We start from the raw sequence: 55,950 nt of genomic DNA on the forward strand, positions 1-55,950 counted from the left end.
CCAGCACCAGACCAATCTCCAGCAGCACTAAGAATTTACGTTTCACGAATCAAACATCCAATAGGGCGCGAGCAATGCCTTGCAGTTTACGGGTGAGTGGCCCCACCGGCCAGCTCAGGTCTGCAAACGCGCGTACGGGCCAAATGCCATACACGCTGTTGCAAAGGAAGAGTTCATCGGCCTGTTGCAGCTGCACAAGGCTAATGTCAGTGATTTGATAGGGTATCGCCAGCCGTTCGGCCTCAGCCAGCAGCGCATGCCGCATCACTCCGGCCACACCGCATCGCTGCAAGTCGGCAGTGATCAAGACCCCGTCACTCACCAAAAACAGGTTGCTGAACACCCCTTCAATCACCCGCCCCGAGGTATCGCGCATCAAGCCCTCGGCATAGGCCGGGTCTTGCCATTCGGCGCGCGCAATGACTTGTTCAAGGCGATTAAGGTGTTTGAGCCCCGCCAGCAGCGGCTGCTCGGCTAAACGTGTGGCGCAATCAAACAGCTGAACCCCATGCGAGGCATAGGCCTGCGGGTAAGCAGCGGCAGGGTTGGCTTGAAGAATTCGTCGAGGCGCAGCCTCTGGAGAAACGCTATAACCACGCTGGCTGTCGCCACGGGTCAGGATGAGCTTCATGACGCCCTCGCCCATCGCTTGCGCATAGGTCAGCAATTCGCTGCGGATCAAGGTGTGATCCGCAACAATCGCTAGCCGGGAGCAACCGAGCGCCAGACGCTGCAGGTGCAGGTCCAGCAACAGCGGTTGGCCAGCACTGACCGCAATGGTCTCGAACAGGCCATCACCGTAGGCCAGCCCACGGTCTTTAAGCGACATCAAGGCGTTCGCTGGCTGACCGTCGACCCAGCTTTGCATCAGTCGGCGTACCGGCGGAACACCAGCGAACCGTTGGTACCGCCAAAACCGAAGGAGTTGGACAACACCACATCAATCGGCATTTCACGCGCGGTGTGCGCCACGAAATCCAGGTCACAGCCTTCATCCGGCTCATCGAGGTTGATGGTCGGCGGGGCTACTTGGCTGTTGATGGCCAGCACGCTGAAGATCGCCTCAACGGCGCCCGCAGCACCCAGCAAGTGACCGGTCATGGATTTGGTCGAACTCACAGCCAGCTTGTAGGCGTGGTCGCCAAACACCGACTTGATCGCCGACACTTCAGCCAGGTCGCCTGCAGGCGTCGAGGTGCCGTGAGCATTGATGTACTGCACTTGATCAGCGTTCACTCGAGCATCGCGCAACGCATTGGTGATGCAGCGAGCGGCACCCGCGCCATCAGCCGGAGGCGACGTCATGTGGAACGCATCACCGCTCATGCCAAAGCCAATCAACTCGGCATAAATGGTGGCACCACGCGCCTTGGCGTGTTCAAGCTCTTCAAGCACCAACGCACCAGCACCATCAGAGAGTACAAAGCCATCACGGCCTTTATCCCATGGACGGCTGGCACGGGCTGGGTCGTCGTTACGCGTCGACAGTGCACGCGAGGCGCCGAAGCCGCCCATGCCAAGACCGCAGGCTGCCATTTCGGCACCGCCGGCAATCATCACGTCAGCTTCGCCATAAGCAATGTTGCGCGCCGCCATGCCGATGCAGTGCGTACCCGTGGTACACGCTGTGGCAATGGCGTAGTTAGGCCCCTGTGTACCCAAGTGGATAGACAGAAACCCGGAAATCATATTGATGATCGAACCGGGCACGAAAAACGGGGAAATCCGTCGCGGGCCTTGCTCGTGCAAGGTACGGCTGGTTTCTTCGATATTGGTCAAACCGCCAATACCGGATCCCATCGCCACACCAATACGCTCACGATTGGCATCGGTCACTTCAAGCCCGGCGTTACGCACCGCCTGAAAGCCAGCTGCCAGACCGTACTGAATAAACAGGTCAAGTTTTCGGGCCTCTTTGACGGAGAGGTAATCCTCAACGTTAAAGCCCTGAACCGAGCCGCCAAATCGGGTGGAATAGGCAGAAAGATCCGTGTGTTCGATCAGACCAATGCCACTTCGGCCTGCCAGAATGCCTTGCCAGGTGCTTGGTACATCTGCCCCCAGTGGCGACAACATCCCCATACCGGTGACTACGACGCGTCTACGCGACACAGCACTCTCCTTTATTCTATTGACGACACTTTGCAACACGCCTAAAGAAAAAACCGCACGCCATAGCGGCAGTGCGGTTTTTCCATGACAGCGCGCAGCGATTACAAACTATTAAGCCTGGTGGCTAGTAACGTAATCGATAGCGGCTTGTACAGTAGTGATCTTTTCAGCTTCTTCGTCAGGAATCTCAGTCTCGAATTCCTCTTCCAGAGCCATCACAAGCTCAACGGTGTCAAGGGAGTCGGCACCCAGGTCTTCAACGAAGGAAGCGCTGTTGGTCACTTCTTCTTCTTTAACGCCCAGTTGCTCGGCAACGATTTTCTTGACGCGCTCTTCGATGGTGCTCATACCTTGTTTTCACTCCTAATGGACAAATTCAGGCAGCTGGCCAGTGGGCAAGTGTATCGAAAGGCTTTTCAGTTTTTCAACTGAAAGCTTTGAACTTACCCATCAATAACCGACTACCTATAAATAGATTGCAGCTTTATAACGGATTTTAGACAGCTCGTATGACATTTTTTTGAAGCAATCCGTCACATTTAACTCATGTACATCCCGCCGTTGACCGGAATTGTAGCTCCAGTCACGTAGGCTGCACCGTCTGAAGCCAAGAAAGCGACCACGCTTGCGATCTCTTGAGCCTGACCCAAACGGCCCAGCGGAATCTGCGCCTGCAAGGCTTCACGCTGTGCTTCTGGCAACTCACGGGTCATATCAGTGTCGATGAACCCCGGTGCTACTGAGTTGACAGTGATCGAGCGCGAGCCCACTTCACGGGCCAGTGCACGGCTAAAACCTTCAAGGCCGGCCTTGGCGGCGGCATAGTTTACTTGGCCTGCGTTGCCCATGGCACCCACAACAGAGCCAATACTGATAATTCGTCCCCAACGGGCTTTGGTCATGCCGCGCAAAACGCCCTTGGACAGACGGAACAGACTGTTCAAGTTGGTATCGACAACGTCATGCCACTCGTCGTCTTTCATGCGCATCATCAGGTTATCGCGGGTGATGCCAGCATTATTAACCAAGATTGCCGGCGCGCCGAACTGTTCTTGGATGCTCGCCAAGACCGCAGCAACGGATTCATCACTGGTGACATTGAGTTCCATGCCAGTGCCTTGAATACCGTTTTCTTTCAGGGTGGCAGCAATACGCTCAGCACCGGAGGCCGAAGTCGCTGTGCCAATAACCACGGCGCCCTGACGACCCAACTCCAACGCGATCGCCTGGCCAATACCACGGCTAGCGCCCGTTACCAGTGCAACTTTACCTTGCAAGCTCATGCAGGCTTCTCCTAATTCAGATTCAGGCCAGCGCCACGCGAGCAGCAGCGAAGGCATCTGGGGTATTCAAATTGTGCGTCGTTACGCCATCAGCGCAACGCTTGCTGATGCCAACCAGGACTTTGCCCGGACCGCACTCAACCAACTCAACCGGACCATTGCTCGCCAGGTACTGTATCGACTCAACCCAACGCACAGGCTTGTACAACTGCTCAAGCAGATCGCGCTTGAGCGTAGACAGATCTGCGGCAACACCAGCGCTGACGTTTTGCACCAGCGGGATTTGCGGCGCTTGCCAGTCGATTGCTTCGATGGACTCAGCAAAACGCTCAGCCGCAGGGCGCATCAGTTCGCAGTGCGACGGGACGCTCACCGGCAACGGCAAGGCACGCTTGGCGCCACGCGCCTTGCAGTTTTCCATGGCGCGCTCAACCGCGGCCTTGGCACCGGCGATCACAACTTGGCCTGGCGAGTTGAAGTTCACGGCGCTGACCACTTCGCCCTGAGCCGATTCGGCGCAGGCTGCTAGCACATCAGCATCGTCCAACCCCAGAATCGCAGCCATGGCGCCCTGCCCGGCCGGCACGGCTTCTTGCATCAAGCGGCCACGGCGCTCAACCAGCTTCACGGCATCTGCCAAACTCAGGCAGCCAGCCGCAACCAGCGCGCTGTACTCACCCAAACTATGGCCCGCAACGAAGTCAGGACGCTTACCACCCTGAGCCAGCCACAGACGCCACAGGGCAATCGAGGCGGTCAGAATGGCCGGCTGAGTAATATCGGTTTGGTTGAGCTGTTCTGCAGGGCCGTCCTGGGTCAATGCCCACAGGTCGTACCCTAAAGCGTCAGACGCCTCTTTAAATGTTTCCAGGGCCAGCGGATGTTCCGCGCCCAGCTCGGCCAGCATGCCGAGGGACTGCGAACCTTGCCCTGGAAAGACGAATGCGAGGGATGTAGACATGTAACAAGCCCCTAATAATCTTGTCGTCGGTGAATTGACGTCGCGCACTGGCGGACGCAAGAAACTGACAGTTGGATGGCAGATTGGACTGAGCGGTCACATTTAAGCACTCGTCCGACAAATCGCCTACGGTAACAACCCTTCAAGGCGTCCATGTAACCGCTTTGGCAGGTCTTCATGGATTTCAATCAATGCGCGCTCTATCGCACTTTGAAAGCCCTGAGCACCTGCCGAACCGTGACTCTTAATAACAATGCCCTGCAACCCCAAAAAGCTTGCCCCGTTGTGCCGCGCAGGCGCCAACTCAGCCTGCAGGCGTCGCATCAGCGGCAACGCCAACGCACCAACCAACCTACTGAACAGCGTGCGCTTGAACACCGCTTCGAGGCGACTGGAAATCATCGTCGCCAAGCCTTCGCTGGATTTGAGCAAGATATTGCCAACAAATCCGTCACACACCACGACGTCCGCCTCGCCTCGATAAACACCATCACCCTCGACAAAGCCTATGTAGTTCAGCCCGGATGCAGCCTGCAACAAGACCGCCGCCTCCTTAACCTGCTGATTACCTTTAACGTCTTCAGTACCAATATTGAGCAGGGCGACCCGAGGACGAGGAACGCCCAACGCCTGCGCCGCCACCGAGCCCATGACTGCGAACTGAAACAGTTGTTCGGCCGTGCAATCGACATTGGCGCCCAAGTCCAGCACCTGACAATAGCCGGCCTGTGTTGGAACAGCGGCCACCATCGCTGGACGATCAATACCCGGCAAGGTTTTAAGCACATGCCGCGACAACGCCATCAGCGCACCGGTATTGCCGGAACTCACACACGCCTGGACCTTGCCATCACGCAACAACTCCAACGCCACTCTCATCGAGGAATCAGGCTTGCCGCGCAAGGCGTGCGAAGGCCGTTCACTCATAGAGATGACTTCAGAGGCTGGGGTAATGGTCAGGCGCGAGCGATCCACAGCCGTATGGCTACTGATCAAGTCTTCAAGCAATGAGGGTTGACCGACGAGGGTCAGATGCAGCGAGGGCGTAGCAGAAAGGCAAGCAATGCAAGCCTGAACAATGCTGCGGGGACCGAAGTCCCCGCCCATTGCGTCGATCGCGATGACCTGAGCGGACAAGTGATTACTCGTCAGCGCCCTTGTCGATCACTTTACGGCCACGGTATACGCCTTCTGGCGATACGTGGTGACGCAGGTGAATTTCACCGGTGGTTTTTTCTACAGACAGAGTGCTAGCCGAAAGAGCATCGTGCGAACGACGCATGTCACGGGCAGAGCGGGATTTTTTGTTCTGCTGAACAGCCATAATTGATTAACTCCTAAACGTTTGGGTCACGCTTTAACTGCGCCAATACACTGAACGGGTTGGACCGCGTTACCTCGTCCTCGCCTGGTTCGGGCTCATCGAGACCCGCCGGCTGCTGGCATTCTTCCGGATGATGAGCAGGCACAATGGGCAAGGCGAGCAGAAGCTCCTCCTCGATCAGTGACTGCAGATCCAAAGGATCTTCGCCCAGTTCCAGCACGTCATAACCTTTCGGTAACGACTGGGTATTCGCACCCTCTTTCACCACAGCATAACTGCACTCGCTGTGGATCGGCAGGGTGACCAGCTCAAGACAACGCTGGCAAACCATCTTGACCTCGACGTCGATGGAGCTGTGTATTACCACAGATCTTCGCTCGTCGCGCTCAAAAACAAATTTAGCCTGGACCACACCGACATTGTCGGAAAGCGGGTCGCAGAGTCTCTCCAAATCAGCCAGCAGCACTTCACCTTGAAGGGTAGTGCCACGATCAGCTAATTTGCGCGGGTCAACGTGAGGTGGAATCGGGTCATTCAACATAGGCGCAGCATTCTAGGGACGACCCCCTCGCGTGTCAAAGGAAATTGTACCTGTGCGACAACCGATACTCTCGCTAGAATTCCCGGCCGCCTACAGGAGTCGCGCATGCTACCTCTATTACTCGCTTCAAGCTCGGTTTATCGCCGCGAACTGCTGTCGCGCCTGCGACTGACTTTCAGCTGCAGTTCACCCGACATCGACGAGAGCCACCGCCTTGGCGAGCCCGCTCACGAGCTGGTTAAACGCCTATCCCTGGAAAAAGCCCAGGCACTTGCCACAAGCCATCCCGCGCACCTGATCATCGGTTCCGACCAGGTCGCTGTACTCAACGACCAGATCATCGGTAAGCCCCACACCTTCGACAAGGCCCGCCAGCAACTGCTGAACGCCAGCGGCGCCAGTGTGACCTTCCTTACCGGCCTGACCCTACTCAACAGCCAGAACGGCCAGTACCAGACCGACTGCGTACCCTTTACCGTTCACATGCGCACACTCACCTCAGAACAGATCGAACGCTACCTGCACGCAGAAGAGCCCTACGACTGCGCAGGCAGCTTTAAAGCAGAAGGTTTGGGCGTGAGCCTGTTCCAGCGCACCGAAGGCGATGACGCTACCAGCCTCGTGGGTTTGCCACTGATACGCCTGGTCGACATGCTGCTGGCCCAAGGCGTTGATATTCCGTGACCCGCATCACTGGCGCCACACCTCGGCGACAGCCCTCAGCAGCAAAACGGACAGTACACGCGTAAAAAAACCGGCAACCACATGAGCGCCGGTTTAATTAAGAAGCCAATACCGCGGATCAAGACCTGTTAGCCATGACCGCATACTCAGCGCAGTGTCGGCCCCTGAAAACCCATCCACATGGCCAATTGCTCTGCCACGCTGGCGCCCAGTTTTTTCGAGAAGCGGTCGAAAGTTGATTCTTGCACCGTAAAGTCAACCAGCTCTTTTTCGCCGATCACGTCACGCGCAACCGAACTGGCACTGCCTAGACCATCGATCAAGCCCAACGGCAGCGCTTGCTGACCGGTCCAGACCAGCCCCGAGAACAACTCAGGATGTTCTTTGTCTTTCAAGCGATCTCCGCGACCTTGCTTGACACTGGCAATGAACTGTTCGTGCGTAGTGTTCAGCACACCCTGCCAGAACTTGGTTTCATCCGGCTTTTCAGGTTCAAACGGATCAAGAAAGGCCTTGTGCTCACCCGACGTGTAAGCTCGACGCTCAACACCCAGTTTTTCCATCGTACCGACGAAGCCAAAGCCGGCCGCCGTCACACCAATCGAACCCACAAGACTCGCCTTGTCGGCGTAAATCTGATCGGCTGCACTGGCAATGTAATACGCACCAGAAGCCCCCAGATCGGAAATCACGGCATATACCTTGATTTCAGGGTGCAAGCCACGCAAACGACGAATTTCGTCGTAGACATAGCCCGACTGCACCGGACTGCCGCCAGGGCTGTTGATGCGCAGCACTACGCCCTTAACCTTGGGGTCTTCAAACGCAGCCTGCAAACTGGTGACCAGATTGTCAGCACTGGCGGCTTCTTTATCAGCAATCACGCCTCGCACATCAATCAATGCGGTATAGCCCGTGCCCTTGGTTGCAGTGCGTTCCATATCCAGAAACGGCGTAAACACAAGCAACACCACAATCAGATACAAGAACGTCAGTGACTTGAAGAAAATACCCCAGCGACGCGCACGACGCTGTTCCTGCACACCCGCCAACAAGGTTTTTTCCAACAACTTCCAGCTCTTATCATCACCGACTGTCGACTCAGCCTCCGCAGGCGCCTTCCATTGATCAACCATGCTCCACCCCAGCAAAAACGTTAATTAACCTGCCGACTCAGCCAGGCACGCAACTCAGGAAAACTATCAATAGCCAATCGCGGTTCAAACGTGAGCAAACGCTCAATAGGTTGAGCACCATAGCTCACAGCTACAGAGTCAATGCCCGCATTGCGCGCCATCAGCAAATCAAAGGAGGCATCCCCCACCATCAAGGCTTGCCGAGACGAGACGTCGCAATGCCCCAGAATTTGATTCAGCATCAAAGGGTCAGGCTTGCTGGCAGTTTCATCCGCCGCCCGCGTGACATCAAAGAAACACTCCCAGCCATGCGACTTGAGTACACGATCAAGCCCGCGGCGCGCCTTGCCCGTCGCAACAGCCAAGCGATAGCCATCAGCACGCAAAGCCTCAAGCGAATCAGCCACACCAGGAAACAACGGAGAAGGCTCGGCGTCCATCGAGATGTAGACATCGGCATAGTGCTGGCGAAAGGCAACCACCTCGGCCTCGGTCATATCGGGATAAAGCGTCAGGATGGCTTCAGGCAAGCCCAAACCAATAATCCCCTTGACTGCCCCTTCATCACGCTCAGGGCGTCTCGAGCGCTGCGCTGCAGCTTGCATCGCGGTAACAATCCGACCAACGGAATCAGCCAGCGTGCCATCCCAGTCAAAAATCAGCAGCTTGTACTCACTCAGCACTCAGGCGCTCCACCGTTTTGGCCCACATGTCATCTACCGGCGCCTGTAGCTTCAGCTCGCCGCCATCCGGCAACGGCACCGTCAGCATGTAGGCATGCAAAAACAAGCGTTTGCCACCCAAATCGCGGATTTCTTTAGAGAAGCCTTCGTCGCCGTATTTGGTATCACCGGCAATACAATGACCCGCATGCAACGTGTGCACACGAATCTGGTGAGTCCGACCGGTAATCGGCTTGGCTTCGATCATGGTGGCAAAATCGCCGAAGCGACGCAGCACCTTGAACACCGTCACCGACTCCTTGCCCTCTTCGTTCACCTCAACCATGCGTTCGCCCGAACGCAGATTGCTCTTCATCAGCGGCGCACGCACTTGCTTGATCGAGGTCGCCCAGTTGCCACGCACCAGCGCCATGTAGCGTTTGTCGATACCGTCACCACGCAGCGCTTCATGCAGATGGCGCAGCATGCTGCGCTTTTTGGCAATCATCAGCAGACCAGAAGTGTCGCGATCTAGGCGGTGTACCAGTTCCAACTCCTTGGCGTCGGGCCGCATCTGGCGGAAGGCCTCAATCACACCAAACGTCAGGCCGCTGCCGCCGTGCACGGCAATACCGGCAGGCTTGTTCAGTACAATCAGCGCCTTGTCTTCGTAGACAATCGCGGCTTCAAGTCGTTGCAATAAACCTTGTGCCACGGGTACCGGCTCATCACGCTCAGGCACGCGAACCGGCGGCACGCGCACGATATCGCCCGCCTGTAGCTTGTACTCAGGCTTGATCCGCCCTTTGTTCACGCGCACTTCACCTTTACGCAAAATGCGGTAAATCAAAGTCTTGGGAACACCCTTGAGCCGGGCAAGAAGGAAGTTGTCGATGCGTTGGCCGGCATATTCCGGCGTGACCTCAAGCAGCTGAACGCTGGGGGTCGGGGGGGTAGTCGTCGTCATGGCGCGGATGATAACAATTTTTTATGGAATTGAAGCACTTAATCATTGCTGCTATAGTCGCGAACGCCGCCAAAAGCGGCCTGGACAGCGGATTAACGGTGAACAACCGGCCCTGACCAACGCTCTTCACGAGGACGCGAGGCCGTCCTACGGGGCTTTTGCTGCAAACGAAACACATGGAGTTGTAACAAGCGCAGGTGACATGAGGCCTGAAGCGAGCCTGGAAAGCAGAGTGAAAACTCGCCTTTTACGCCGATATTCACGGCCAGTTCACAAAGTGCAGTCAGCTCAAGGTATTTCGAGCGAATGCTTCGGAAACATCGCCTTTATTAGCCATGATGCGTGAACTCCCCTTTTGGAGAACACGGTAAATGCCAACCCGCTGCGGATTCTGCGCGCGGCAGCACCCGAATTATCAGGGATACGTGTAGGGTGGAGATGCACAACCGTCGGACTGTGTAGCAATAGGCTTTATCAAGACGCTTCATCTCGTCCACAGCCGCTGGTTGATTCCTCCTCCTGACTGAGTGCTTATTAAGTCACCACAGCAAGCAGGAAGCGTAAGTCGCGACTTCGCCCCCATTGGTCGAACTCGCTGGACACTGGAGTGGCCAACTACTCCTGACGCACCTGACACCGACCATGAGAAGTCGTGTGTGCCGAACGCCGTTTCCGGTAGCCCGGAAACCGACGGTACAACATGAAAAGAATGCTGATTAACGCAACTCAACCTGAAGAGTTGCGCGTTGCACTGGTAGATGGCCAACGCCTCTACGACCTGGACATTGAGTCGGGTGCACGCGAGCAGAAGAAAGCCAACATCTACAAAGGCCGTATTACTCGCATAGAACCAAGCCTTGAGGCTGCCTTTGTCGATTTCGGCTCTGAGCGCCACGGCTTTCTGCCCCTCAAGGAAATCTCCCGCGAATACTTCAAGAAAGCGCCTGAAGGTCGTGTAAACATCAAGGACGTCCTGAGCGAAGGCCAGGAAGTTATCGTGCAAGTCGAGAAAGAAGAACGTGGCAACAAGGGCGCAGCCCTGACCACGTTTATCAGCCTCGCTGGCCGTTACTTGGTCCTGATGCCAAACAACCCGCGTGCTGGCGGTATCTCCCGTCGTATCGAAGGTGAAGAACGCAACGAACTGCGCGAAGCCTTAAACGGCCTGATCGCCCCTGCTGACATGGGCTTGATCGTACGCACTGCCGGCCTGGGTCGCAGCAGCGAAGAAATGCAGTGGGACCTCGACTACCTGCTGCAACTGTGGACCGCCATTAAAGAAGCCTCGCTGGATCGCTCCGCGCCATTCTTGATCTACCAAGAAAGCAACGTGATCATTCGCGCTATCCGCGATTACCTGCGCCAGGACATCGGCGAAGTGCTGATCGACAGCGTAGAAGCCCAGGACGAAGCCCTGACCTTCATCCGTCAGGTAATGCCGCAGTACGCCAGCAAAATCAAACTCTACGAAGACAGCGTTCCGCTGTTCAATCGTTTCCAGATCGAAAGCCAGATCGAGACCGCCTTCCAGCGCGTCGTTGAACTGCCTTCCGGTGGCTCCATCGTTATCGACCCAACCGAAGCCCTGGTGTCCATCGACATCAACTCGGCGCGCGCCACTAAAGGCAGCGATATCGAAGAAACAGCCCTGCAAACCAACCTTGAAGCGGCTGAAGAAATCGCCCGTCAGTTGCGTCTGCGCGACATCGGCGGCCTGATCGTCATCGACTTCATCGACATGACCCCTGCCAAAAATCAGCGCGCCGTGGAAGAAAAAGTCCGCGAATGCCTAGAAGCCGACCGTGCCCGCGTACAAGTTGGCCGTATCTCGCGCTTTGGTCTGCTGGAAATGTCCCGTCAGCGCCTGCGTCCATCGCTGGGCGAAAGCAGCGGCATTGTCTGCCCACGCTGCAACGGCACCGGCATCATCCGTGACGTCGAATCGCTGTCGCTGGCAATCTTGCGTCTGATCGAAGAAGAAGCCCTGAAAGACCGTACTGCCGAAGTACGCGCCCAGGTGCCAATCCCGGTTGCCGCGTTCCTGCTCAACGAAAAACGCAACTCGATCACTAAGATCGAACTGCGCACTCGCGCACGCATCGTCATTCTGCCGAACGATCACCTCGAAACACCGCACTTCGAAGTTCAGCGTCTGCGTGATGACAGCCCGGAAGCTCACACTAATCAGTCCAGCTACGAAATCGCCGCTGCTGCTGCTGAAGTAGAAGAAGTCCAGCCTGCCGCAGCGACCCGCACGCTGGTTCGCCAAGAGGCCGCAGTTAAAACTGCACCTGCCCGCACGTCGGCTCCGGTGCCTACCGAAGTTGCCGCTCCGGTTGCCGCTCCGGCCCCGACTGTTTCCGAGCCTAGCCTGTTCAAAGGCCTGGTGAAGTCGCTGGTTAGCCTGTTCGCCAGCAAAGAAGAGCCAGCCGCCCCAGCCGTGGTTGAAAAACCAGTGGCTACCGAGCGCCCAGCCCGAAACGAAGAGCGTCGCAACGGCCGTCAGCAAAGCCGTAATCGCAACGGTCGCCGCGACGAAGAGCGCAAGCCGCGTGAAGAACGTGCACCACGCGAAGAGCGCGCACCTCGTGAAGAGCGTGCACCACGCGAGGTCCGCGAGCCACGCGAAGAAGCACCAGCAGTTGCAGCCGTTCGCGAAGAGCGCGCACCTCGTCCACCGCGTGAAGAACGTGCCCCACGTGCCCCGCGTGAAGACCGCAAGCCACGCGGCGAAGGTCGTGAAGAGCGCGTACGCGAATTGCGCGAGCCTCTGGATGCCGTCCCTGCCGTTGCCGCTGCCGCCGCAGTTGTGACCGAAGAAGAACGTCCAGCTCGTGCGCCGCGTGAAGAGCGTCAGCCTCGCGCCCCACGTGAAGAACGTGCGCCACGCGAAACCCAAGCGGCTGCCACCGCTGAAGACGAAGAAGCACTGTCGACCGATGAGCAATCGCAGGACGATACACAGGACAGCGCCGAAGGCGATCGTCCACGTCGCCGCTCCCGTGGCCAGCGTCGCCGTAGCAACCGTCGTGAACGCCAACGCGATGCCAATGGCAACGTGATTGAAGGTTCGGAAGAGAACAGCGAAGAAGCCAACGCCGAGAACGCTGCTGCCGCACCTCAAGTCGCTGCCGAGCACGTCGCTGAACAACAAGCCGTTCACACCCAGGCCATCAGCGCTCCTGCTGAAGCCCAAGCCAACGAGCAAGCTGAGCGGGCCACCCAAGCCATTCAGGAATCGGCACCCGCCGAAACCGTGGCAGCGGTAGAAGCGCAAACCACTGAAGTGGCCATCGTGCCAACCCCAGCGGTTGAAGCGCCGGTTGTCGAGACGACAGTGGTTGAAGCACCGGTTGTTGAAGCAACTACTCCGGTTGAAGCGATCAAGGCACCAGAAGTTGAAGTGCCAGCAGTGCAGGCTGAACCTGAAGTCAAGGCAGCTGCCGAACCTGCTCCGGTTGTCGAAACACCGGTCATTGCCGCGCCAGAGCCTGTGATTGAGGCCGTTGTCGAAGCCCCGGCAGTAGAAGCGCCACGCGAAGAAGCGCCGGTGATCGAAACGCCAGTCGTTGAGAAAGCGCCTGAGCACGTCAAGGAAGCCCGTGTTGTCCGCGAGCCAATTGCCGAACCCGCCATTATCGAGGCCGTTCCAGCGCCAGTCGCTGAGCCAGTCGCTGAAGTGGTTGTGGCTGAAGCCGCAGTGATCGAGACAGCCGTTGTGGCACAACCGGCTCCGGTTGAAGTGGTCGAAACCACTGAAGTGGTGGTAGCAGCGCCGGTTGTCAGCGCACCGAGCAACGGTCGCGCGCCTAACGACCCGCGTGAAGTACGCCGTCGCAAGCGTGAAGCTGAAGCAGCCGCCGCTAAAGCAGCAGCCACGGAACAGGAACACGAGTCTAAACCCCTCGCCTAATTCCGCCGGCCACTAAAAAGCCCCGCCAGTTCTGAACTGGCGGGGCTTTTTTTTGCTCGCAAAAACAACGCTATCCTCCGGCATATGGGGCGCCATAGGTATCTACACAAGGTTAGAAGGCAGCTCCTGCGAAAGTTTTGAGACGAAGCCAGCCTTGTACTGAAAGATCCCTGTTATTGCCCTGCCCCCCACGGCGGCGGCAGCATTGAGCGGTGGCTACGGCTTGAACCTGCAGAGGTCGGTGACGCGTCCGCAAAAGCGACCAGTTGGAAGAACGGCTGCTGCGCCAACGCATTGCTCTGCCCGGCAGACCCGGTTCTGTCGCTGGTGTGTTCATTTCGATAAGACGCGAACTGCCAATGCTGCGGCGCGACATCAGAGGCTGGGCGATGGCTGCTTGGCGTAATCCCTGCACCGCGAAGTTCGTTCTCGATACTGATCAGCATGCCGCGCATTTTCCCCATGTATTGCGGGCTGTAAGTGTTATCGGGCCGATCAGGCTTAGCGTAGATCGTAAACTGCGCACCCATTGCAACCCGCTGCTGCTCAGGCGACATACTCGCGCTGATGCGACTCATGTCCGTCACTTTCCACTTGTCGACTGGGCCGTCCTCAGCCTGCAACAGTTTGCCGATGGCATTGAACGCGTTGGCGACATGCTGTGGCGCCACGCTGATATGGATTTTGTCACCGGCATAGTCTCCCTGGCTTTTCGCCGCCACCCGGTCCATGTGGATAAACGCATCTTGACCCGTTGCAGCCGCTTGGTTGAATGCACTCCAGCCACTGTGGGTCTGGCCCCGAGCGCTCAAGGCAACATCATAGGTCGGCGCCCCGTGATTCAAGGCAAAACGCGTTTGCGTATTGGCTGCCACTTCGCCTTTTTGCATACGCTGCAGTTCAACGCCGGCATTTTTTCTGGGCGGCGGCATGGGCGCCAGTGTGTTCAAGGACAAACCAAGTTTAGGTCTGATTCCGCGCATATCTGTTTACCCGTCAGTAGGAAGTGGGCAAATGCCCTATGTTTCATTTACACCCACAAGTCAGACATCTGACTCGCCTTGCGGGCCATTGCTTCGCCCAGGGCGTTGGCGAAATTGATTAGCCAACCCGGCAACCGAATCAGCCCCCCGCTCGGCCGCCGTTCCTAGGCCCAAATGACCGCTCATAGCACTCAGCCCTTGCAGCGAACCAGACAACACGCCACCTGCGGCTTTGACCCCACTTGCTAGCGCCTCCCCGGCCGAGGCCGCCATACTCGAGGCTTTCGGCGGGAGGTCATGTTGCAGCGCGTGGGCCGCTGCTTCGCTGGCAGGGTCGGTCACTACGCCAATTGCCCCGTAAGCACCAAAGGACACGGCTGACAGGGCAACGTTGGCAGCCGCGTCAGCAGCAGCGATCGCGGCCGGTGGCAGTCCGGCGTTGGCCGCTGCGTGCTTGACCGTGCTACGGGCGAAGGTCTGCACCGCGCCCCCGCCGCCAAGCGCCAGGGCGTTGGCGGCCAAACTCGTGGCCGAAATAGCCTTGCCGAATGACTTCACCGTGTCGGTCAGGATGTCCACTGGCAACTTGGCCAGGCGCTTGCCGCCATTGATCAGCGGGTCTCGCGCGGGGCTGCAATCCCTCAAGGTTTCATACTGCTTTTTCCAGTCCTGACGCCCGAACAGGTACTCAGGCCCGGCACGGTGGGCGCTCATATCAAATTTGCGTTGCGTGACGGCATAACCCGCCCCCGCCAACATGCCCCCGGCCGACGACAGCGCCGTGTCTGCGGCAGCGGCAGTCTTAGGGCCTTTGGTGGCAGTCAGCGTCGTCGCCACCAGGCCACGCACCACATTGCGCAGGGTGAACGTCTGGTTGGCAACGACCGCTTCTAGGGTGCGACTGCCCAGCGTGGCGTTGCTGCGCGCAGCCTTGGCTTCTTGCATCACCGGCTCCAGCACCTCGTCCGGGGCCTTGAGCCAAAATGTGTCGTGGGTAGCCCGCGCCAGCACTCCAGAGGCCACCGCATCTACCGCGCCCGACATCGAACCGGCCACAAAACCGGTGTACGCAGCACTCTCGGCAGCCTTGGCGGTAATGTCCGGAACTCTGTCGAGCAGCACAGACGCCACGGCGAACGGTGTTGAACCAATCGCCCCCTGAATCGGTAAGGTCACTCGGTCCATGCGGGTTGCCTTGTCCAGCAGGCGCTCAACGTCCGCCGCCGTCTGCCCCATTGCCTGCAATTGGGTCGCGCGGTCTTTGACCAATGCCGCCAGTGCAGGCTTGTTCTGCGGCGTTTCGTGAGGCGCAAAGATATCGCCCAGCGCATGCTCCAGGTCATGCAACACCTGCGGATCATTAACGCCGCTGACAGCCGCTGCACCTGCAGCAGTGTGCTCAGCCTGAAACGACAGCTCAGGCAGCACCGGCGGACGCGAATCGATTCTGGGTGGGTAACTCATAGTTATGACCTTCTTGTCTGAAAATGCTTGCGCGCTGGTTACGCCGGCAATTGCCCTTTGCCACTGCCAATGATCTCGGCAAATCTCAATACATTGGCCGCGTATTGCGGGTCGCCCACACCGCCGGTGTCTGCCAGGTTGTTGACGTTGACCTTGTCTGGCCCCGAGTTGTACGCACGTAATCCGGCGCCGATGTTGTTGCCGAACGCCTTGCTTTGATCTCGCAGGTACAGTGCGCCCGCCATGATGTTGTCGTGGGCGTTGTTAACGTTGGCGTTACCCAAGAGTGCTGGGTTGTTGCGTTTGAGTTCAGCAAAGGTGTCGGCGTTGACCTGCATCAAACCGGCGTCAGTCTTGCCGTTGACGTTGGTTGAATCGGCCCCCAAATTGCCCCGGGACTCAGCCCAGATTTGCCCGGCGATCACTTTCGCTGGCATGCCCGTGGCCTTGGCCGCCTCCTGAATGTCGGCGCGATAGGGTTCCAGCGCCGGTGGCAAATGCAGTTCGTCACCGGCGCTTAAACCGGGACTACCCGACACTGCACTGGCAGGTGAACTGGCCGCAGCCGGGCTCGCAGATGCAGCCGCCGGGCTAGGCGACGCGCCAGCCGGTTTGGCAGCCGACACCGGTGCGCTAGCCTTGGTGCTGCCTTCGTCTTTGTGTTGCAGCGACTGCAAAAACTGCATGATCGCCTTCATGATCACGTCCATGAACTGCTTGAGCGGGTCAGCCTGACCGGATGCACTCGCAGGGTCTGCCGATTGGGTCCGGGCCGGGTCAGCCGATGTCGATGAAGCCGGGTCAGAAGGCGACGCAAAATTGACCGGCTTCTGATCAGAGCCCGCAGCCCGCACTGCACTGCTTGCGTCGTGGCCTTCTACCGGGTGTTCCTTCGAAGGCTGAAGGCCAGACTCAACAGCTGCTTCCAGCTCATGCAGGGCGGTACGGATAGATGAGAGAGAAACATTCATTGCAGGACTCCTGGGTCGCACAGTTCAAGGGTTGAGTGGTTGCAATCAATGCGGTCGCGGGATGCCGAATTGATCCAGAGTCGGGTCGACGTTATGGTCGAAGTGCTTGGCCGCGGCATGCTTCTGGACCGCAGCAATAATTGCCGCAATCCCCAACCCCAGGCTGAGCACGGCATCAACCGCCCATCCCACAGGGCCTGCCGCCACACCGATGGTGGACGCCACCGCAGCGCCTGCTGCCTCAGCGCCCACAGCGGCACCGATACGAATCGCTGCCCCCGCCGCCAGACGGCCAAGCCCGGCAGAGGCTTCACGACCGGCCAGTTTGCGTACCACATCGACCCCGTCCTTGAGCCCCGAAATACTGTCTTTGGTGTCGTCGTAGGTGTCTTTGACTTGCTGCGCCTTTTGCGTGGCCGTCATCGCCAGCACCGCCGTGGCACCTGAATCACCGTTGGCCACTTTGTCGAGAAAGCTGCGACCTGCCTTGGACTGCACCAGCTCATTGGCGGTGGAGTGCTCAACATTCGCTTGCTGACGCTGCAAAAAGTCATCCGGCAATACGTCCTCGTACGCGGATTTCTGCACCTCTACGCGTTGCAGGGCCTGGCTGGCGTCAGCCTTTTTCTGCCCCAATAACTGATGCAGCTCGCCGCCGTTGGTGAAGTTGGCCTGATAGGCGTCTTGCAACGTTTTTTGCACCGCAGGTTGATTACCCACCACCTGCTGCGCGGTAGGCACCTTGACGTTCGGCCCCAACAGATCGCGCTGCAATTGCAATTGAGCCGACAGGCCATTGAGTGCGCCGCTGTAGTCGGGAGCCGCAGCGCCCTTGCCCTGATTTTTTTCAGCGGTGCTCATGTCGTTACGCAAGGCCTGGCCGTTGTTGACCTTCTGCATCTGGTCATACACCGCTGTTTTCAGGGCCGGATCACTGGCGACCAAGGCTCTTTCCTGGCTCGGCACCGCCTGTTGCAGGTACGCCTGCACATCGGGATCGCTTTGCAACTGACCGATTTTCTCGGCCAATGCCGCTTCTGTGTCACCGGTTTTGCGCAGATCACTGCCCGCATCCACGCTCTGTTTGGTCTGCTGCAACTTGACCATGACCGCGGCTTTCTGCGCACCGGTGTAGTTCTGCGGATGGTCGAAGACATCCGTGCCTAGCTTGCTGATATCGGTTGAAGACACCGCATTGATCGTCGCGGCATCACTGAGCATGCTGGCAAATTCACCCCCATTGGTCGGCGCCTGCTTCTTGATCCAGCTGTCAATATTCCCGGAATTGAACAAACCATCCGGGCTATGGGCAGCCAACGCTCGACCGGACAAACCGCCCTGATCCAGTTGGTTAAAGAAGCCGGGCTGCGACCACGTTTTCGCCGCCTGACGCAACGCGCCCGACAACCCGGGGTTGCTGTTTTGCAACGCCGCCAAACCCGCCTGATCGGTTAGCCCATTAACGTTGGTCTGCTGACTCGCACCCGCACTGTGCGCAGGGTCCGCCGCCACGGTGAGGTAACTATTGGCCCGCATCAGCGCGGCAGACGTGACCATTTGCAACGACTGCGCATCGGCATTCGGATTACTTTTTCGGTAGTCAGCCAGGTCTTTATCGCCCGCGTCTGCCGCGCTTTGGCTTTGGCTGACAAATCGGCTCAGGTCCTTGTTATTGATAATGCCGTCGGCCTTGGGGTTGATGGCAGTGTCAATCGCATTCTTCAACGCCGGGTTAGCATTGATGAACGCCATCGCCTGGGCGCCATTGGCCCCGCCTTCCTGAGCCATTTGCGCCGCCGCGATGGGCCGGTTGAGTTCTTTTTCAGCTTGCAGTTGCTGATCCGCTGGCAAGTTCGCCACCATCGGCGCCCACTTTTTCAGGGCCTGGGGCGACGAATACTTAGAATCATCCAGAAACGCACCATCGGCACTGGCCGCAGGCACCGGGGTGGCGGCGGGGTCCGCAGGGCTGGCGGCTGGAGCAGCAACGGGCGTAACCGGCGCCGCAGCACTGGCAGGAGCAGGCGCATCAGCAGGGGCTGCGGTCGGTGATGCGGTCGGATTGAAAAGCCGGCTCATCAACTGATCAAACTGGTCTTTAAGCGAAGACGCGTTGCTTTCAATCTCCTTTTCGAGCTTGTCCATCCCGGCCTGCGCATCGTCCATTTGCTTGTTCACTTGATCCATGAACGTCAACGGTCGCGACACAACGCCAAATTGCACGATGTTGCCCGTTGCTGGGGCCTCTTTCGGGTCTTGCGACGCTGGCGCGGCCTGGGGTTCTGCACCCGAAACCGCAGAACCGTTGCCGGATAAAGGAGAGCTGGAAATGCGCATAAGGTCGCCATGATTGTCAGTTGGACGTCATTAATGCGTGGCAAAAGACCGTCAGGCAGTTCCGTCCTGCGCTGTAATATTTCGTCATAAAGTTAGAAGCTGCCGGCCAACCGCCAACGCAATTGCTCACGCGCGCGCGACAGGCGTGAGCGCACCGTGCCAATCGGCACGCCCAACGCGGTGGCCGTGTCCAAATAATTGCCTTCCATCTCCAGCGACACCCGAATCACTTCCTGCATGTTTAGCGGCAAGGTGGCAATCGCACGAAAGGCACGCAGCAACTGACGTCGCCCGTCCACCTCGGCAAACACATCACTGTTATCGCTGATGTCGAGCACGTCGCACTCTTCAAGGTCTTTTTGCAGCGGCTGGCTGTACAGGCGCCTGAAGTGGCTGCGAATCAGGTTCATCGCAATCCCGCATAACCAGGTCAGCAGCAGCGAGTCATTACGAAATTTGTGCGCGTTGCGCAGCGCTTCAAGAAACGTGCACTGCACCAGGTCTTCAACATCATCCGGGTTCATGACTTTGCCGCGAATAAACAGCCGCACTTTGTGCATCAGTGCGGCGTCGAACTCACGAAAGAGGGAAAGACGGCCGGTACACGTACTCGAATCGACTGCACACATGGGGATGACCCTTTCAGATGATGTGCAGGCAATAGAGCGATATGTATGCCAAGCCTTAGCAGGCTTTAACCTTATGATTTATATGATCATTTTTATTAACCCTGAAAAAATCATGCAACTTCCTGCACAAGACCTTACGAACGCCCCCTTCAATCTTGCACACATTTTTGCGCCGCTTTGGTGATGGAACCGCTCAGCTGAAACGCCCACTCACTGATCAAGCCCCCAGCATCAGTGCGCGCCATGAAAATCTCTGCCTTCAACCCCGTGGGTGCTATCCAGCCGGTTTCGCCGGTATCAGTTCGGCCTGAGCTCGCGAACGCGCAGATGGCTCCGCTGATTGCCAACGATCAGGGCACCACGCCACAACAGGTCGCTCGGTTTACCTCGGCCCTCATCCAACAAAGCAAAACCTTAAGCCAGCGGGACTTGATCATCAGCAGCACGGCCTTGCAGTCAAAGGCCATCAAGCTGGGCGAGCTGTATCAATTACTGATGGGCAGCCAGGACCAGCATCTGGACGCCGCGGTGCGTAACCTGCGCCGCGAACTTATGCTTCAGGCCGCCAACACACGTGTTATGGACGTGGTCCTGAACGCTGCGGGAGGCGACGCGGCAAGAGCCCATGTAATGCTCCAGGCTGCCGCACGCCAAGCTGATAACGAAGGGGCCAGCGACGAATATCAGTTGCTGGCGCGGCAGTTGAAGGTGTTGCGTCATCAACAAGGCGGGCGGGCCCGCGCCGGTATCAACACCGCCCGCGCCATTGCCCGCTCCAGCCTCAACCCGCGGCGCCGACAAACCCTGCGCGACCTCTACTACACCGGCGTTGTAGGCCAACACAGTATTGCTGGCCTGATCGACAACCTGCTCGGCCAGGACGGTGATGAGCACCCGTTCGAACCGACGCTGCGCGACCTGCGCAGCGCCATTGCTGACGACCTCGCAGCCTTCACCCCGTCCAGCACCCGGCAACACTTGCGCACGCTCATGCACGGCCTTAATACCGCACGCCATGTCGCGACCCTGTTGCACACCTGCGAGCACTTATTGGGCCGCATGCGCAGCAAAAATCCGACCTTGCAGATCAATGCACCGACGTTTCTCAAGCACCTGCTGGCCCTCTCAGGCAATGGCATGCACCTGCATGACACGCTGCAACTGGCGCAGTTCATCGGTGGCCCCCAGCTCAAGCATCAACTGTCATTCCTTAACGGCCTACGGCCGATGCTGCAACAACTGCCCATCGTGCTGTGGAAAGACCTCAAGGCGCGGCAAAACGCGCTGGGCAATCTGCTGACGTTGATGGCCGAGCTGACCCAGCAAGAGCAAAACCTGGCCAGGGGAAAACCTGCCTGATGTACAAGGTCATCAACCTGCTCAACCAGTTGGCCCTCGCGGCCATGCGCCGCTCAGAAATTGTCGGCGCGTTCGTGGTGCTGGCCATCGTCTTTATGATGATCACCCCGCTGCCGACCTGGCTGGTGGACATTTTGATCGCGGTGAATATCTGCATTTCCTGCTTGCTGATCATGCTGGCCATGCACTTACCACGGCCTTTAGCGTTTTCAACATTCCCCTCAGTGCTGCTCATTACCACGATGTTCCGCCTGGCCCTGTCGATCTCCACCACCCGCCTGATTCTGCTCAATCAGGACGCAGGGCATATCGTTGAAGCCTTCGGCCAGTTCGTGGTGGGCGGCAACTTGGCCGTGGGCATGGTGATTTTCATGATCCTCACAGTAGTCAACTTTTTGGTGATCACCAAGGGTTCCGAACGCGTCGCGGAGGTGGGTGCGCGCTTTACCCTCGACGCGATGCCAGGCAAGCAAATGTCCATCGACAGCGACTTGCGTGCCAACCTGATCAGCGTCCAGGAGGCCAAGCGCAGACGCTCCGAACTGGGCAAGGAAAGCCAACTGTTCGGCGCCATGGACGGGGCGATGAAATTCGTCAATGGCGACGCCATCGCCAGCTTGATCATCGTCGCGATCAACATGATTGGCGGTATCGCCATCGGTGTTATCCAGCACGGCATGAGTGCGGGCGATGCGGTGCAGTTGTACACCGTGCTGACCATTGGTGACGGCCTGGTGGCGCAGATTCCGGCCCTGCTGATTTCCGTGACCAGCGGGATGATCATCACCCGGGTCGCCAACGACACCCCCAATGCCGAATCCAATATCGGCCGCGAGATTGCCGAGCAGATCACCAGCCAGCCCAAGGCATGGATCATCGCCTCGGTAGCAATGCTCGGGTTTGCCGCCATGCCCGGTATGCCTGCCAGCGTGTTTATCACCATCGCGATCATTTGCGGACTGGGCGGCGTGCTGCAATTACAACGGGCCAAACCCAAGGTCGAAAAAGCCCCGCTCCAATACGTTGCCCCCGAAAACAATGGCCAGGATGACTTGCGCATGTTCCTGCCCAGCCGCCAGTTCGTGTTGCAGTTTCACCCGAGCCAGAACCCCGCGCAGGTCGATGCGCTGGTCAGCGAAATCCGCCAGCGGCGCAACCGCCTGGTGATCAATTACGGGCTGACGCTGCCGTCATTCATCATCGAGTACCTGGCGCACCTCGAACCCGACGAGTTCCGCTTCACGGTCTATGAGGTGCCCATGCTCAAGGCCACCTTCAGCCAGACCCATGTCGCCATCGAGGGGCAACTGCACCCCTCGGAGTTTCACGAACAGGCGCGGCCCGGCACCGTGGACCGCCAGGAAAGCCACTGGCTGTGGCTGCCCATTGACGCCCTGCACAGCCAACCTGTGCCCGTAGCCGCAATCAGCGCCAGCACCCTAATTATTGAGCGCATGGAGCGTGCCTTGCAGACCTGCGGCCCGCAGTTTATCGGTTTGCAGGAAACCAAAGCGATTCTGGGCTGGCTGGAATCCGAGCAGCCGGAAGTGGCTCAGGAACTGCAACGCGTGCTGCCCCTTGCGCGCTTCTCACAGGTGCTGCAAAGACTGGCCTCCGAGTGCGTACCGTTACGCGGGATTCGGGTGATTGCCGAAGCGTTGATAGAACACGGTCAGCACGAGCGCGACGTGACAGCGCTGACCGACTACGTGCGCATCGCCCTTAAATCACTGATCTACAACCAGTACTGCAGCGCCGTCGGTTTGCAGGTCTGGTTGCTGACCCCGGAAAGCGAAGGCATCTTGCGCGACAGCCTGCGCCAGACCCAGACCGAAACCTTTTTTGCCCTCAACAGTGAGTCCAGCCTTTTGCTGGTTCAGCAGTTGCGCCTGGCCTTTCCGCTGCGCTCTGCCGAGCGTGCCGTGATGCTGGTCGCCCAAGATTTGCGCAGTCCGCTACGCACCTTGCTGCAAGAGGAATTCCACCATGTGCCGGTGCTCTCCTTTGCGGAAATCAGCAACGTAGCCGAAGTCAACGTGCTGGGCCGCTTTGACCTTGAAGACGAAATGTCGCCAGTGGAAGACGACTATGCCGCCTGAGGGAGTGAGCGAGATGTTTGAGCTGCGCGTCTTGAACGGCTTGCATCAGGGCGCCGCGCTGCCATTGGTGGGTGAACAATGGCTGATTGGCGCCGATGACCAACACGACCTGGCCCTCTACGACCCTGGCGTCGCCGCATTGCATTGCCGCTTGAGCCGCACTGAAGACGGCTGGTCGCTGGACGCCGAAGACAGCTTGATCAACGACGATGAAGGCCACGCCCTGACCAGCGCCCAATTAAGGCCCAATCAGGCATTCGCGCTGGGCAACGTCTGGTTATGCCTGGCCGCTGCCGAAACGGCGTGGCCGCAAGTCCCGCACGTGATTGCCCCGGTCTCTGAGCCCGCCTGGGCAAGCCACCCCGAACCGGCCCCAGCACCGCGTGCGCCACGCTGGAAACTACTCTGCGCGGCCCTCGCCGGGCTGGTGCTGGGGGTGATCGGCGCGCAAGCGTTTATGAATCGCACTGTCACCACAGCCGATCACCCCGCCTCCTCGAGCCCCGCATCTCCGGCGGCCGAGTCCGTGCCGGGCAAAATTACGTTGACCAACCGCGATGACATTCGCCGCCACCTCAGCACCCTACTCAGCGAACGCCTGCTCACCGACGTCACGCTCGAAGACAGCGGCGACGGCCTAGTCATTAAAGGCCGCCTCAATGAAGAGGCCCTGCAGGTTTACCGGCGCATGCTCGAGCATTTCACTGCGCGCTACGCCATCGCCGTGCCCGTGTTGGATCAGGTGGCCACCCTCAGTCGCGGCCTGCCCTTTGCGATTGCGCAAATCATTTCGGGCAACAACGCTCATCTGGTCACCGCTGACGGGCACCGGATGTACATCGGCGATCAATACAACGGTTTACGCCTGACCCACATCGATGATCAACGCATCGAGTTTGACGGTGACCAACACATCGAGGTGCCGTGGTGAACGCCGCCCTGCAACGCTGGACGCAAGAGCAACACGCACGCCTGTCCACCTGCTCGGCGGTACGGGTCAGCGGCCGGGTCACGGCGGTGAACGGGATTCTGCTGGAATGCCAGATACCGGCAGCTAAGGTCGGCGACTTGTGCGAAGTCAGCAAAGCGGACGCCAGCACCCTGCTTGCCGAAATAATTGGCTTTACCGCGCACAGCACCTTGCTCAGCGCCTTGGGCACACCCGACGGGATCCAGGTCGGCGCACGCATTCGCCCTTTGGGCATGGCGCACCGCATCGGGGTCGATGAGCATCTGCTGGGCCGCGTACTGGATGGCTTCGGCCGCCCGCTGGTGGGTGATGGCGACGGTGCGTTTGCCGGTGTGCATGACCTGCGCACCACCACCCCAGTGATTGCCGAAGCCCTGGCACCCATGCAAAAGCCGCGCATCAGCCGCGCCCTGCCCACCGGCATTCGCGCCATCGACAGCGCCATGCTGCTGGGCGAAGGGCAACGGGTCGGACTGTTCGCCGGGGCCGGGTGCGGGAAAACCACCTTGCTGGCAGAAATGGCCCGCAACATGGACTGTGACGTGATTGTCTTCGGCCTGATCGGTGAGCGTGGCCGCGAGCTGCGCGAGTTCCTCGACCATGAACTGGATGAACAACTGCGCCAGCGCTCGGTACTGATTTGCGCAACCTCCGACCGTTCCAGCATGGAGCGCGCACGGGCCGCCTTCACAGCCACCGCCATCGCCGAAGCCTATCGTCAGCGCGGCCTAAAAGTCCTGTTGCTGATCGACTCACTGACACGCTTCGCCCGTGCCCAGCGCGAAATTGGCCTGGCCGCCGGGGAGCCGCTGGGCCGTGGCGGCCTGCCGCCATCGGTCTACACCTTGTTGCCACAGTTGGTGGAGCGCGCAGGCATGAGCGAAACCGGCTCGATTACCGCGATCTACACCGTGCTGATCGAGGCCGACTCAATGAATGACCCGGTGGCCGACGAAGTCCGCTCGCTGCTCGACGGGCACATCGTACTGTCGCGCAAGCTCGCCGAACGCGGCCACTACCCGGCCATCGACGTTCTCGCCAGCATCAGCCGCATCATGGGCAGCGTCACCGGACGCGAGCAGGTGCGGGCCAACAATCGCCTGCGCCAATTACTGGCCGCCTATCGCCAGGTCGAGATGCTGCTGCGCTTGGGTGAATACCAGCCCGGTGCCGACCCGGTGACCGACTGCGCAGTGCAGCTCAATGACACCCTCAACGCCTTTTTGCGCCAGGACCTGCGTGAGCCCGTCAGCCTTGATGAGACCCAGGCCTTGCTTGTGCACATCACCTCGCAGGTGCCGGAGTAACCATGTACGACCCCGTCGAAATCGACCCCGAACGCACAGCCCTCATGCTGCTGGTCAACGTACTTACACCACTGCGCCAGCACCGCCAGGCCAGTGCCGAACGCGCCTGTAAACGCCTTGAACACTCGCTGCTCCAGCTGTGCGAGCAACTGCTCACGAGCCAAGCCTCGTTCAGTCAGGAGCGCGACAACCAAAAAGCCCGGCGCCAGCAACTGTCGACAGCGCACCTGCAACAGACGGTGGCGTTGAGCGACATCGACCGCTGGCATGAAAAGGAGCGGCGCATGCTCGACCGCCTGGCCCAGATCCGCCAACACATCAGCCACTTGCACACGCGCATCGAGACCCTGCGCGAGCAACTGCAACAGGCCCTGCTGGAGGTTAAGGCGCGCCAGCGGGCTGTCGAAAAACTGGCCTGTTTGAGCGAGAGCCTGCATGACGAATAAATCAGCCATCACCCCGCCGATCGCGCACCACGCCCCGTTGGCGCCCGCGCCACAGCCCCGGCAACAGGTCGTTGCGCCACAACCCGTGGCTGCGACCGGCAATGCTCCTCTGCCCAAGCGCAGCGAGACAGCGCGCAGCCGCGTGACCGACAGCCGATCTGACAGCCCCTGCGTACCGGATGCCGACAGCCTGTGGTTTGAGCAACTGCTGGCCCTGCCTGCCTCTGGGCAAGAGGCGCAGTCCGACTCCCAAGGCGGCACCAGCAACGCCGGATTGTTTGCTGCGTTCGACGGCGTGCCCACGCAGTTGATTGAGCAACTGACGCTGCAATTACCGGCCCTTGGCCGTCGACCACTCTGTGCCACTGTACTCATGCCCACGCTGGGCAAAGTGCAGGTGCGCGCCAGTAAACGCGACAGCATTTGGGCCATTGAGCTAGGTTTTGAGCGCGCCGATAGTTTGCAACGCGTCAGCCGACACCAAGGCGCCTGCGAACGCGCGCTGGCGCAAGCGCTGGGGCATGACGTCGAGCTGTCGTTACACCCTGCAGGTGACGCATGAACGCCCTGCAATTGCGGGCCGTCCCAGCCTCCATCGCTGCCGCCGGCCTGGCGCTAGGGCGCGGTCGGCGGCTGGAATTGAGCAGTGGCGAAGACCGGGTACACCTCACTCTCGGCCCACGGGTAATGCCCGACATGACCCGCCCTCAACCCGCCTTGCACCTGTTGAGCCAGCAAGGGTCTTTGCTACTGAGCAATGCCGATGCAGTGCTCAGTTTGTGCGGCGAAGTCCCGGTAATTTCCAGCGGCCCATCACAAGCGTGGTACTGGCAACTGATCAATCAGCAACTGAGCCGCACACTCCACGACCTGCTGTCACCGCTCGAACCCGGCACCGCATCAGCCCCGGCATTGCCCGAACGCATCGACTGCCGCATCAGTGTCGAGCGCTCAGGCGAGCAGGCACAGGGCGTGCTGAGTTGCAGCGCCGTGACCTTATTGCGCCTGCTCGACGCCGCCCCGTGGCACGGCGTCGAACGGCCATTACCCGCTGACTGGCCGTTGCGCTATCCGCTGGTGGCAGGGCGAATGAATTTAACCGTCAGCCAATTGCGCTCGTTGCGTCCGGGCGATGTGCTGCTACCCGAAGAAACCCTGTTCGACATCCACGGAGCCGGGCGATTGCAGTTGGGCGATCAACAGTGGGCCGTCCAGAGCCCTGTTCGAGATGACCCGTTACAGCTGCAACTGATTCACAAGGAAAACGCCCATGAGCAATGACTATGAAATCGACAGCGATGCCGATGAAGAAAACCTGCGTTTCGATGACGCTTATCCCGGCGCTACTGACGCACCGCACGCCATCGCACCTGCGCCGTCTGTGCTGGCAGGGCTGAACCTTGAGCTGACGTTGCGCTGCGGCCATATCAACCTGAGCCTGAGCGCCTTGCAGCATCTGGCACCCGGCTCGGTGCTGGGGATTAGCGGCGTCACGCCGGGCCACGCGACCTTGTGCCATGGCGAACGGGTGGTCGCCCATGGTGAGTTGGTGGAGGTCGATGGCCATCTGGGCCTGCACATCACCCGCGTGGTGTTCGACCAATGATTCTGGACGGTATGAACCCGATCATGCTCGCGCTGTTTCTGGGCGCACTGTCATTGATCCCGTTGCTTCTGATCATCTGCACGGCCTTCCTGAAAATTTCCATGGTGCTGCTGATCACCCGCAATGCTATCGGTGTGCAGCAGGTGCCGCCGAACATCGCCATGTACGGCATCGCGCTGGCTGCCACGCTGTTCGTGATGGCGCCGGTGGCCCATGAAATCCAGCAACGGGTCATCGACAACCCGTTGCAGGTGGGCAGCCTAGAAAAACTCCAGGCCAGTGCCAATACCGTCATACAGCCCATTCAGCGCTTTATGAGCCGCAACACCGACCCCGATGTAATGGCCCATCTGCTGGACAACACCCACCGCATGTGGCCCGCCGATATGGCCGCAAAAGCCGACCGCAATGACCTACTACTGGCGATCCCGGCGTTTGTGCTGTCGGAGCTGCAGGCCGGGTTCCAGATCGGTTTTCTGATCTACATCCCGTTTATCGTCATCGACTTGATCGTCTCCAACCTGCTGCTGGCCCTGGGCATGCAAATGGTCTCGCCCATGACCATTTCGCTGCCGCTCAAGCTGTTGCTGTTTGTGCTGGTTCAGGGTTGGTCGCGGTTACTCGACAGCCTGTTTTATTCCTATCTGTGAGGCTGGCGTGGAAGCATTGGAGCTGTTTAAGCAAGGCATGTTACTGGTGGTCATCCTCACCGCGCCGCCGCTGGGGGTGGCGGTACTGGTGGGGGTGCTGACGTCGCTGTTGCAGGCGCTGATGCAAATCCAGGATCAAACCCTGCCCTTTGGGATCAAACTGGCCGCAGTCGGCCTGACCCTAGCCGCTACCGGGCGCTGGATTGGCGTGGAACTGATCCAGTTCACCAACCTCGCCTTCGACTTGATTGCTCGCAATGGCGGCGTGCATTGATGCCCCTAGACGCCGAGCACCTGTTTGAGCTGATGCTCGGCACCGGGCTGGCCATGGCACGCATCCTGCCCTGCCTGATTCTGGTACCCGCTTTCTGCTTCAAATACCTCAAAGGCCCGCTGCGTTACGGCGTGACCATTGCGGTATCGCTGATCCCGGCCCCCAGCATCGGCCGGGTGCTGGTACAGGAAAACGATCACTGGTTTGTGATTGCCGGTTTGCTGCTCAAAGAATCGGTGCTGGGGATTTTATTGGGCCTGCTGCTGTACGCACCGTTCTGGCTGTTTGCCACGGTGGGTGCCCTGCTCGACAGCCAGCGCGGCGCCTTGAGCGGCGGCCAGCTCAACCCGTCGCTGGGGCCAGATGCCACACCGCTGGGCGAGCTGTTCCAGGAAATGTTGATCATGCTGGTGATTTTGTCGGGCGGCCTGTCGTTGATCACCCAAGTGATTTGGGACAGCTACCTCATCTGGCCGCCAACCGTCTGGCTGCCCGGCATGGATGTACAGGGTCTGGATGTATTTCTCGCTGAACTGAACCGCACGCTGCAACACGCCCTGCTGTATGCCGCGCCCTTTATTGGCGTGCTGCTGCTGATCGAGGCGGCCTTTGCCATCATCGGCCTGTATGCCCAGCAACTGAACGTCTCACTCTTGTCGATGCCCGCCAAGAGCATGGCGGGCTTGTTGTTTTTGCTGGTGTACCTGCCGACTTTGTTGCAATTGGGCAATGGCGAGATCACGCACTTTCTTGACCTCACGTTACTCCTTAAGCAAATGGTCCATGTGCCATGAGTGAAAAAACCGAAAAGGCGACGCCCAAAAAAGAACGTGATGCCCGCGAAAAGGGCCAGGTCGGGCAAAGTCAGGATCTGACCAAACTGCTGGTGCTCACGGGCGTCAGCGAGGTGTGTCTGGGCATGGCCGACGAGAGCATGGGCCGCCTGCAATACCTCACCGCGTTGCCGCTGCAACACCTGCATCAGCCCTTTATGAGCACGTTGTCCGAGCTGGGCGGCCAAGCCGTATCGACCCTGGTTTCGTTTATCGCATTGAGCGTCGGCGTGGCTATCCTCATGCGCCTTGTGGGCAGTTGGATGCAGATCGGCTTTCTGTTTGCGCCCAAGGCCTTGAAGGTTGATCTGGGCAAACTCAACCCGTTCGCGCAACTCAAGCAGATGTTCAGCGCGCAGAACCTGACCACCTTGCTGTTGAGCCTGCTCAAGGCGGTGGTTATCGGGGTCACGCTGTATGTGTCGATCAAACCGCTGCTGGGCACACTCGTGCTGCTGGCCGACACCGACCTGACCACGTACTGGCATGCCTTGCTGAGCCTGTTTCGCCATGTGCTGCGTATTACATTGGGGTTGCTGCTGGCCCTGGCCATGATCGACTTCGCGATGCAGAAGTACTTCCATGCCAAAAAACTGCGCATGAGCCACGACGACATCAAAAAAGAATACAAACAGTCCGAGGGCGATCCGCACGTCAAGGGTCACCGCAAGCATCTGGCCCGCGAGCTGCTCAACGCTGAACCGAGCAAGGCCCCCAGGCCTGTAGAAGACGCCGACGTGTTGCTAATTAACCCGACTCACTTTGCCGTAGCGCTGTATTACCGGCCGGGGCAGACGCCGTTGCCATTGATTCACTGCAAGGGGCAAGACGAGGAGGCGCTGGCGCTGATCCAGCGCGCACAGTTGGGCAAAATCCCGGTGGTGCAATGCGTCTGGTTGGCGCGCGCGCTGTTCAAAGTCAGAACCGGGCGGCATATCCCGCGTGAAACGCTGTTGGATGTGGCACACATTTACCAGGTGATTCGTCAGTTGGATGAGATGAGTGAAACGATCATTCGGGTTGAACAACCCTGATGTCCACTCAGGCAATTTTCACTATTTCCGTAGGCGCCAACACTGTGGATGCTCACCCTATGCATGCTTGCAATACGCAGCCCATCGATCATGCCTCAAGCCTTTGGCTGGAAAACGCAGCGACACAGCTGGGCGTACCTGCCAGCCTGGCCCGCGAATTCGCCCGCAACGCGGTCCTCGCCTTGCCCGGCCTGACCTTGCAACTCTCGCTGTGGCAACCCCAACCCGTAGCGCAATGGGTCGCGCTGGGGCTGTTGCCCCGCCCGGCGCACTGCTCACCCAGCGTGTGGAGTGAACTGCTGCTGCGGGCCAATTGCGCGGTATCGGCCATGAACACCGCCAGTCTGGCACTCAGCGAACAGGGCAACGGATTACTGGTGCTGCGCCTGGCCTCGCGCCCCGGCGCAGAACACCACGGGCTGGCCGATGAACTGGCCCAGTTAATGGCGATTGCCGAAAGCCTGGTGGCGGGTGCAACAGCGCTGGCAACACCCATCAGCCAGGCCAGTAGCGCCCCGACCACACCGCCAACAGCGTTTCAGCCAGACACCTCAACCCTGAACCTTGACTGGCATAGCCCTCTGCTGAGGCGCGCATTGCAGCACTTGGGCATCGACGCACCGACGCTTATCCAGACCGTGGGGGTGATTGTTGCCAATGCCCGCACCTTTGAAATCATCGCCGACAGTGACCAGCGCCATCTGCTGGTCAGCACCGCAATCGACACGCCTTTAATGACCCCGACGCAACGCGAGCAAGCCCTACAGGCCAACCTGCAATTGCTGCTGTTGACCCACTGCGCGGTGGTGCTGGCCCCGCACGGCAGCACCGTGCAAGCGCGCTGGAATAGCCAAGGACTGGCAGGCGAAGATTTCGCCGACTGGCTGCTGGACTTCGGGCAATTGGCCGACCGTTTTACCTCTCAACCTCTGCCTGCTGCCTCGGCGCCCAGGAACCCTGCATGAACATGACAACCCCCATTTGGGCCGCGGGCCTTGCGCCCCTGCCCCATAACATCCCCCTTGAACCGCTGCGGCGCCAGCCGACGCCCGATGAACTGGAACGCGGTGAGCCCGCCGCCGAACGGCCCGGATACACGGCCCGCGCCGCCGCTCAGGTGAGCGGATTGGCTCAAGCCTTTCATCGCCAATTTCTAGCCCCCGGCTACACAGCCGCCGGGGCCATCGGTAACAGTCTGCAGCACGCCGCCGTGCAAGCCTGGAGCGACAGCGCTGCCAACTTGCCATCAGGGCGCACGACCCTTGCCGCGGCCGGCCAAACCCTGCAACAAATGGCCACCTGCGGGGCGCCGACGTACGTGCGCGAAGTCATCTTTATGCACACCTACAACGTGCTGGCCGAGGGGTTGGCGAAAAAAAGTCCGACCGCTGCGCTCACGTTGCAAGCCGCAATCTCCGTCGCGTCGGTCGCGGCTCAGGTGTACCTGCGCCAACCACGCCTAGACCGCCTAGGCAGTGAGTCCAGCGTGGCGGTGCGCGGCCACTTCGCCTTGAGCGAAGCCAAATGGAATGCATTGCTACCCGATAAACAAGACGCCCTGCGCCAACACATGAAACGTGATTCACGCAACGTGACACGCAATCAAATTGCCGCCGAAGTGATCTATCTGGGCCTGGGAGCCTTAGGCGCCAGTCGCGGTGATGGCGCGCTAAGCGCACGCATTCTGGCGACCCAACTGCGCAACGTGATCTACGCCGTGGCCCGCGACACGATGCAAGCCAGCGTGAGCATGACCGCCACCCATGGCAGACGAAAAACCCACGGCATCAGTCAGGACGACATGGCCGTACTCGGCTGGGCGTATGCCGCCATGACCTTGAGCATGGGTTTTGTGCAAGACAGCGTCAGCCCCCATGTATTGCCGTCCGGCCAGACGCTGTCCAGCCCGGCGCTACTCGGCGCCGATCACCAGCCGTTGCACGGTGAAGTGCTGGCCGCCTCGATCCAGTCCCTGGCGAGCACCCGCGCAGCCTTCAACACGGTGGTTGCGATCCTCGACAATCACCTGCAAAAACACTTCGACACGCAACAGGCGGGTGCCACCCAACAGTTCAAACCGAGCCTGCCGCTCAAGGATTACGGGCGTGTGCTCGACCAGTCTGTTGCCCGTGTTGCCTGGACCAGCCTCGCCAGTGCCGTGAACATGGCCAGCGGTGAACTGCTGCGCGGTGTGCTGCCACGGGCGCTGGCGGGTTTTCTGGGCAACGCCAGCAGCGCCGCCGTCATGGGCCTGGCCTACCGCACCACCAGCCAAACGTTCCAGGCCCACGCCAGTGTGCGCAAGGCGCTGGCCTAGCTCAGCGCCCGGTATCGGCCAAGTAATCAAGCCCGGCCAGCATCAATTGATGCTGGCGGATGTTGTCCAGTGACGCATTGCCCTGCCCGTCTTCAGGGGCCGCATGCCACACCACAAAATCACGTTGCGAATCCAGAAACAGAAAATAGTCGGGAAACAGGTGCGACTGGGTAAAGCGCCGCTCCAGCGCGCCGCGCAACTGTTGGGGCTGCAAAGTGCGGCTGTCGATATGCAGCGCAATCCCCCAATCGTGATGCTCGCGGCGACTGATAAAAGAGATACCGGCAGCCACTGGCCAGATGGCCATTTTCTCGGCCGCTACCTGTTCGTAAAACTCCGCTTTCTGTGAAACTCGGATCATGATGTTCAGTCTCTTAATGGCACCACAGTAAAGTCTATTGGCCGCTGAGGGTTTTCCAGCCCAGAGCGCATGTCTTCAGGCCACCAAACCACCAGTTCCCGGGCATTGGAATCGGGGCGGTCGCAGGCCTGACCGGCGCATCCAACGGGTGCGGTTGCACACCCCGCCAGCGCGGCACAGCACCCGCACACCAGCACCCATACACGCGTTTTCATCGCGCGGCCTCCTTGAGCAATGAAACCCGTGCGGTGGCGTTGCCGGTTGGCGCTTGAGGCTGACGCAAGGCAACAAACACCTCACTTTCTGCGCCCGGTTGCAGCCAAGCATGCGGCCACACGCTGACCCCTAAGGCCCAGCGCCCGCCGCACGCGCTTTCATCAAAGCGCTGCGGTTGCGCACTGGTATTGCGCGCCACCAGCACCGCCACGCTCCAGTTTTTGCGTTCGTACCATTGGCTTCTCTGGTTATCGATGCTAATGCCCGGCTGTTTGCCACACACACTGGCGGACTCAAAAGGCGGCGCTTGACTGGCTACAAACCCTGCCGGTTGAAGGTCATTGAGCAACTGGCTAAAGGCCCGCTGAACCTCGCCCCGCGTCGGCTTTAGCGCATTATGGCGCTCGTCAATGCGCTCGACCGCAGCGTCAACATCGTTCGAGTTGCCACTTTCAACGTAGCGCGCAGGGTCCACCTGATCGCCTATCAGGCGCGGGGTCAAAATAAACAAACGTTCGCGCTTATTGACATGGTGACTGTTGGAGGTAAACAGCGCCTTGCCAATCAGCGGAATACTGCTGAGCCAAGGGATTTTGCGCACTTTGTCGTTAGTTTCCAGCACATGAAAACCGCCGACCACCAGCGATCCATGCTCGGCGATGACCGCCTGGGTGCTGACATTGCCCGTACGCACGCTGGGTTTGGTGTCATCCAGTACCGATGGCTCGATCTGCCCGTCCTCAATATCCAGGATCAACTGCACCTGCGACTTGCCATTGTGTTGCAGCGAACGCGGGATCACTTGCAGGCTGGTACCAGCAGTTATCGGCTGAATATCAGCAACGCGCTCGCCGGTTGCCGTGAGGTATTCAGTGCGGCTGAAATCAATCACTGCGGGCTGGTTTTCCAGGGTCAGAATCGACGGGTTGCCTACCACAGTGGCTGCACCCTTGCCTTCCAGCGCATGAATGGCCAGCGCAAAACGCCCGGCATTCTCGGCTGACAGCGTCGAGTTGGAGCCCGACTCAAGCAATGAAGCTGAGACATTGGTGCCACCGGCCCAGACGTTCCAGTTGCTGGATAACTCGGCCAGTTCGTCGCGATTTATATCCAGAATCACGGCATCGATTTCAATCAGGTTACGCGGCACATCGAGCTCCCTGACCAACCTCTCATACAACGCTCGACGCTTGGGCAGGTCGTAGATCAGCACCGCGTTATTGCGCACGTCGGCAGTCACCCGTACAGGGGATTTATGCGGGGCGTTTTTTTGCGAACGGGCGCTGGTGCCCGCTAGGACGCGGTCTAGACCTTGTTGCAAGTTCTCGTTGTCCACGCTGCCTAGCAACGTCGAACCGCCACCATAGGCATTGCTGCCCGTAGCGGCTGCGCCCATAGCGCCCGATGCTGCCCCTTGCAACACATTGAGGGCATTGAGAGCGGCGCTCGAATCATTGCGCGAGCGGTTGTCGAGCAGGTCTTGTAACAGGCTGGCCACCCCGGCAACGGTCAGTTGTTCATCGCGGTACTTGATGGTGCGGTCAGCGGCGTTGGCGTAACGCAAAGCAAACACCATGACATCCTGCTTTTCATCGGGTTTGTCCACCGACTTGCTGTAGTCGCGCACCCACTGCACATACTTGGGCGGCCCACTAACCAGCACCACCCCTTCATCCGGGAGCACGCCCCAGCCGAAACGGCTGTCGAGCAAGCCGAGGTCGGTCAGTGCGCCCTTAAGGTCATCCACGGCGTCGGGCGACACCTCGATCCGCGCCGAGGTCTGATCGTCGGTGGCACTGATGTGCAACGTGTCGTTGTAAACGAACCACTGAAAGTGATGTTCCTGGCCCAAGCGATTGAGGAACGCTTCGGGGCTGTCTGCGCGAATACGCCCGTCCACCACCCCATCGATGGGCGCCATGTCCAGGCTGATATCAAACTCTTTGGCGAACGCTTGCAACGTCGCCGCCAAAGAACTTTGCTGCGCGTCGTAGCTGTAGGCCGTGTGCTTCCAAGCGGGCGGCGTGACGGCGAATGCACCCGCACTTGCCGCCATCAACAGGCACGGTAACCACCGCAAGGCGTTATGCATTTCACACTCCAGGGTGCCAGGTAGGAAGGACTGAACGCGGTTGGCCGGGAGCCGGGGCGAATGAGGTTTTGTGCATCAGGCTGAGCAAGGCTTCGCGTTGATTGGCCAGGCTTTGCAGCAGCCCCACGACGTGTCCGCAGGTACAGGGTGACGCGAGCCAATGCACCAGCACCAGGCATTGCGTGTCCGGGTCTATGGCGAGTGCGCCGTCGCAATGGCAAGCCACGCAGACCGCGCCCTGGCCAAGAATGCCCTGTAGGCGTTCCGGGGCACTGGCGTCATAGGGGTCGAGCACGTCAATGCTGCAACGTATGCCGCCCTCGACAAAGGCGAGTCGGGCGTTGGCGTCATCGATCCAGCAATCGAGCGGGGTTGTCGTGCGGGCCTCGAACCACTGGGCCAGCACGGCGACGAAGTCATTGAATTCCATCGATGATCGACTTGGTGATGCCGTGTTCGGCGCGCAGCCCTTCGCTCATGACGGAGGTGGCGGTGGCCATTTTTTGCGCGGCATCGGAGAACGCCCTGAAGTCTTCAATATTGCCGCTGTCTGCGGCTTCAATGGCGGCGTCGTCGGTGCCGCCTTGGGTGCGGGTGAAGTTATGGTCGAGGCGATTTTCCAGGGATTTGAAGCTGATCATGAAAGGGGTTCCACAGACTCAAGTGATGGGAAGTGTGTGGCGTAAAGCCTGTTGCCGGTTCCACGCGTGCACGTCATTACCTGCGAATACAGATGGGGGCAAAGGTGGCCGCTGTACAGCGGTTTAACGAGCCACTTCAGCCGGACTGCCCGGCACGCTCAAGCAGCGCTGCAACCCTGCCCAGTCCAGCTCAAACTCGCCGTTGTCACAGCTCAGGCGCAGCGCATCAACCGCCAATGAACTGTCCTCGCGGACCTGCCACACCGACGCATAGCGGCTGGCAGTCAGCCACGCCTGAACCTGCGCCCATAACTGCGGGTGACAACTGACGGTAGCCACTGCCGCGAGCGTCTGGCTCGCGGCCAAATGCGTCAGCAATACCCGAGCACGCTCACCCGGCGGCGATTCCTCGAACACGCGTTCAAGCGCCCGGTTCAACAGCTGTCCGGACGCCTCTACAACCGCGTCGTGCAGGGTTTTCCGCTCAGCTTCAAGCCCCTGCAAAAAGCCACCGGCCTGCTCCCAGAACTGCGCCAAGGCGTCGTCCAGAACTTGCTGACGCATGGCGTGTGCCTCAACCAGCAGTGCCTCGGCCTGTTCCCGCGCACGGCTCAGAACATCGACCGCAGCCTGCGAGTCACGAAACTGCTCAAACCGAATAATCTGCTGGCCTTGCGGGCCTTGCCCACCGACCGACATCCTGCGGCGCACTAGCATCCACATGCTCCTTTCACGTGCTCACCCGCCACAACACGGCACGCCACAGGGCGTCGAGTTTTCGCGCAGGCACACCCTGCGCCGGGGCCAGCGTTTCATCAGGCGACCAGCCCAACCGCAGCCGCGCCCAGCAGTCAGGCGTTAACCAACTGCCCAGTAAGGCCCGTGCATCGATCACCCGGTCATCCAGCCAAAGCCCCGGACGCAGCGCTTTGGCCACGCCCCGACACCACGCCCAGTCCTCTTCACTGCCGGTGTGCGGGTCGTTGGACACGGCACAACAGATCGTCTGAACCAGCCACAACGCCTGGACCTGTTGTGCCGCGTTCAATGACAACCAGTGCATAACCTCGGCAACTGGTGGCGGCGGCGGGCTCGGCGTCACGCCTAGGCATTGCAGCAGATCAGCGTGCCGACTGCGCGACAGGCCGCTCAAGGCTGCAACCGCCTGCCCAGACACCCACGGCTGCCAGCCCGGATGCATCCAGCGCCACGTGCAGCACCACCAGTTGGCCCAGTCGGTGTCGCTCATAACGGCGTTGGGTAGTTGGCCGTGGCGCGCCGGCGTGGGCGCAGGCGGCCCAGTAACGCCGCGCGCCAGTCAGCCCGGATCAGCAAGGCGACGCACAGCAGCACCAACATCACGCCCAGAGGCAGTACTAGGCACATTAGGTTCCAGAAACCCAAGTCGCGGCTGTCGATAAAGAACGGCCCAAACGGGGTCAGGTTTTGCTGATCTTTGAACTCCACGGAGGGCACAAAAATAATCGAGAATTTTTTCGAGTCGCTAGCATCCTGACTCATGCCCGGAATACTGCTGGCCACCATCTGCTGAATACGCCCGCGCACACTGTCGGGGTCCAGCACAGACGCCGCGTATTTGATAAACACCGCCGCTGAAGCGGGCTGCACGGGTTCCCCCGGCGCAATCCGTTCAGGCAGCACCACGTGAACCCGCGCCACGATTACGCCGTCGATTTGCGACAAGGTCGATTCCAGCTCTTGCGACAGCGCATAGATGTAGCGGGCGCGCTCTTCGAGCGGTGTAGAAATCACCCCTTCTTTTTTGAAGATGTCGCCCAAGCTGGCACGTGTCTGATGCGGCAAGCCTGCGGCATTGAGCACCCGCACAGCGCGATTGATGTCGCTGGCGGCAACCAACACGGTGACGCCGGTTTTCTGTGCTTGCTTGTGGGCAACGATATGTTCATCGGCCAAGGTGGCGATGACGTCGTTGGAGTCCTGCTCGGTCAAACCGCCGAACAGCACCGTGTCGTCTCCACACCCCGCAAGTAATAACAGAACTAAACAGACCACCCAGGCACGTACGTTCACGCAAGGCCTACTGCAGGTTGGTGAGTTTATCGAGCGCTTGAGCACTCTTGTTCACCACCTTGGTGGTCATGGCCATTTGTAGCGAGTACTGGGACAACGAACGGCTCATCTTCACCACGTCCATCGGCTCTGAAGAGCCAGACGCCGCTTTCATGGAACGCATGGCCTGTTGGGAGAGTTTTTCCTGGGAACCTAGGCGCTCCGACAGTGCGCTCATAAAGCCTTCAGCCAGAGGGCTGGAGGACGGGTTGTTCAGCGCGTTGCTGAATAAGTCCGCATCCGCTTGCGAAGGTGCCGACAGCGGTTCGTGATCGGCCACAGGTGCGTGCTCAAGGGTAAAACCCTTGACAGAATTGACGTTGGAAAGGGTCACAGCGTATCTCCGACAGTCATCATGCAAGCCCTCCGAAACCCGGAGGGCTTAGGGATGATTAATAACTGATGCCCTTAGCGGTCTGGGCAACGTTGGAGATTTCTTTGTTGGCGGCGTCAGTCTGCGCCGAACTAACGGCTTGCATGGTGTTGCGCTGCTCGGTCTGCATGGCTTGCTGGCCTTGGAACATGATCATGCGGGCAGATTGGGCGTCCTGCATTTGCATCATTTGCAACGAGGCTGCCCCCGCCTGACCGCCGCCCGACAGGTCGGTGGTCTGTGCCTGGTTAGCCGCATTGCCCGCCGATGTACTGGCTGCCTGGGCAATACCGCTGAACGCCGTGACACCCACATCAGCGGCGTGGCCGGCTGCGCTGGCGATACCACCTGGCATGCGGAAAGGATTTGTCATGCTAGTCACTCCCAATAATTACTCGCCTGAGTGCGAGTTATTAATGGGTGGAGAAATCATGTATTCAGGTTCCAGTTTTTTTCATGCGCAGCGCTTTTGCCGCACTTTCCCAGGCTTTTGATGCGGTGATACAGCGTGCGCCGCGGCACCCCCAACTCCACGCAGGCAGCATCCACACTCTGACCATGGCGCTTGAGTGCCTCCTGGATAAGAATGCGTTCAATCACCCGCAATTGCGCCTTTAGGCTGTGGCTTTCTAGGTCTTCATCGGCCTCGACACCCAGCGACGCCAGCCCGAGGGCAAACCGCTTGGCCGCAGACTTTAACTCGCGAATATTGCCAGGCCAGGAGTGGCTAAGCAGTGATTGCATCAGCCCGGGCGATAGGGTTTTCTGGCTACGCCCAAGGTCTTGCGCGGCCGAGGCCACAAAGGTTGAGAATAACGGGAGGATTTCTTCGCGACGCTCGCGCAGGGCAGGCAACTGGATAGTCAGCACGTTGAGGCGAAAATACAGATCGCGGCGAAATTTGCCTTGCTCCACTAGGTCTGCAAGAGAGCTTTGCGCAGAAGCGATCACACACAAGTCCAGTGGGATTACGGTGGTTGAACCCAAACGCTCAATGGCCCGCACCTCCAGTACCCGAAGGAGCTTGGCTTGCAGACTCAACGGCATGCTGTCGATTTCATCGAGGTATAGCGTGCCGCCCTGCGCCGCCTCGATGTAACCCTTGCGCGATCGATTGGCCCCGGTAAACGCCCCGTTGACCACACCGAACAGCTCACTTTCGGCCAATGATTCTGGAATCGCGGCACAGTTCATGGCGACGAAACTGCCTTTGCGTTCGGACAACACGTGAATACGCTGGGCCAGCGTGTCTTTGCCGGTGCCCGTTTCACCTGACAACAGCAAATCGATACCCAGCACTGAGGTGCTTTGAGCAATGATCTTTATGTTAGGCGTTTCATGTTCGCTGTCAGACCCGCAATAAAAAAAATCATACACACCCATAACTACCTCCCGACCAACCTGTTTTATTCAGTCCTCGTCCTTAAGGCTGCGCTATAGACATGCAATCACCCCATCACCGTTAGACGGGTTATAAATCGACTGGCAATTTAGTGTGATCAAACGTGGGATACAGAGTCCAGAAGAACGCGCATGACACACCGCCGTTCATTCTATTAGGGCGTTAAACGCATTAAACAGACAGAGACACTTATGCCGAGCACACACGACTATTCCATGGCGTTATGGCTGGGAAACTTACTGTGCCGACGGGTAGTAATAGTGCTAAGAACGCTGCTGTTGCCAAGTCGTATTACTGCCAGAAACAACGACCCTACGCAGAACCGCAAAGCGGCTGAGATGATCCCGCCTCAGCCCGGTATCAGGGCGCTATAACACAGTCAATTAAACAAGACTTACACACAGGCACTGAAAGCAATAGCACGCATTATTGGATCCAACTTAAAGACTAACTGCCACAAGCAGCTAACTTCTGACACCGCAAAGAATACAGTTGAATCGCAGACTGTCAATCGCCGTACTTCACATGAAACTGTGAACCCGCCTGCGTTTTTCAGCAAAAAAATCACCCAACTGTTAACCCTTGAATGTAACGCTTATATGAATAATTAAATCTTCATGGAACTCAATCCGAGCGACTCGCCACTGATAACTTGCCGCATTCTTTTTTACACAACAAGTTAAGACCCGCTTATCAAGTGTTTGATAAAAGAACGGTGCCCGATGCGTACGTTGTTCACGCCATAAACATTATTTACGCGCTGCCGCGCTGTCACGAACCTCCCTCACTGTGCGAACGAGATAACCATGCCTCTGACAACCCAAAGCCTCCCGTTTCTCGGCAGTCCTGACCTGTACAACAGCGGCGACCCCGACCATCGTGTGCCGATTTACCACGTGTTAAGTCACCCCGCCATTGCGTCGGTCAGCTCACGGCACAACGTGCGTGTGAAGCACGTGTCAGCCGGGCAAATGGATGCCTTGCTCGTTGCCAATCAAGCGATCGATGACACGTGGAAAATCCTTAATAGAGGGTCGGGCAATCAGCAACGGCATCTGATTAGCACCGAAGGTGACTCGTTCAAACGCACGATTCTGGCGCGGGCAGACTACCAACAGCATCAGCAGGATTGGCCAGGCATCGCCCGCACAGCGGCGCGCTTTGAAGCCGGTAACTGCGGCGAAATGGCCGCTGTCTGCGCGTTGCTCTGCGCAAGCTCAGGGATCAATCAGCCCGTCTCGGTACTGAGTTCAAAGATTCACGACCACGCGGTCGCGCAAATTGGCGACCCTCGTGTGAGCGATAAAACCGTGATCGTCGATGCCTGGCCAGAGTTCGGGCGCGCCATTCGCACCAAGGACTTCACTTTGCTAGGCCCACAACCTGACGTCCAGCACACCTATCTACCGCAATATGCGGCGCCGCAAGAGCGCACCCGGTTGCTGTACGACAGCAAAGTCAGTCAGAAAGAAATCGACAAAGACTTCGCCACGCTTTATCCCAACAGCCCCAAAGACGGCAAAAAGCTGCTCAACGAGCTGTTGCTGACGGCCCCTACCTACGCTCAACAACACGGCGCCAAAAACTTGGGCTTGCGTTACCAAGGCGAGGACAGCGTGGGCCGGTCCCATCAAGTGGACCTCAACCTGTCTGAGGCACAGTTCAAGCAACGCCTGATTCAGTTGGGTATCAACCCGAAAAACGGCAAACCGACACCCGGTAATCGTCGTCCGCACACGTCGGCCATGGAGAGCCTCAAGCACGCACTGGGGCTCGGCCGCGCGCGTACTCGCTCAATGAGCGCCGCACCGCCGCCGATTACGGTGGCCTGGCAACCTACCCCGCCAGCCCTGCCGCCACTGTATTCAATGCACCCTGGCCCTGAACCGACGTGGCACGCAGCAGCGCCTGCCCCCGCCGCAACGTATGTGCGGCCACGGCATGCGTCCATGACCGCCCCGCCTCCAGCTCTGGCGCCAAGGGAGGTCCGCGGGAGGGCGCCAACAAGCCGCCGAGACCGGCCGGCCACCGCCGACTCACACGTGCGCAATGAGGCCGAGGCTTCACGCACGCGTCGGTATGCGTCGAGAGACGGGCATCGCATGGCCACGCAAACGCGCCGGGAACATGCTGACTCGTTCATTCTCACGATGCGACGCTTGCACAGCCGGGACCCGGCTTAAGGGGACTAACGCTAGCGCGGTAATCGGCTGTCGGTACGTTTGGCAGGCGCCTGCAGCGGGCTTGCCAACCAATCACGCATTTTTTGCGCCTGCTCGATATAGCGCTCAAACAGACGTTGCAGGGCCGTGCTGTCGAGCATCACAAAGGGTTGGCGTGCCCACAGGATGACCTTTTTCTGCTCAACGATAGCGCCCGTCAAAATCGGCGGGTGCTCAAGCCCCAACACATTGGTTTGCAGGAGGATGCCCAAGGTGTACGGGTCGTCGAAACGCTCAGCGCTAATGGGCAACAGACAACTGACCGTCAGAAAGTCAGATGGCGACTCACTGAATTCCACCCTCAGGTCATCGTGCAGGGTCATGACGTAGCTCGTGCTGTCGTCCAGACGGCGGGTATCAAGGTTCATTGCCCGGAAAACCGGGAGCAGGATTTGCTTCAAGCGACTTGGCACAGTTGAGCTCCAGGGCAGCGGGATTGTTCAGCCATACAGTCAGTGGCTGTCAAGGCCGCCAGGTTCCCTGGTATCAGAAAAACCAGAACGAGCGGCGGCCTTTCTCCAGCTCATCACGGCACTGGTTCAGTTGCGCACCATAGGTTTGCGATTGCTGCTGGACTTTATTCGCCACCTGCATCAGCCAGGGTTTGGCGCGGTAGGTGTTGCGACTGTAACCACCTCGCCCTTCGTGGTACGCCAGATACTGGTTATACGCGTCCCACTTGGAAATCCCCAACTGCTGCTGGGTGCCCGCTGTGTACCAGCCAATAAACATGATGGCATCGGCATAGTTATCGCGAGAGCCTGAGCTGCCCATGCTTGTTTCAAAGTCTTTCCAAGCAGGAGGTTGAGCTTGTGCGTACCCGTAGGACGGGCTGACCCGGCCCCACGGGATAACCCACAAGAGGTATGCGCGGGGCGGAAGGGCATCGGCAACAAAGCTGCTTTCTTGCTTCATGATCGCCATCGCCACGTTAGGCGGCGTGCCCCAGCGACTCTGCATCGCCACCGAGTCCTTGTACCAGGCCGGGTATTGGCGATAGATGTTACAGAGGTTGTTTGGGTCCCTGGGCGGGGCTGTCGTGCACCCGGTCAACGCCACCAGAGTTATCGCTAACGCACAGAGTGGTAGGTGTTTCATTAATCATCCCGTGGGCGTGAATACTGCAAGCTGGGCGCAACCCCTTAATAGACGTTGGGTTCCATCTCCAACTGCACTGCAAACCGTTGTGCAATATCAGCTTGAATCCGCTGCGCCAGGGCCAGCAACTCTAGGCCTGTGGCCGAGCCATAGTTCACCAGTACCAGCGACTGCAAACGATGAACGCCAGCATCCCGTTCACGAAAGCCTTTCCAGCCTGCCGCTTCAATCAACCAGCCTGCCGCCAGCTTGACCTGACCATCTGCCTGCGGGTAGCCAATCAATTCAGGGTGCGTGCGCTTTAACTCGGCGGCCAACACTGCCGAGACCAGCGGGTTTTTAAAGAAACTTCCGGCATTGCCCAGCACCGCCGGGTCCGGCAATTTTTCGCTGCGAATACTGCTGATCGCGCGACTCACATCACTGGCCGTCGGCTGTTCGATGCCCTGCTCGGTCAGACGCTGACGCACGGGACCGTATTCCAGATGCAAGCGCGCCACACGGCTCAGGGCAAATCTCACCCGCAGAATTAGCCAGCGTCCCGGCTGTTGCTTGAAGACGCTGTCACGGTAGCCAAATGAGCATTGCGCCAAGGTGAAATCACGCAGTTCACCGGTTTGCCGATCCAGTGCCGTCAGACCAGCAAAGACGTCTTTGATCTCAACACCATAAGCACCAATGTTCTGCATGGGCGCAGCGCCCACCGTGCCGGGGATCAAGCTCAGGTTTTCAAGGCCAGACATGCCTTGCGCCAAGGTCCACAACACAAAAGCGTGCCAGACCTCCCCCGCTTCGGCTTCAACCACAACCCGCTCGCCATCATCCTCAAGCACACGAATGCCGCGACTGGCCATGCGCAACACCAATGCGTGAACATCGCCAGTGAGCAACAAATTGCTGCCGCCACCGATGACTAACAACGGCAGCTGATGATCGACTGCATACTGCAACGCTTCGCGCACGTGCGAGTCAGTATGTGCCTCGGCAAACAGGCTCGCCCGTACATCCACGCCAAAGCTGTTGAACGGCTTCAGTGACGCATCAACCTGCAACTGCACACTCATAAACGTCCCTTCAACTCAATCACCAGCAGGTCGCAGGCACGCTCGACCAGATCCAGCACTTCTTCAAAGCCCTGCTCGCCGTCGTAGTAAGGGTCAGGGACTTCATCTTTGACCGCCGCATAACGCCGCAAAAACAAATCAAGCTCAGCCTTGGCCCCTGCTGGCTGCAAGGCCTTGAGATCGCGAAAGTTGCTCTTGTCCATCGCCAGAATCAGGTCGTAGTGATTGAAGTCGGCAGCGCCGACTTGCTGCGCACGTTGCGCCGACAAGTCATAACCTCGCTCTTTGGCCGCCCGCTGGCTGCGCACGTCAGGCGCTTCGCCCGCATGCCAACCGCCTGTCCCGGCAGAGGCCACCTCAATGCGCTCAGCTAAGCCTGCATCGCGCAATTTTTGGCGCAACACGCCTTCTGCGGTGGGTGATCGGCAAATATTGCCTAGGCAAACAAACAGAACCCGCATTACCCCTCCAGCAAACGCCGAACGCGTTCAAGGTCTTCAACGGTATCAACACCGGCTGGCGGCGCTTCGAGCACATCGGCAACGTGAATCCGCACACCATGCCAAAGGGCGCGCAACTGCTCAAGACGCTCGGTGTTTTCGAGCCAGCACGGGCCCCAACTGACGAAGTCATGCAAAAAGCCTGCACGGTAGGCGTAGATGCCAATGTGGCGACGGTAAGGCACACCGGCCGGGAGTACGTCCGGCTGCTGGGCAAAGTCATCGCGAGCCCACGGCAATGTGGCACGGCTGAACGTCAGCGCCAGCCCGTTGGTATCGCTGACCACCTTGACCACGTTCGGGTTAAACAGTTGCTCGACGTCTTCAATCGGCTCAGCCAGAGTGGCCATGCTTGCTTCGCTGTGCGCGGCCAGGTTGATTGCCACCTGATCGATCACCCGCGGCGGGATCAGCGGTTCGTCACCCTGGACATTGACCACGATGGCATCGCTGGCCAAGCCCAGTTGCGTGGCGACCTCGGCCAGGCGATCGGTGCCCGATTCATGGTCAGTTCGGGTCATCACGACTTCGGCGCCAAACGCCTTGCAGGCCTCAACAATGCGCGCATCGTCGGTGGCAACCACCACCCGCTGCGCACTGCTTTTACAGGCCTGTTCCCAGACGTGCTGGACCATCGGCTTACCGGCAATCATTTGCAGCGGTTTGCCAGGCAAGCGGGTCGAGGCAAAGCGCGATGGAATCACCACTGTAAAAACCGGAATCATTTATCCAGACGCTCATCAGTGCTCAGGGTACGGGCTTCGGTTTCCAGCATAACCGGTATGCCATCACGGATCGGATAGGCCAGACCGGCCCCCTTGCTGATCAGTTCGGTTTTGTCGGCGCTGAGTTTTAGCGGGCCTTTGCACACGGGGCAAGCGAGGATATCGAGCAGTTTGGTGTCCATAAGGGTTCCCTGAGATTAAAGATGAATTAGGGCAAAAGACGCTGTAACTGTTGATCTAGCCAAAGGGCAAATACCTCTGACGGAACAGCGTCTACCGCCAGGTACCACCAGTTCGGTGACGCAAAGTCGCGGCACTTCACGGCGTCCTTTTCGGTCATGACCAGTGGCAGTGACGGCGTAAAATTCAAGACCTCGGCGCTGTAGGCCGCATGGTCTGCGAAAGCGTGGGCAACTGGCCGCCAGTGTAGCGCTTCAAGGGTAGTGAAGAAACGCTGCGGATTGCCGATCCCAGCCACCGCGTGCAGGGCTTGGCCAGGCGCAAAAAAGTCCAGCGGCTGGCGTTCACCGCTGCGCAAATTGATTAGCGCAGTGGGTTGCAACTTAAACCCAAAACCTGCCTGGGGGTCGCTGTGTGCGCCGTTATACAACACCGCATCGACGCTTTCTAAACGCTCGGCGGGCTCACGTAACGGCCCGGCAGGCAGGCAATGGCCGTTGCCCAAGCCTCTGGCGTTGTCGATCAACACCAGCTCTAGGTCGCGGGCCAGCCGATAATGCTGCAAGCCATCGTCAGACAGAATCAGGTCCAGCGGTTCACTGGCCAGCAAGGCTTTAACCGCACGGCTGCGATCCGGGTCAATCATCAACGGCACACCGGTGCGCTGCACGATCAGCAAAGGCTCATCACCCGCCTGTGCAGCGCTTTGCTGCGCCGTGACGCGCCAGGGAAAGGTTGGCGGCTTAGCACCATAACCACGGCTCACCACGCCGACCCGCAGCCCCCGACGCTGACAGTGTTCGATCAGCCATAAAATCAATGGCGTTTTTCCGGTGCCACCCACGGTGATGTTGCCGACCACAATCAGCGGCACAGGCGGACGATAAATCTCGCCTTCTCCCGCCACAAATCGTGCACGCTTGCGTTCAACCACACGCCTATACAGGCATTCCAGAGGCCTCAACAAAGTGAGGAGCGGGTGGCCGGTGTACCAGGCACGCAACAAACGATCGGACATGGCCATCAGGGAGTCGCCTGCGTCTCAACAGTGGTCATGCGCAAATGGCTAAACCCGAGCTTGCCGGCTGCGTCCATCGCCGTGATAACGAACTGATGCTGCGCCTTGCCGTCTGCACTGATCGACACCGCCAAGCTGGTGTCACCACCCGAGGCGGTGCGCAAAGCATCCATCAAGCTGGCCAAATCGTTTTTCGGCAACAGCTGATTGTTCACCGAGAACACCCCGTTGGCACTGATGGCGATGTCCAGCAGCTTGGTGTTCTGGTCCTCGCTTGGCGTGCCGCTGACGGCCTCAGGTAAATCGACGCGCAGCTGCGTTTCGCGGGTAAAGGTGGTGGTCACGACGAAGAACAGCAGCAGGATAAACACCACATCGATCAGCGACGCGAGGTTAATGTCGACCGTTTCTCGTGGCTTGCGGCGAAACTTCACGCTTTGCCCCCGACCATATCGACTTCGCGGTCGCCCTGCACCACTTCAACCAGTTTGATCGCTTCTTGCTCCATGCCGACAACCAACTCGTCCACTCGACGCTGCAGGAAGCGATGGAAGAATACGGCCGGGATCCCCACCATCAAGCCTGCCGCAGTGGTGATTAGCGCCTTGGAGATACCGCCCGCCAGCACCGCCGCATTGGTGGTCATGCCCGTGCCCATGAAGGCGCTGAAAATATCGATCATGCCCAATACGGTGCCCAACAGGCCGAGCAAGGGCGCCATTGCGGCAATCGTGCCCAAGGCATTGAGGTAGCGCTCCAGCTCGTGGATAACCCGGGCGGCGGCTTCTTCGATGCACTCTTTCATGATCTCGCGACCGTGTTTGGAGTTCGCTAGGCCAGCGGCCAGAATTTCACCCAGTGGGGAATCAGCACGCAGCAGCTTGAGTTTTTCTTTGTCCAGCTGTTTGTCTTTGATCCAGACCCAGACTTGCCCGAGCAGGTGCGGCGGGGTCACGCGGCTAGCGCGCAGGGTCCACAGGCGCTCGACAATAATGCCCAGCGCGGCAACAGAACTCAGAATGATCGGCAGCATCATCCAGCCGCCGGATTTGACCAGTTCCCACACAGTGACAATCCCCTCGAAAAAGTGCGCCACTTTACCATAGGGGCAGCCACGCTCCCATGACGTATACACCCTAAGAGTGTGTGCCGCTCTCTGGATAACGGGTTGCTGTGCAACCCTTCGCAGCCTTCGGCAGCGACTACGGTTTTGTTTAGTCCCGCCAAAACCGCCGCTGATCGCGCTGACTTTCGGCCACGCCAAAGGTGCCCAGCCGAAAACGGATTGCACCCTGCTCGGCGCTGTCCAGAATGGTCATGCCCAACGTTTTATAGCGCGCCATCACCTGTGGGTGCGGATGACCAAAGGTATTGCCGTGCCCCCGAGAGATCAAGATCGTGACAGGTGACAGTTTTTTTAGAAAAAACGCTGAAGAAGAGGTGCGACTGCCATGGTGCGGCGCTTGCAGCCATTGCGTGGGCACCGCCAGCGGGCTGGACATAAAAGCCCGCTCAGCCTGGATGTCTATATCCCCGGTCAAAAGCAACCGTTCGTCGCTGGCTTCAACGTGAAGTACGCAGGATTTTTGATTGCCGTCGGTTGCACCGGACCATTGCCACAACGAAAACCTAACCCCGTCCCACTCCCAACTGGTCCCGCTCGCACACGGTTGCGCCTGCAGCGACTCAGGCAATGCGGGCACATCGCCACTCACCACGCGTTTTACCTTGATGGCTCGCTGCACCGCCAGTGCGCCGCCCGCATGATCCGAGTCGGCGTGGCTAAGCAGCATCATATCCAACGTGCCAATGCCCAATGATCGCAGTGCCGGGACCACCACCCGCTCACCTTGGTCGAAGTCCCGGACTTTAGGACCTGCGTCATACAGCAGCGTGTGATGCTGTGTGCGCAATACCATCGCCAGGCCCTGCCCGACATCCAGCTGCACGACCTCGACTTGGCCATGAGGGATCTGCTCACGTGTGGCAAATACGGCCAACAAGACCAACGGCCAACCCAACGGCCTGAGCACCATTCCAGCGGGCAGCAGCAGGATCACTGCGCCCGCCGCACACAGCATCCATATGCCCATCGGCACCGTTGCAGGCGACCAGGGCGAGACCATGTCGGCCAGCCATGTCAGGCCATGGATGAGCCCGTTGAGTAAGCCGCCCGATACCCACAGCAGACCGTCACCCAGCCAAGGCACCGGCAACAACAAGGTGCCCAACAAGGCGGTGGGCAGCACCGCCAGACTGATCCAAGGCACCGCCAGCACATTGGCCAGCGGCCCGCTCAGGCTGATGGGCAATCCCAACATCCACAACATCGGGAACAGCCCCACGGCGATCAAGCCCTGTGGCCGTAGCCACATAGCCTTCCAGCCCCACGGGCCGAGGCGCGAGCCGAAGGTAAACATCAGCACCGCGACCGCTGCGAAAGATAACCAAAACCCCGGCATCAAACTTGCCAGCGGCTCGGCGATCAACACGGCATTGAGCGCCACTAAAAAAGGCAGCCACACGCCCAAGTGGCGGAACCGCAAGCGCCATATCAGCACCAGCCCGAGCATCACGCAGGCCCGCTGAACCGGCACCTCAAAACCAGCAAGCAAGCCGTAGCCCAGCGCCCCCGCAAAGGCTAGACCACAGGCCCAAGGCAGCCACGACAGCTGTCGCGGCCACAGACCATAACGCGCCAGCAAAACGACCAGCCCGTAGATCAACCCAGCAAACAAGCCGATATGCTGCCCCGATATCACCAGTAAATGCACCGTGCCGGTTGCTTGCAACAGCGCCCAGTCCTCGCGGCTCAAGCCCGAACCGTCGCCCATGACCAGCGCCGCCAGCCACGGCGCCCGGCCATTGGCATCGCTGTGCAGCAACTGCTGACGCAAGCCGTCGCGCCAGGCATAACCGGCTGGCGCCAACAGCTGACCCTCTTTGATAGTGCCTGTGGCGCCCACTCGTTGTGCCAATAACCAGGCCTGAAAATCAAAACCTTGAGGGTTCAACAGCCCTTTAGGGCGTTTGAGGCTGACCGCCAATCGCCAACGCTCGCCACTGTTTACCGCAGGCCCGCCGTACCAACTTAGACGCAGCGTCGAGGGCAGTTCGGCATGCCGTGATTGCGCGCCTTGCAACTCAAAGCGCACGGAGGCATCAGAACGCTGCGGCAAGCCGACAACCCGCCCTTCGACCCACAGCGTTCGACCATCCAGCGCGGGTGCCAAACGATCATCAAGCGCCCACTGCCCCGAAACACAGGCCCAGCCCAGCCCCAACAGAAACAATCCGAGCGGGTAAATGCGCAATCCCAACAGCAACAGCCCTGCTCCCAGCAGCAACAGCACCCATTCAAGGGCGGGTATCACCGGTAAATAGCGCAACGCAATCAAGCCCGACGCCAGCGCCAACATCCCTGTGTGCATAACCCGATCCAAAGTAATCCTTGCCTTCGGATTAGTCGGGATTACGTGTCCGGGACTAAATAATTGTCACAAAGTCTGAATAGTCAGCCTGCAGAATTTGGGCATACTGCCCCCTTGCTCCGAGCGAGAAGCCTATGCCACGGCGTTTAATCAAGCGTTTCATGCCAGATCCGGCCCGCATAAGGGAACACAAATCCTTACGCTTCTTGGGCACGCTGTTGCATGACCCAAACCTCTGGCACCTCAATCGCCATAGCGCTTCAAGGGCTATGGCTGTAGGTATTTTTGCCGCCTTTATCCCCATCCCCTTCCAAATGCTGCTGGCCGCCTGTCTGGCGATCACAGTGCGCAGCAACATGCCAATATCGGTCAGCCTGGTGTGGCTGACCAACCCGATTACCATGCCCCCGGTTTTTTATGGCACTTACCAACTCGGTGCTTGGCTGATGAACGTCCCTGCGCGCAGCTTGTCCGATGAACTGACGTGGGAATGGATCAGCAGCCAACTTTCAACCGTATGGCAGCCGTTTTTGTTGGGATCAGTGGTGTGCGGTGTGGTGCTGGGAGGGGTGGCTTACGGCCTCACCATGCTGTATTGGCGATGGTGGGTAGGCCGTCAGTGGAGGCGCCGGAAAAACCAGCGCACATGATAAAGGCCCCAAGTGGGGCCTTTATCATGCAGGGGGATTGAGAGCTTTGGGGGCATTGAAATAACGGGTTGCTGCGCAACCCTTCGCAGCCTGCGGCAGCAACTACCCGTCTTTTACTGGCGCATCCCGCGACCGCTGACCAGCAGCTTCGCGCAAGCGATGTACAACACGACAGTCGCCACAACCATAAAGGTCAATGCCACGCTGATTCTGATGTCCGAGACTCCCAAAATGCCGTAACGGAAGGCGTTGACCATGTGCAGCACTGGGTTAGCCAGCGACACAGTTTGCCAAAACGGCGGCAATAGCGTGATTGAGTAAAACACCCCGCCCAAGTAGGTCAACGGCGTAAGAACGAACGTCGGGATAATCGAAATATCGTCGAAGTTGCGTGCAAATACGGCGTTAATAAACCCCAACAACGAGAAAATCGTCGCCGTCAGCACCACGACCACAATGGTCAGGCCCAGGTGATGCACCTGCAAATGGGTGAAAAACAGCGACAGTAGGGTCACGATTACGCCGACCATCAAACCGCGCAAAATACCGCCCACGGTAAAACCGATCAGAATGGTGTGCGGCGACACCGGCGACACCATTAATTCCTCAATGGAGCGCTGGAACTTAGCACCGAAGAAACTCGAGACCACGTTGCCGTAAGAGTTGGTGATCACAGACATCATGATCAAGCCCGGCACGATGTACTCCATATAGGTGAAACCACCCATATCACCGATTTGTCGACCGATCAGGTTACCGAAGATGACAAAGTACAACACCATGGTGATTGCAGGCGGCAGCAAGGTTTGCGGCCAAATGCGGGTAAAACGACGTACTTCACGATAAATAATGGTGTTTAACGCAACCAAGTTGGGGCGTAGCTCCGAGCTCATATCGCCACCTTCGATAGGTTTTTCTCGACCAACGACACGAACAACTCCTCAAGGCGATTGGTTTTATTGCGCAAACTCACCACTTCAATGTGTTGCGCAGCCAATTGAGTGAACAAACCGGTAATGCCCACCGCTTTGTCGACTTGTACTTCCAGTGTGCTGCCATCCAACAATTGGCTCGGGTAACCGATCAACTGCGGAGCAACCGCCAATGGATTTTTCAAATCAAGCAAGAAGGTCTCGACATGCAGTTGCCCGAGTAACTGGCGCATGCTGGTGTTTTCAACAATGGTGCCGTGGTCGATGATGCCGATATTGCGGCACAACTGCTCAGCCTCTTCCAAGTAATGCGTGGTGAGGATGATGGTGGTGCCTTGCTCATTCAATTCGGTGAGAAAGGTCCACATCGAGCGACGCAGTTCAATGTCTACGCCCGCGGTCGGCTCATCGAGAATCAGCAGGCGCGGTTCATGCACCAGCGCACGGGCAATCATCAGACGGCGCTTCATGCCACCCGACAATGAACGCGAAGGTGTATCGCGCTTATCCCAAAGCCCCAACTGCGTCAGGTACTTTTCGGCGCGTTCCTTGGCGATTTTTGCCGGAATACCGTAGTACCCCGCTTGGGTCACGACGATGTCGAAGGTCTTTTCAAACTGGTTGAAATTGAACTCTTGCGGCACCACACCAATGCTGCGCTTAAGCGCAGCCGGGTTACGGTCCAAGTCATGACCAAAGATATTCACCGTGCCGCTGGTTTTATTGACCAGGGTGGAAAGAATACCGATTGTCGTGGACTTGCCAGCTCCGTTAGGGCCCAGCAAGGCGAAAAAGTCACCTTCAGCAACATCCAGATCGATACCACTCAGGGCCTGGAAACCGTTGCCGTAGGTTTTGGTTAGCTGCCGTATGGACAGAGCGGAACTCATATCGGATTACGCACCAAGATGGGGAAAAGAGATGACTCAATAAGGGCGAACTGTCAGTAAGACAAGTCCGACAAAGCCGTTAAACGCGCTGCATGGTGCTTTGCCTCGCCACACAAGTACAGTCGCCCGTATTAATAATGGCTATTAAGTCAACGCAGTCATAACGGCATTGCGGTAGGCCGGGCGCAGCTTCAGGCGCTCATACCAGGCTTGCAAGTGCGGCAAGGGCGGGCGTTCGATGGGCATTTCAAACCAGGCATAGATGAACGACCCCAGCGGGATGTCGCCCATGCCGATTTCATCGCCCGACAGGTAAGGCTTTTCAGACAACGCCTGATCAGGGACCGCCAACAACCCGGCGCAGGTTTTGATTGAGGCATTGATTTTGTCCCAATCCTGCTGCTCGGCCGGGGTGCGCAAAACACCCCAAAACACATCACGGAAGGCGCCAGCGAAGGACGAAGTGGTCCAGTCCATCCACTTTTCAGCCTGCGCACGGACCCGAACATCTGTCGGATACCACGATGTGTCCGCCCCATACTGGGCGCTCAGATAACGCACGATGGTGTTCGATTCCCACAGCACAAAACCATCATCGTCGATTACAGGGACTTGGCCATTTGGGTTCAACACCCGGTATTCAGGGCTGTTAACGACTCCAAACGCACCGCCCGCCTCTTCTCGGACATACGGCAGCGCTAACTCTTCAATGCACCACAGCGCTTTTCTGACATTTGACGAATTCTTGCGACCCCACACTTTCAGCATGATCCAACTCCTGATTGATAGACGCCGAAGCAGTCTACGCCGTGAAGATGAACTGCGCCTCTTGAACAAGGTCACTATTGAACGACCTCGATCATGAGTTGCGACTAAGCTCACACGGGTGCCCGCTTGGCTTCACGGAGGATTGGATATGCTTTTGTTGTGGATTGTGGTTTTGATCGTTGGCGTAGCCTGGTTGGCTCATCGCCGCGTTGCGCCCCTGACGGCGATTGCCGTGGTGGCGATTTATCTGCTGATAATGGACTTTTTCAGCCATGCACCGATCTGGGTGCTGGTGCTGTTGTGGGTGTTGCTGGCAGCGCCAGCGGCCTTGCTGTTATTGCCTGATCTACGACGCAAGCTGTTCACCGCTCCGCTGTTCAGTTGGTTTCAAAAAACACTACCACCGATGTCGCAAACCGAGCGCGATGCCATCGACGCAGGGACCGTATGGTGGGATGGCGAACTCTTCAGTGGCCGCCCCGACTGGGACCAGTTACTGGCTTACCCCAAGGTTCAATTGAGCGAAGAAGAACAAGCGTTCATCGACGGCCCGACCGAAGAACTGTGCGCGATGGTCTCCGACTGGGAAATCGGCCAAGCCATGGACCTGCCGCCTGAAGCCTGGGCGCACATCAAAACCCATGGTTTCTTTGCCCTGATTATTCCTAAGTCGTTCGGCGGCAAGGGCTTCTCGGCGTACGCCCACTCGCAAGTCGCGATGAAACTCGCCACCCGCAGCGGCGACCTGGCATCGACCGTCATGGTGCCCAACTCCCTCGGCCCGGCAGAACTGCTGCTGCATTACGGCACTGACGAACAGCGTAACCATTACCTGCCACGTCTGGCACGCGGCGATGACATTCCGTGCTTTGCCCTCACCGGCCCGCTAGCAGGTTCCGATGCAGGGGCAATGCCTGACACCGGGATCATTTGCAAAGGCCAATGGCAAGGCGAAGAAGTCATTGGTCTGCGCCTGAACTGGGAAAAGCGCTACATCACTCTTGGACCCGTCGCCACCCTGCTCGGCCTGGCGTTCAAGGCACACGACCCAGAGCACTTGCTGGGCGACAAAGAGGACTTGGGCATCAGCTTGGCACTGATCCCCACCGACACTCCCGGCGTTGAAATCGGTCGTCGTCACCTGCCACTGGGCGCCGCGTTCATGAATGGCCCGAACTCGGGTAAAGACGTGTTTATCCCTCTGAGCTATCTGATCGGCGGCCAGGAGATGCTCGGCAAAGGTTGGATGATGCTGATGAATTGCCTGTCGGTCGGGCGGTCAATTTCGTTGCCGGCAGTCGGCACGGGCGCAGCCAAATTCACCAGTTTGGTCACCGGGCAATATGCCCAGGTTCGCGAGCAATTCAATGTGCCATTGGCGGCCTTTGAAGGCATTCAAGAAGCCTTGGCGCGTATTGGCGGTAACGCTTGGCTGATGGACAGCGCGCGCATGCTGACCGCCAATGCGGTGGACTTGGGCGAGAAACCCTCGGTGCTGTCGGCGATTCTCAAGTACCACCTGACCGAACGCGGCCGCGAATGCATCAGCCATGCGATGGACGTGCACGGCGGCAAGGGCATCATCATGGGACCTAACAACTACTTGGGCCGCAACTGGCAGGGCGCGCCGATTTTTATCACCGTGGAAGGGGCCAATATCCTGTCACGCAACCTGATGATCTTTGGTCAGGGCGCGATACGCTGCCACCCGTTTGTGCTTAAAGAAATGGCCCTGGCCGCGCGTGAAGACCGCGATCAGGCCCTGATCGAGTTTGACGGTCTATTGCTCAAACATATCGGTTTTGCCATGAGCAACGCCGCTAGCACCTTGGTCCTGAACTTGGGTCTGGGACGTTTTGAACACGCCCCCGGCAATACATTGAGCCAAGGTTACTTCCGCGCCCTAAATCGTCAAGCAGCCGCCTTTGCGCTGCTTGCCGACCTGAGCATGATGCTGCTGGGTGGCGAGCTTAAGCGCCGCGAGCGTTTGTCAGCGCGTCTGGGCGACGTGTTGAGCCATATGTACTTGGCGTCTGCCGCACTCAAGCGTTATCACGACCTCGACTCGCCCGAGCACCTCAACCCACTATTCAAGTGGGCCATGGAAGAAAGCCTCGGCCATTCGGAACGGGCACTGGACGAGCTGTTGAAAAACTTTCCGAGCCGTCCACTAGGCTTCTTGCTACGCGGGGTTGTGTTTCCCTTTGGCCGTCGCCACACCGGACCATCGGATGCACTGGATGCTGACGTCGCTGCCGTGTTGGGCCGCGCCAAAGGCGATCCAACTCTGGAAGCCGTGCTTGCAGGCTGCTACCGCCCGCAATCGCCGGATGACGCCGTGGGTGCCCTGCAACACGCGTCTGACCTGTTGAGTGCAGCGCGTCCGCTACACAAGAAGCTCCACGAAGCGCTGAAAAGTGGCCAGCTAAAACCG

At 58.8% G+C, this 55,950-nt stretch carries 61 protein-coding genes (2 of these 61 running past the window's edge); 20 read left to right on the plus strand and 41 right to left on the minus strand.

Annotation, left to right across the window (positions count from 1 at the left end):
• The 9 genes from mltG to B347_RS0118945 form a co-directional block, all read right to left on the minus strand.
• A protein-coding gene (gene mltG / locus B347_RS0118905; protein WP_019411266.1) for an endolytic transglycosylase MltG crosses the window boundary here: on the minus strand, positions 1 to 46 show its start. It extends 1,058 nt beyond the left edge of the window; only the first 46 of its 1,104 coding nucleotides appear in the window; its start codon is at positions 44 to 46; its stop codon lies beyond the left edge, outside the window.
• A 3-nt stretch (positions 47 to 49) separates the two neighbouring features.
• Positions 50 to 868 (minus strand): aminodeoxychorismate lyase, encoded by an 819-nt coding sequence (pabC, locus tag B347_RS0118910; protein ID WP_019411267.1) that lies wholly within the window; start codon positions 866 to 868, stop codon positions 50 to 52.
• A complete protein-coding gene (fabF, locus tag B347_RS0118915) occupies positions 868 to 2,112 on the minus strand; it encodes a beta-ketoacyl-ACP synthase II (RefSeq protein WP_019411268.1) in 1,245 nt (414 codons plus the stop codon). The genes pabC and fabF overlap by 1 nt, the downstream gene beginning before the upstream one ends.
• A 111-nt stretch (positions 2,113 to 2,223) precedes the next feature.
• The gene (gene acpP / locus B347_RS0118920) at positions 2,224 to 2,460 is read right to left on the minus strand and encodes an acyl carrier protein (protein WP_004371293.1); all 237 of its coding nucleotides are present in this window, start codon (positions 2,458 to 2,460) and stop codon (positions 2,224 to 2,226) included.
• 191 nt (positions 2,461 to 2,651) lie between these two features.
• Complete coding sequence (gene fabG / locus B347_RS0118925) at positions 2,652 to 3,395, minus strand: 3-oxoacyl-ACP reductase FabG (RefSeq protein ID WP_019411269.1); 744 nt, start codon at positions 3,393 to 3,395, stop codon at positions 2,652 to 2,654.
• 22 nt (positions 3,396 to 3,417) lie between these two features.
• Positions 3,418 to 4,356, minus strand: a complete 939-nt coding sequence (gene fabD / locus B347_RS0118930; protein WP_026014287.1) for an ACP S-malonyltransferase — start codon at positions 4,354 to 4,356, stop codon at positions 3,418 to 3,420.
• 126 nt (positions 4,357 to 4,482) lie between these two features.
• A complete protein-coding gene (plsX, locus tag B347_RS0118935; RefSeq protein WP_019411271.1) occupies positions 4,483 to 5,493 on the minus strand; it encodes a phosphate acyltransferase PlsX in 1,011 nt (336 codons plus the stop codon).
• A gap of 4 nt (positions 5,494 to 5,497) precedes the next feature.
• Positions 5,498 to 5,680 (minus strand): 50S ribosomal protein L32, encoded by a 183-nt coding sequence (gene rpmF, locus B347_RS0118940; protein ID WP_003442519.1) that lies wholly within the window; start codon positions 5,678 to 5,680, stop codon positions 5,498 to 5,500.
• A 13-nt stretch (positions 5,681 to 5,693) separates the two neighbouring features.
• Positions 5,694 to 6,221 (minus strand): YceD family protein, encoded by a 528-nt coding sequence (locus tag B347_RS0118945; RefSeq protein WP_019411272.1) that lies wholly within the window; start codon positions 6,219 to 6,221, stop codon positions 5,694 to 5,696.
• Positions 6,222 to 6,326: 105 nt separating this feature from the next.
• Here B347_RS0118945 and B347_RS0118950 point away from each other — a divergent pair, with 105 nt between their 5' ends.
• Positions 6,327 to 6,905, plus strand: a complete 579-nt coding sequence (locus tag B347_RS0118950) for a Maf family protein (RefSeq protein WP_019411273.1) — start codon at positions 6,327 to 6,329, stop codon at positions 6,903 to 6,905.
• A gap of 146 nt (positions 6,906 to 7,051) precedes the next feature.
• Here B347_RS0118950 and sppA read toward each other — a convergent pair whose 3' ends face one another.
• From sppA to rluC, 3 genes are read right to left on the minus strand one after another with little or no spacing between them, the layout of a single operon-like run.
• Positions 7,052 to 8,041, minus strand: coding sequence for a signal peptide peptidase SppA (gene sppA, locus B347_RS0118955; RefSeq protein WP_019411274.1), 990 nt, complete (start codon positions 8,039 to 8,041; stop codon positions 7,052 to 7,054).
• Positions 8,042 to 8,061: 20 nt separating this feature from the next.
• A complete protein-coding gene (locus B347_RS0118960) occupies positions 8,062 to 8,724 on the minus strand; it encodes an HAD-IA family hydrolase (protein ID WP_019411275.1) in 663 nt (220 codons plus the stop codon).
• Positions 8,714 to 9,670 carry a 23S rRNA pseudouridine(955/2504/2580) synthase RluC gene (gene rluC, locus B347_RS0118965; protein ID WP_019411276.1) on the minus strand — a complete coding sequence of 319 codons (957 nt, stop codon included), beginning with the start codon at positions 9,668 to 9,670 and terminating at the stop codon, positions 8,714 to 8,716. Before rluC ends, B347_RS0118960 begins: the two co-directional genes overlap by 11 nt.
• A 709-nt stretch (positions 9,671 to 10,379) precedes the next feature.
• On the opposite strand from rluC, the gene rne reads away from it, so the two are divergent.
• Entirely contained in the window at positions 10,380 to 13,583 is a 3,204-nt protein-coding gene (gene rne / locus B347_RS0118970) for a ribonuclease E (protein ID WP_019411277.1), read from the plus strand.
• A gap of 173 nt (positions 13,584 to 13,756) precedes the next feature.
• On the opposite strand, the gene B347_RS0118975 is transcribed toward rne, so the two are convergent.
• The 5 genes from B347_RS0118975 to B347_RS0118995 form a co-directional block, all read right to left on the minus strand.
• Positions 13,757 to 14,566 carry a type III effector gene (locus tag B347_RS0118975; RefSeq protein ID WP_026014288.1) on the minus strand — a complete coding sequence of 270 codons (810 nt, stop codon included), beginning with the start codon at positions 14,564 to 14,566 and terminating at the stop codon, positions 13,757 to 13,759.
• Positions 14,567 to 14,626: 60 nt separating this feature from the next.
• Entirely contained in the window at positions 14,627 to 16,030 is a 1,404-nt protein-coding gene (locus tag B347_RS0118980; protein ID WP_019411279.1) for a hypothetical protein, read from the minus strand.
• 38 nt (positions 16,031 to 16,068) lie between these two features.
• Positions 16,069 to 17,001, minus strand: coding sequence for a lytic transglycosylase domain-containing protein (locus B347_RS0118985; protein WP_019411280.1), 933 nt, complete (start codon positions 16,999 to 17,001; stop codon positions 16,069 to 16,071).
• Positions 17,002 to 17,046: 45 nt separating this feature from the next.
• Positions 17,047 to 19,338, minus strand: a complete 2,292-nt coding sequence (locus B347_RS0118990; protein WP_019411281.1) for a type III effector HrpK domain-containing protein — start codon at positions 19,336 to 19,338, stop codon at positions 17,047 to 17,049.
• A 92-nt stretch (positions 19,339 to 19,430) separates the two neighbouring features.
• Positions 19,431 to 19,967 carry a sigma-70 family RNA polymerase sigma factor gene (locus tag B347_RS0118995; protein ID WP_019411282.1) on the minus strand — a complete coding sequence of 179 codons (537 nt, stop codon included), beginning with the start codon at positions 19,965 to 19,967 and terminating at the stop codon, positions 19,431 to 19,433.
• Between B347_RS0118995 and B347_RS26625 the strand changes: the two genes are divergently transcribed.
• From B347_RS26625 to B347_RS0119070, 15 genes are read left to right on the plus strand one after another with little or no spacing between them, the layout of a single operon-like run.
• On the plus strand, positions 19,966 to 20,151 hold the full coding sequence (locus B347_RS26625) for a hypothetical protein (protein WP_157786896.1): 186 nt from the start codon (positions 19,966 to 19,968) through the stop codon (positions 20,149 to 20,151). The genes B347_RS0118995 and B347_RS26625 overlap by 2 nt on opposite strands.
• Positions 20,152 to 20,210: 59 nt before the next feature.
• Positions 20,211 to 21,326, plus strand: coding sequence for a type III secretion system gatekeeper subunit SctW (gene sctW, locus B347_RS0119005; RefSeq protein ID WP_019411284.1), 1,116 nt, complete (start codon positions 20,211 to 20,213; stop codon positions 21,324 to 21,326).
• Positions 21,326 to 23,425, plus strand: a complete 2,100-nt coding sequence (sctV, locus tag B347_RS0119010; protein WP_019411285.1) for a type III secretion system export apparatus subunit SctV — start codon at positions 21,326 to 21,328, stop codon at positions 23,423 to 23,425. Before sctW ends, sctV begins: the two co-directional genes overlap by 1 nt.
• 13 nt (positions 23,426 to 23,438) lie before the next feature.
• Positions 23,439 to 24,356 carry an FHA domain-containing protein gene (locus B347_RS0119015; protein WP_026014289.1) on the plus strand — a complete coding sequence of 306 codons (918 nt, stop codon included), beginning with the start codon at positions 23,439 to 23,441 and terminating at the stop codon, positions 24,354 to 24,356.
• Positions 24,353 to 25,702 carry a FliI/YscN family ATPase gene (locus tag B347_RS0119020; RefSeq protein ID WP_019411287.1) on the plus strand — a complete coding sequence of 450 codons (1,350 nt, stop codon included), beginning with the start codon at positions 24,353 to 24,355 and terminating at the stop codon, positions 25,700 to 25,702. Before B347_RS0119015 ends, B347_RS0119020 begins: the two co-directional genes overlap by 4 nt.
• A 2-nt stretch (positions 25,703 to 25,704) precedes the next feature.
• Entirely contained in the window at positions 25,705 to 26,148 is a 444-nt protein-coding gene (gene sctO / locus B347_RS0119025) for a type III secretion system stalk subunit SctO (protein ID WP_019411288.1), read from the plus strand.
• Positions 26,138 to 26,710, plus strand: a complete 573-nt coding sequence (locus B347_RS0119030) for a type III secretion system HrpP C-terminal domain-containing protein (RefSeq protein WP_019411289.1) — start codon at positions 26,138 to 26,140, stop codon at positions 26,708 to 26,710. The genes sctO and B347_RS0119030 overlap by 11 nt, the downstream gene beginning before the upstream one ends.
• Positions 26,707 to 27,429: a hypothetical protein gene (locus B347_RS0119035; RefSeq protein ID WP_019411290.1), complete on the plus strand. Its 723-nt coding sequence runs from the start codon at positions 26,707 to 26,709 to the stop codon at positions 27,427 to 27,429. Before B347_RS0119030 ends, B347_RS0119035 begins: the two co-directional genes overlap by 4 nt.
• Positions 27,419 to 27,754, plus strand: coding sequence for a FliM/FliN family flagellar motor switch protein (locus tag B347_RS25235; protein WP_019411291.1), 336 nt, complete (start codon positions 27,419 to 27,421; stop codon positions 27,752 to 27,754). Before B347_RS0119035 ends, B347_RS25235 begins: the two co-directional genes overlap by 11 nt.
• Positions 27,751 to 28,404 carry a type III secretion system export apparatus subunit SctR gene (sctR, locus tag B347_RS0119045; RefSeq protein WP_019411292.1) on the plus strand — a complete coding sequence of 218 codons (654 nt, stop codon included), beginning with the start codon at positions 27,751 to 27,753 and terminating at the stop codon, positions 28,402 to 28,404. Before B347_RS25235 ends, sctR begins: the two co-directional genes overlap by 4 nt.
• 7 nt (positions 28,405 to 28,411) lie before the next feature.
• Complete coding sequence (sctS, locus tag B347_RS0119050; protein WP_019411293.1) at positions 28,412 to 28,678, plus strand: type III secretion system export apparatus subunit SctS; 267 nt, start codon at positions 28,412 to 28,414, stop codon at positions 28,676 to 28,678.
• On the plus strand, positions 28,678 to 29,472 hold the full coding sequence (sctT, locus tag B347_RS0119055) for a type III secretion system export apparatus subunit SctT (protein WP_019411294.1): 795 nt from the start codon (positions 28,678 to 28,680) through the stop codon (positions 29,470 to 29,472). Before sctS ends, sctT begins: the two co-directional genes overlap by 1 nt.
• Entirely contained in the window at positions 29,469 to 30,545 is a 1,077-nt protein-coding gene (sctU, locus tag B347_RS0119060) for a type III secretion system export apparatus subunit SctU (protein WP_019411295.1), read from the plus strand. The genes sctT and sctU overlap by 4 nt, the downstream gene beginning before the upstream one ends.
• Positions 30,545 to 31,510, plus strand: coding sequence for a hypothetical protein (locus B347_RS0119065; protein ID WP_019411296.1), 966 nt, complete (start codon positions 30,545 to 30,547; stop codon positions 31,508 to 31,510). The genes sctU and B347_RS0119065 overlap by 1 nt, the downstream gene beginning before the upstream one ends.
• Positions 31,507 to 32,862, plus strand: coding sequence for a hypothetical protein (locus B347_RS0119070; RefSeq protein ID WP_019411297.1), 1,356 nt, complete (start codon positions 31,507 to 31,509; stop codon positions 32,860 to 32,862). Before B347_RS0119065 ends, B347_RS0119070 begins: the two co-directional genes overlap by 4 nt.
• A 1-nt stretch (position 32,863) precedes the next feature.
• On the opposite strand, the gene B347_RS0119075 is transcribed toward B347_RS0119070, so the two are convergent.
• The 11 genes from B347_RS0119075 to B347_RS0119120 all read right to left on the minus strand — a co-directional run bounded on the left by B347_RS0119075 (position 32,864) and on the right by B347_RS0119120 (position 40,019).
• The gene (locus B347_RS0119075) at positions 32,864 to 33,223 is read right to left on the minus strand and encodes a hypothetical protein (protein WP_019411298.1); all 360 of its coding nucleotides are present in this window, start codon (positions 33,221 to 33,223) and stop codon (positions 32,864 to 32,866) included.
• A 5-nt stretch (positions 33,224 to 33,228) separates the two neighbouring features.
• Positions 33,229 to 33,438, minus strand: coding sequence for an HrpT family type III secretion system protein (gene hrpT, locus B347_RS26095; protein ID WP_081498318.1), 210 nt, complete (start codon positions 33,436 to 33,438; stop codon positions 33,229 to 33,231).
• Complete coding sequence (gene sctC, locus B347_RS0119080) at positions 33,435 to 35,531, minus strand: type III secretion system outer membrane ring subunit SctC (RefSeq protein WP_019411299.1); 2,097 nt, start codon at positions 35,529 to 35,531, stop codon at positions 33,435 to 33,437. The genes hrpT and sctC overlap by 4 nt, the downstream gene beginning before the upstream one ends.
• 1 nt (position 35,532) lies before the next feature.
• Positions 35,533 to 35,961 carry a hypothetical protein gene (locus B347_RS0119085; protein ID WP_019411300.1) on the minus strand — a complete coding sequence of 143 codons (429 nt, stop codon included), beginning with the start codon at positions 35,959 to 35,961 and terminating at the stop codon, positions 35,533 to 35,535.
• The gene (locus tag B347_RS0119090) at positions 35,948 to 36,172 is read right to left on the minus strand and encodes a hypothetical protein (RefSeq protein WP_019411301.1); all 225 of its coding nucleotides are present in this window, start codon (positions 36,170 to 36,172) and stop codon (positions 35,948 to 35,950) included. Before B347_RS0119090 ends, B347_RS0119085 begins: the two co-directional genes overlap by 14 nt.
• Positions 36,173 to 36,295: 123 nt before the next feature.
• Positions 36,296 to 36,889, minus strand: coding sequence for an HrpE/YscL family type III secretion apparatus protein (locus B347_RS0119095; protein WP_019411302.1), 594 nt, complete (start codon positions 36,887 to 36,889; stop codon positions 36,296 to 36,298).
• A gap of 13 nt (positions 36,890 to 36,902) precedes the next feature.
• Complete coding sequence (locus B347_RS0119100) at positions 36,903 to 37,421, minus strand: hypothetical protein (protein WP_019411303.1); 519 nt, start codon at positions 37,419 to 37,421, stop codon at positions 36,903 to 36,905.
• Complete coding sequence (sctJ, locus tag B347_RS0119105; RefSeq protein ID WP_026014290.1) at positions 37,418 to 38,224, minus strand: type III secretion system inner membrane ring lipoprotein SctJ; 807 nt, start codon at positions 38,222 to 38,224, stop codon at positions 37,418 to 37,420. The genes B347_RS0119100 and sctJ overlap by 4 nt, the downstream gene beginning before the upstream one ends.
• 7 nt (positions 38,225 to 38,231) lie before the next feature.
• A complete protein-coding gene (sctI, locus tag B347_RS0119110) occupies positions 38,232 to 38,597 on the minus strand; it encodes a type III secretion system inner rod subunit SctI (protein WP_019411305.1) in 366 nt (121 codons plus the stop codon).
• Positions 38,598 to 38,655: 58 nt separating this feature from the next.
• The gene (locus B347_RS0119115) at positions 38,656 to 39,009 is read right to left on the minus strand and encodes a hypothetical protein (RefSeq protein ID WP_019411306.1); all 354 of its coding nucleotides are present in this window, start codon (positions 39,007 to 39,009) and stop codon (positions 38,656 to 38,658) included.
• A 56-nt stretch (positions 39,010 to 39,065) separates the two neighbouring features.
• Complete coding sequence (locus B347_RS0119120) at positions 39,066 to 40,019, minus strand: sigma-54-dependent Fis family transcriptional regulator (RefSeq protein ID WP_019411307.1); 954 nt, start codon at positions 40,017 to 40,019, stop codon at positions 39,066 to 39,068.
• Between the two features lie 825 nt (positions 40,020 to 40,844).
• On the opposite strand from B347_RS0119120, the gene B347_RS25625 reads away from it, so the two are divergent.
• Positions 40,845 to 42,221 carry a hypothetical protein gene (locus B347_RS25625; protein ID WP_019411308.1) on the plus strand — a complete coding sequence of 459 codons (1,377 nt, stop codon included), beginning with the start codon at positions 40,845 to 40,847 and terminating at the stop codon, positions 42,219 to 42,221.
• 11 nt (positions 42,222 to 42,232) lie between these two features.
• Here the strand turns inward: B347_RS25625 and B347_RS25245 are convergent, their stop codons facing one another.
• From B347_RS25245 to B347_RS0119175, 10 genes are all read right to left on the minus strand, one after another.
• Positions 42,233 to 42,673, minus strand: coding sequence for a CesT family type III secretion system chaperone (locus B347_RS25245; protein WP_019411309.1), 441 nt, complete (start codon positions 42,671 to 42,673; stop codon positions 42,233 to 42,235).
• 73 nt (positions 42,674 to 42,746) lie between these two features.
• On the minus strand, positions 42,747 to 43,358 hold the full coding sequence (locus tag B347_RS25250) for a hypothetical protein (RefSeq protein WP_026014291.1): 612 nt from the start codon (positions 43,356 to 43,358) through the stop codon (positions 42,747 to 42,749).
• A 44-nt stretch (positions 43,359 to 43,402) separates the two neighbouring features.
• Complete coding sequence (murB, locus tag B347_RS0119140; RefSeq protein ID WP_019411311.1) at positions 43,403 to 44,422, minus strand: UDP-N-acetylmuramate dehydrogenase; 1,020 nt, start codon at positions 44,420 to 44,422, stop codon at positions 43,403 to 43,405.
• Positions 44,419 to 44,883, minus strand: a complete 465-nt coding sequence (locus tag B347_RS0119145) for a low molecular weight protein-tyrosine-phosphatase (RefSeq protein WP_019411312.1) — start codon at positions 44,881 to 44,883, stop codon at positions 44,419 to 44,421. The genes murB and B347_RS0119145 overlap by 4 nt, the downstream gene beginning before the upstream one ends.
• Positions 44,883 to 45,647, minus strand: coding sequence for a 3-deoxy-manno-octulosonate cytidylyltransferase (gene kdsB / locus B347_RS0119150; protein WP_019411313.1), 765 nt, complete (start codon positions 45,645 to 45,647; stop codon positions 44,883 to 44,885). Before kdsB ends, B347_RS0119145 begins: the two co-directional genes overlap by 1 nt.
• Positions 45,644 to 45,829 carry a Trm112 family protein gene (locus B347_RS0119155; RefSeq protein WP_003442540.1) on the minus strand — a complete coding sequence of 62 codons (186 nt, stop codon included), beginning with the start codon at positions 45,827 to 45,829 and terminating at the stop codon, positions 45,644 to 45,646. The genes kdsB and B347_RS0119155 overlap by 4 nt, the downstream gene beginning before the upstream one ends.
• A 26-nt stretch (positions 45,830 to 45,855) precedes the next feature.
• Positions 45,856 to 46,851, minus strand: a complete 996-nt coding sequence (gene lpxK, locus B347_RS0119160; protein ID WP_019411314.1) for a tetraacyldisaccharide 4'-kinase — start codon at positions 46,849 to 46,851, stop codon at positions 45,856 to 45,858.
• Positions 46,851 to 47,279 carry an ExbD/TolR family protein gene (locus tag B347_RS0119165; protein ID WP_019411315.1) on the minus strand — a complete coding sequence of 143 codons (429 nt, stop codon included), beginning with the start codon at positions 47,277 to 47,279 and terminating at the stop codon, positions 46,851 to 46,853. The genes lpxK and B347_RS0119165 overlap by 1 nt, the downstream gene beginning before the upstream one ends.
• The gene (locus tag B347_RS0119170) at positions 47,276 to 47,911 is read right to left on the minus strand and encodes a MotA/TolQ/ExbB proton channel family protein (RefSeq protein WP_033387999.1); all 636 of its coding nucleotides are present in this window, start codon (positions 47,909 to 47,911) and stop codon (positions 47,276 to 47,278) included. Before B347_RS0119170 ends, B347_RS0119165 begins: the two co-directional genes overlap by 4 nt.
• A gap of 148 nt (positions 47,912 to 48,059) precedes the next feature.
• Positions 48,060 to 50,276 carry a DNA internalization-related competence protein ComEC/Rec2 gene (locus B347_RS0119175; RefSeq protein ID WP_192812395.1) on the minus strand — a complete coding sequence of 739 codons (2,217 nt, stop codon included), beginning with the start codon at positions 50,274 to 50,276 and terminating at the stop codon, positions 48,060 to 48,062.
• Between the two features lie 134 nt (positions 50,277 to 50,410).
• Here B347_RS0119175 and B347_RS0119180 point away from each other — a divergent pair, with 134 nt between their 5' ends.
• Positions 50,411 to 50,926 (plus strand): DUF2062 domain-containing protein, encoded by a 516-nt coding sequence (locus tag B347_RS0119180; protein ID WP_026014292.1) that lies wholly within the window; start codon positions 50,411 to 50,413, stop codon positions 50,924 to 50,926.
• A 113-nt stretch (positions 50,927 to 51,039) separates the two neighbouring features.
• Here the strand turns inward: B347_RS0119180 and B347_RS0119185 are convergent, their stop codons facing one another.
• From B347_RS0119185 to B347_RS0119195, 3 genes are all read right to left on the minus strand, one after another.
• Complete coding sequence (locus B347_RS0119185) at positions 51,040 to 51,819, minus strand: ABC transporter permease (protein ID WP_019411319.1); 780 nt, start codon at positions 51,817 to 51,819, stop codon at positions 51,040 to 51,042.
• Entirely contained in the window at positions 51,816 to 52,748 is a 933-nt protein-coding gene (locus B347_RS0119190) for an ABC transporter ATP-binding protein (protein WP_019411320.1), read from the minus strand. The genes B347_RS0119185 and B347_RS0119190 overlap by 4 nt, the downstream gene beginning before the upstream one ends.
• Before the next feature lie 144 nt (positions 52,749 to 52,892).
• Positions 52,893 to 53,516, minus strand: a complete 624-nt coding sequence (locus B347_RS0119195; RefSeq protein WP_019411321.1) for a glutathione S-transferase — start codon at positions 53,514 to 53,516, stop codon at positions 52,893 to 52,895.
• A gap of 148 nt (positions 53,517 to 53,664) precedes the next feature.
• Here B347_RS0119195 and B347_RS0119200 point away from each other — a divergent pair, with 148 nt between their 5' ends.
• On the plus strand, positions 53,665 to 55,950 hold the 5' portion of the coding sequence (locus B347_RS0119200; protein ID WP_019411322.1) for an acyl-CoA dehydrogenase. 162 nt of this gene lie beyond the right edge of the window; only the first 2,286 of its 2,448 coding nucleotides appear in the window; it begins with the start codon at positions 53,665 to 53,667; its stop codon lies off the right edge, out of view.

This window comes from Pseudomonas psychrophila HA-4 (assembly GCF_000282975.1).
Classification (GTDB): domain Bacteria; phylum Pseudomonadota; class Gammaproteobacteria; order Pseudomonadales; family Pseudomonadaceae; genus Aquipseudomonas; species Aquipseudomonas psychrophila_A.

Bases quoted from the DNA above. Each gene is read 5' to 3' on its own strand.
- sctC (WP_019411299.1), bottom strand. From the start codon at position 35,531: ATGCATAACGCCTTGCGGTGGTTACCGTGCCTGTTGATGGCGGCAAGT.
- kdsB (WP_019411313.1), bottom strand. From the start codon at position 45,647: ATGATTCCGGTTTTTACAGTGGTGATTCCATCGCGCTTTGCCTCGACC.
- B347_RS0119115 (WP_019411306.1), bottom strand. From the start codon at position 39,009: ATGACAAATCCTTTCCGCATGCCAGGTGGTATCGCCAGCGCAGCCGGC.
- B347_RS0119195 (WP_019411321.1), bottom strand. From the start codon at position 53,516: ATGCTGAAAGTGTGGGGTCGCAAGAATTCGTCAAATGTCAGAAAAGCG.
- sctT (WP_019411294.1), top strand. From the start codon at position 28,678: ATGCCCCTAGACGCCGAGCACCTGTTTGAGCTGATGCTCGGCACCGGG.
- B347_RS0119030 (WP_019411289.1), top strand. From the start codon at position 26,138: ATGACGAATAAATCAGCCATCACCCCGCCGATCGCGCACCACGCCCCG.
- B347_RS0119065 (WP_019411296.1), top strand. From the start codon at position 30,545: ATGTCCACTCAGGCAATTTTCACTATTTCCGTAGGCGCCAACACTGTG.
- B347_RS0119180 (WP_026014292.1), top strand. From the start codon at position 50,411: ATGCCACGGCGTTTAATCAAGCGTTTCATGCCAGATCCGGCCCGCATA.
- B347_RS0119100 (WP_019411303.1), bottom strand. From the start codon at position 37,421: ATGAGCGACACCGACTGGGCCAACTGGTGGTGCTGCACGTGGCGCTGG.
- B347_RS0119155 (WP_003442540.1), bottom strand. From the start codon at position 45,829: ATGGACACCAAACTGCTCGATATCCTCGCTTGCCCCGTGTGCAAAGGC.
- B347_RS0118995 (WP_019411282.1), bottom strand. From the start codon at position 19,967: ATGTGTGCAGTCGATTCGAGTACGTGTACCGGCCGTCTTTCCCTCTTT.
- B347_RS0119070 (WP_019411297.1), top strand. From the start codon at position 31,507: ATGAACATGACAACCCCCATTTGGGCCGCGGGCCTTGCGCCCCTGCCC.
- B347_RS0118980 (WP_019411279.1), bottom strand. From the start codon at position 16,030: ATGAGTTACCCACCCAGAATCGATTCGCGTCCGCCGGTGCTGCCTGAG.
- sctO (WP_019411288.1), top strand. From the start codon at position 25,705: ATGTACGACCCCGTCGAAATCGACCCCGAACGCACAGCCCTCATGCTG.
- sctV (WP_019411285.1), top strand. From the start codon at position 21,326: ATGTACAAGGTCATCAACCTGCTCAACCAGTTGGCCCTCGCGGCCATG.
- rne (WP_019411277.1), top strand. From the start codon at position 10,380: ATGCTGATTAACGCAACTCAACCTGAAGAGTTGCGCGTTGCACTGGTA.
- sppA (WP_019411274.1), bottom strand. From the start codon at position 8,041: ATGGTTGATCAATGGAAGGCGCCTGCGGAGGCTGAGTCGACAGTCGGT.
- B347_RS0118975 (WP_026014288.1), bottom strand. From the start codon at position 14,566: ATGCGCGGAATCAGACCTAAACTTGGTTTGTCCTTGAACACACTGGCG.
- pabC (WP_019411267.1), bottom strand. From the start codon at position 868: ATGCAAAGCTGGGTCGACGGTCAGCCAGCGAACGCCTTGATGTCGCTT.
- sctR (WP_019411292.1), top strand. From the start codon at position 27,751: ATGATTCTGGACGGTATGAACCCGATCATGCTCGCGCTGTTTCTGGGC.
- B347_RS25625 (WP_019411308.1), top strand. From the start codon at position 40,845: ATGCCTCTGACAACCCAAAGCCTCCCGTTTCTCGGCAGTCCTGACCTG.
- fabG (WP_019411269.1), bottom strand. From the start codon at position 3,395: ATGAGCTTGCAAGGTAAAGTTGCACTGGTAACGGGCGCTAGCCGTGGT.
- sctU (WP_019411295.1), top strand. From the start codon at position 29,469: ATGAGTGAAAAAACCGAAAAGGCGACGCCCAAAAAAGAACGTGATGCC.
- B347_RS0119075 (WP_019411298.1), bottom strand. From the start codon at position 33,223: ATGATCCGAGTTTCACAGAAAGCGGAGTTTTACGAACAGGTAGCGGCC.
- B347_RS0119145 (WP_019411312.1), bottom strand. From the start codon at position 44,883: ATGCGGGTTCTGTTTGTTTGCCTAGGCAATATTTGCCGATCACCCACC.
- B347_RS0119190 (WP_019411320.1), bottom strand. From the start codon at position 52,748: ATGAGTTCCGCTCTGTCCATACGGCAGCTAACCAAAACCTACGGCAAC.
- B347_RS0119085 (WP_019411300.1), bottom strand. From the start codon at position 35,961: ATGGAATTCAATGACTTCGTCGCCGTGCTGGCCCAGTGGTTCGAGGCC.
- B347_RS0118990 (WP_019411281.1), bottom strand. From the start codon at position 19,338: ATGCGCATTTCCAGCTCTCCTTTATCCGGCAACGGTTCTGCGGTTTCG.
- B347_RS0119120 (WP_019411307.1), bottom strand. From the start codon at position 40,019: ATGGGTGTGTATGATTTTTTTTATTGCGGGTCTGACAGCGAACATGAA.
- rluC (WP_019411276.1), bottom strand. From the start codon at position 9,670: ATGACGACGACTACCCCCCCGACCCCCAGCGTTCAGCTGCTTGAGGTC.
- B347_RS0118945 (WP_019411272.1), bottom strand. From the start codon at position 6,221: ATGTTGAATGACCCGATTCCACCTCACGTTGACCCGCGCAAATTAGCT.
- B347_RS0119035 (WP_019411290.1), top strand. From the start codon at position 26,707: ATGAACGCCCTGCAATTGCGGGCCGTCCCAGCCTCCATCGCTGCCGCC.
- B347_RS0119090 (WP_019411301.1), bottom strand. From the start codon at position 36,172: ATGATCAGCTTCAAATCCCTGGAAAATCGCCTCGACCATAACTTCACC.
- lpxK (WP_019411314.1), bottom strand. From the start codon at position 46,851: ATGGCCATGTCCGATCGTTTGTTGCGTGCCTGGTACACCGGCCACCCG.
- acpP (WP_004371293.1), bottom strand. From the start codon at position 2,460: ATGAGCACCATCGAAGAGCGCGTCAAGAAAATCGTTGCCGAGCAACTG.
- rpmF (WP_003442519.1), bottom strand. From the start codon at position 5,680: ATGGCTGTTCAGCAGAACAAAAAATCCCGCTCTGCCCGTGACATGCGT.
- B347_RS0119185 (WP_019411319.1), bottom strand. From the start codon at position 51,819: ATGAGCTCGGAGCTACGCCCCAACTTGGTTGCGTTAAACACCATTATT.
- B347_RS0119015 (WP_026014289.1), top strand. From the start codon at position 23,439: ATGTTTGAGCTGCGCGTCTTGAACGGCTTGCATCAGGGCGCCGCGCTG.
- B347_RS26625 (WP_157786896.1), top strand. From the start codon at position 19,966: ATGGGGATGACCCTTTCAGATGATGTGCAGGCAATAGAGCGATATGTA.
- hrpT (WP_081498318.1), bottom strand. From the start codon at position 33,438: ATGAAAACGCGTGTATGGGTGCTGGTGTGCGGGTGCTGTGCCGCGCTG.
- B347_RS0118950 (WP_019411273.1), top strand. From the start codon at position 6,327: ATGCTACCTCTATTACTCGCTTCAAGCTCGGTTTATCGCCGCGAACTG.
- B347_RS0119175 (WP_192812395.1), bottom strand. From the start codon at position 50,276: ATGCACACAGGGATGTTGGCGCTGGCGTCGGGCTTGATTGCGTTGCGC.
- B347_RS25250 (WP_026014291.1), bottom strand. From the start codon at position 43,358: ATGAAACACCTACCACTCTGTGCGTTAGCGATAACTCTGGTGGCGTTG.
- murB (WP_019411311.1), bottom strand. From the start codon at position 44,422: ATGAGTGTGCAGTTGCAGGTTGATGCGTCACTGAAGCCGTTCAACAGC.
- B347_RS25235 (WP_019411291.1), top strand. From the start codon at position 27,419: ATGAGCAATGACTATGAAATCGACAGCGATGCCGATGAAGAAAACCTG.
- B347_RS0118985 (WP_019411280.1), bottom strand. From the start codon at position 17,001: ATGAATGTTTCTCTCTCATCTATCCGTACCGCCCTGCATGAGCTGGAA.
- sctW (WP_019411284.1), top strand. From the start codon at position 20,211: ATGAAAATCTCTGCCTTCAACCCCGTGGGTGCTATCCAGCCGGTTTCG.
- fabD (WP_026014287.1), bottom strand. From the start codon at position 4,356: ATGTCTACATCCCTCGCATTCGTCTTTCCAGGGCAAGGTTCGCAGTCC.
- B347_RS0119095 (WP_019411302.1), bottom strand. From the start codon at position 36,889: ATGCTAGTGCGCCGCAGGATGTCGGTCGGTGGGCAAGGCCCGCAAGGC.